We start from the raw sequence: 57,671 nt of genomic DNA on the forward strand, positions 1-57,671 counted from the left end.
GAAGGTGGTTTGAAGCACCGCGACAGTATGGGAAACGAAGGGATAATTGGCTTTGGGGAAGTTCAAGTAATGAGTGCCGGTTCCGGAGTAGAACATTCTGAAATGAATGCCAGTCAGAAAGAAGAGGCAAAAACATTACAGCTATGGGTATTTCCTGACACAGAAAACGTGACACCAAGATACGACCAGAAATCATTTGATATTGAAAATCAAATCAATACCTTTGTAAACATCGTTTCGCCAAAGGATCAAAATGACGGCAATGCACTTTGGGTTTACCAGAAAACCTTTTTCCACTTGGGAATTTTCGATAGCGACACCAATTCGGCCTACACGGTCCGAATTCCTGAAAATGGTGTTTACTTATTTTTAATCGAAGGCGAAATAGAAATTGACACCCAAGTTTTGAAGGCAAGAGATGCCATGGGAATAACTAATTTTGAAAACTTTAAAATCAAAATTATTTCCAAATCAAAGATACTTTTGGTAGAGGTACCAATGAAATAAAGTTAATTATTATGGATTCAGTAATCCCTATGGAAATCACAGACAATACTTTTGCAAGACAATTTGAAACTACAGTAGATGAAGGATTAGTTTCGGTTGAATATTCATTCCAAGAGAAGAAAATATTTTTAACTAAAATAAATGTTCCAGAATCATTCGAAAATGAAGAATTCATCTCTAGTTTCCTAAAAAACATTATGGAAATTGCTACAGAACGAAAATTCAAAGTAGTTCCTATTCTTCCAAAAATAGTAGTATTTTTCAAAAAAAACCCTATTTATAAAGAGTTACTTCCTCCTGGAATAAGGCTATAAAAAAATGAGGCTGCATTTTAAAGTGCAGCCTCATTCTAATTTAGAATTTAAATATACTATTTCTCGATCTCTTTCATGCTATCCATTTTCTTGTGTGCCAAGAAGCCAGTAATATCTTCAAAATGTTCTACTACTCTTTTGTTTCCAAATTCAAACACTTTAGTCGCCAGTCCGTCTAGGAAATCTCTATCGTGTGAAACCAAAATTAAAGTTCCGTCAAAATCTCGCAAGGCATCTTTGATAATGTCTTTAGTTTTCATGTCTAAGTGATTCGATGGTTCATCTAGAATCAATAAATTAACTGGTTCCAATAATAATTTTATCATCGCTAAACGGGTTTTCTCTCCACCGGAAAGCACTTTTACTTTTTTGGTCACATCATCACCCTGAAACATAAAAGCGCCTAAAATATCTTTGATTTTGGTACGAACATCTCCAACAGCAATATCATCAATCGTTTCAAAAATAGTGGCGTTTTCATTTAATAAAGAAGCTTGATTTTGCGCAAAATAACCAATTTGTGCATTATGACCAATTTCTAAACTACCACCATTGATTTCAATCTCTTTCATGATTGCTTTAATCATCGTCGATTTTCCTTCTCCATTTTTCCCTACAAAAGCTACTTTTTCTCCTCTTTCAATAACGATATTGGCATCTTTGAAGACCACATGATCTCCGTAAGATTTTGATAAATCTTTCACAATTACCGGATATTGTCCCGACCGTACTGCTGGCGGAAATTTTAATTTTAATGCCGAAGTATCTACTTCATCAACCTGAACTATAACCAATTTTTCTAACATTTTGACACGCGATTGCACCGCATCTGTTTTAGAAAATGTTCCTTTGAAACGATCAATAAAAGTTCGGTTGTCTGCAATCATACGTTGTTGTTCATCGTATGCTTTTTGCTGATGAATACGTCTGTCTTTTCGCAATTCTAGATAATGAGAATACTTTGCTTTATAATCATAGATTCTTCCCATTGTTACCTCAATCGTTCTGTTGGTAATATTATCTACAAAAGTTTTATCGTGAGAAATGACCACAACTGCTTTGGCCGAATTAATCAAGAAATCTTCTAACCACTGAATACTTTCAATATCCATGTGATTAGTAGGCTCATCTAGCAAAATTAAATCTGGTTTTTGCAGAAGGATTTTGGCCAACTCAATTCGCATTCTCCAACCTCCTGAAAACTCAGAAGTCTGTCTGTTAAAATCTTCCCGTTCAAAACCCAAACCAACTAAAATCTTCTCTACTTCAGCCTCATAATTGACCTCCTCAATCGCGTAGAATTTCTCACTTAAATCAGAAACCCGTTCGATTAATTTCATGTAAGCATCACTTTCATAATCGGTACGAATGGTCAATTGCTCATTAATTTCATCAATCTCCGCTTTCATTCCAAAAATTTCTCCAAAGGCCTTCGACGTTTCTTCCATCACTGTAGCACCGTCCGTAGTTAATAAATGTTGGGGCAAATAAGCTACTATAGCATCTTTTGGAGCCGAAATATTTCCTGTTGAAGGTTTGCTTTGCCCTGCAATTATTTTAAGAAGCGTTGATTTACCAGCTCCATTTTTGCCCATAAGGGCAATTTTATCATTTTCATTAATAGCAAAAGAAACATCACTAAAAAGCGTTGTACCACCAAATTGTACTGAAATATCGTTAACTGTAATCATTGAATTGTTGATTTGTAGATTCGGCTGTTCGTTACGCTGAAAACCGATTTGTTTTAAAAAGTGCAAAGATAGATTAATTAAGTAATTGGTTTACTAAAAAATAAGAGCTTCTAGAAAACAGAATAAATTCTGATTTCTAGAAGCTCTTACAGCGCATGTATACTAAAGGACTACTCTTCTTTCTTTTTATTTATTGTATTCCAAATATGGGCATTTGACACCCCAATATCTTCTGGATGAAAAATAGGATTTAGTCCTGCTTTTCTTTGTTTTTCGTAATCCTTCAAAGCTAACAATGCTGGTTTTTGTAAAAGAAGAATGGCAATAATATTGAACCAAGCCATTAATCCCACTCCTAAATCACCAATATTCCAAGCTAATTTTGCTTGATTAATTGAGCCATACATAATCACTATCATCATAAACACTTTAAGTACATGAGTAAAAATAGGAGATTTAAAATTCCTAGTCAAATACGAAATGTTTGTCTCAGCAATGTAGTAGTACGCCAGTAGAGTCGTAAAAGCGAAGAAAAACAGTGCAATAGCAACGAAATAAGAACCAAAACCAGGCAAAACACTATCCATTGCTGTTTGTGTAAATCCGGGACCAGCCGATACATTTTGTGCTCCTTGATACAAATAGTTAGTAGCTCCATCAGGACCTGATACGGGATTCAGCACATTATATTTTCCCGTAATCAACAACATAAATCCAGTAGCTGAACATACTAGTAAAGTATCAATATAAACCGAAAAGGACTGAACTAACCCTTGCTTAGTAGGATGCGAAACATTTGCTGCAGCAGCAATATGTGGTGCTGTACCCTGACCTGCTTCATTAGAATAAATTCCTCTCTTTACCCCCCACTGGATTGCTAAACCAAAAACTGCTCCAAAACCAGCTTCCATATTGAAAGCACTTTTAAAAACTAAGGCGATTACACCAGGAAGCTTATCAATATCAATTGCTATAATAATCAGTACAATAACAATGTAAGCGATCGCCATTATCGGAACGACAAATTCGGTGAATTTTGCGATTCTTTTTACACCACCAAAAACGATAGCACCAAATATCAAAGCCACCGCTAACCCTGACTTCCAAGTCTCAATTTCAAATGCATTCTGTATCCCGTCTGCAACAGAATTAGCTTGAACACCCGGCAACAAGACTCCTGCAGAAACAATTGAAACTATCGCAAACAAGACGCCAAACCATTTTACACCTAAACCCCGCTCAATGTAAAAAGCAGGTCCTCCGCGAAATTCCCCCAAATGCTTTTCCTTATAAATTTGGGCTAATGTAGCCTCAACAAAAGCTGTACTTGCTCCAAAAAAAGCCACCATCCACATCCAAAATAAGGCTCCAGGCCCTCCAAAAGCTATTGCAGTAGCAACCCCTGCAATGTTTCCCGTACCTACTCTGCCTGCTAAAGACATTGATAAAGCCTGAAAAGATGAAACTCCAGACTCTGAACTCTTACCGTCAAACAATAACCTAAACATCTCTTTAACATGACGTATCTGTAAAAAACGCGTTCTTAAAGAAAAATATAACCCAGTCCCCAAACACAAAATAATTAATGCATTACTCCATACAATACCATTTAAAATCCCAATAATCTCTTCCATAAATCTTTTATATTTAATAATCTAAACTGAGTAAATCGTACTTGTTTTCTAATTATTTTCATAAAAATAAAACATTAAGCCTCAAAAAACTAACTCCGAAGCACTTAAAAGCCTTTTGAGAATACAATTGACGAACAATCAATCCTTAATAAATCACAAAATAGAGTACAATAAAAGTATTATTTTATAGTTTGGTATTTGAAATACAGGTATTTGCATAATCAAAAACCTAAAAAGAAAGTTACCGAATTTCGCAGATGTTTATTTTTGCGAGTATGGCGTAGACTATGATGCTGATGACATGCTGATCAAACGCAATTGAAGAAATAAGAGAAACCATTTAAAAACGGAGAAATGAAAAAAAAACTAACTATACTTCTTTTATGCAGTTTCCATTTTATTGTTGCGCAAGGCAACCAAGAAATTGTAAAGAAAGCTTACGAAATACAGACAAAATGGGGTTTTAAGGCTAAAAATAAAAACATTATAACCTTAATTGATTTTTCAAAATCAATAGAGGAGGCAAGACTTTATGTTATTGATTTAAAAAATAGTAAAATACTACTTGAAAGCAATGTAGACCATGGTTCAGGCTCTGGAACAGGAATGACACCTCATTCTTTTAGTAATAATGTAGGAAGCAACGCAACCTCGCTGGGATGTTATGTAACCTTGCAGACGTACAAAGGAATCTGGGGATATTCGTTAAAACTAAACGGATTAGAAAATGATAAAAATTCTAATGCCTTAAAAAGAAACATTGTAGTTCATTCCTCAAAACGCATGTATAGCAAATTCAGTTCCGGCTGTTTCTCTGTTCCTGATAAAAATTCCAATATACTGATTGACCTGATAAAAGACGGTTCGCTTGTATATGCTTACCAATAAATCACTCATTTACTCTTTTCTATAAACAACAAAAGCCTCTAAATTGAGGCTTTTGTCTTATTATTAAATGCAGAAACTACTCTTTCCTCCACCTTTTAGATTCCTCAAAAACATGTTCTAAAATAGCCGCTTCTCTTACATCGAATTCCACATTTCTGCGACCCATTACTAATCGGGCGGTTTCAAAAGCCTTTTTGGTGATATACGTCGTAAAACCAGCAGCTCCTCCCCAAGAAAAACTTGGCACAAAATTACGGGGAAAACCGCTGCCAAAAATATTAGCGCTCACTCCTACTACTGTTCCCGTATTGAACATGGTGTTAATTCCACATTTACTGTGGTCTCCCATCATCAAGCCACAAAACTGAAGTCCTGTTTTTGCAAATCCTTCGGTTTCATAACTCCACAATTTTACTTCTTCGTAATTATTTTTTAGATTCGAATTATTACTGTCGGCACCTATGTTACACCACTCCCCCAGAACAGAATTTCCTAGGAATCCGTCATGACCTTTATTGGAGTAGCCAAACAAAACCGAATTATTAACTTCACCGCCTATTCTGGAATGTGGACCAACGGTTGTAGCTCCATATACCTTAGATGCCATTTTTACTTGCGCATTTTCGCACAAGGCAAAAGGACCTCTGATAACAGATCCTTCCATGATTTCAGCATCTCTGCCGATATAGATCGGACCCATCGATGCGTTTAAAGTAACAAATTCTAACTTTGCACCTTCTTCTATGAAAATATTTTCAGGAGCAATTACGTTAACACTTTTTGGAATGGGCTGTGATCTTCTATCCTCTATTAAATATTCAAAATCTTCTCGAATTGCTGCATCATTCTTAGCAAAAATATCCCATGTATTTTGAACTGTCAAACAGTCCTCATTAAATTCTATAATCTCGTAAGTATCAAAATCTACCTCTTCCTGCTCTTCATTGGTATAAAAAGCAATTACTTCATCTCCCTTAAAAATAGCTTGATTTGGTTCTAGATTACTTACCATTTCGACCAAAATATCGTTTGGAAGAAAAGAAGCATTTATCATTACATTCGTTTCTAATTCTACCATTGGAAACTTTTCAGACAAATATTCTTCTGTTAATGTAGTTGTGGTAGATCCCAAACGCATTTCCCATTTTTGACGAATCGTCATAATTCCAATAAGAATATCAGCAACTGGACGCGTGAACGTAAAAGGCAATAAGGCGTTTCTAGATGGTCCGTCAAAAAGTATGTAATTCATAAAATTGTTTATTTGTTGATTCGGTTATTTGTTGATTAAAAATGATTTCAAACAACTTCCCTTTTTATAATATTGACTTCAAAGTTACAAAGTTTTCAAATAAATAAAATAAAAAAGCCCTCCAAAAAGGAAGGCTTTGATGTATTTAAAAACAAGCTTTTATTATTTAGCGTGTTTCGCGTATTTAGTTTTGAACTTGTCAATACGTCCTGCAGTATCGATAAGTTTAGATTTACCTGTGTAAAAAGGGTGAGATGTTCTAGAGATCTCCATTTTTACAACTGGGTATTCAACACCATCAACTGTTAATGTTTCTCTTGTATCTGCAGTAGATTTAGTGATAAAAACTTCGTCATTTGACATGTCTTTAAATGCAACTAATCTGTAATTTTCTGGGTGAATTCCTTTTTTCATCTTGTTAATCTTTTTTTATTTGTTAATTATAAGTTGTCTTGAAGCTTTTCTTCTAACAGAAAAGGTATAAACACCTCATAACTTTTTGTTTTACACTATTATTTTGAGTTTGCAAATTTACAATTATTTTTCAATAAACAAATCTTTGAAACACTTTTTTTATATAATTGTAAAAACCGATTTTTAGCTCTGAATATATTGGGAATTGTTATATTTGTCGACTAATTCTAAAACAACCAAAATGATCAACGAAATTATTAAAAAGAATGGAATAACCTTTGGAGTAGCAATCGGAATTGTTTCTGCATTAATTACAGCAACAATATACGCTATTGATTTAAATTTGTTCACTTCTTGGTGGATTGGCGTTTTGAGTATTTTAACTTATCTTGTTCTGGGAATTGTCTTGCTTTCTAAAACAAAAAGAGAACTGAACGGTATTTTCTCTTTCAAAGATGCTTTTACAACGTACTTCATAGCCATACTAATAGGTATATTGATTTCTACTCTTTTTAATATTCTTTTATTTAATTTCATTGATCCTTCAGCTAAAGATACTTTAAATGAATTAATGATTAAGTACACTGTAAATATGATGCAGAAGTTTGGAACACCAGCATCAGCCATTAATGAAGCCATAGCTAAATTAAAAGAAAACAGTCCTTATTCTACTGTAGAATTACTTAAAGGTTCTGTTTTTAGTATTGTTTTCAGTTCAATTTTTGGTTTAATTTTGGCGGCATTCTTTAAAAGCAAATCCACACAAGAATAAAAATTAATGAATTTATCTATACTCATACCGCTTCTTAATGAAGAGGAATCGCTTAGTGAACTTTACAATTGGATCATCAAAGTGATGCAATCTCATAATTACACCTACGAAATCATTTTTCTGGATGATGGAAGTACGGATAATTCATGGAATATAATTGAAGGATTTGCCGTTGAAAACTTAAATGTAAAAGGCGTTCGGTTCATGAAAAATTTTGGCAAATCACAGGCATTGCATGCTGGTTTTGCAAAAGCCCAAGGTGATGTCATTATAACCATGGATGCCGATTTACAAGACAGTCCAGAGGAAATTCCAGGATTATACGATATGATTATCAACGGGAAATATGATTTAGTTTCCGGTTGGAAAAAAAAGCGCTACGACTCCGTGGTGGCAAAAAACTTGCCTTCGAAATTATTTAATTGGGCGGCGAGAAAAACATCTGGCGTGGAATTGAATGATTTCAATTGCGGATTGAAAGCATATAAAAATATTGTTGTAAAAAACATTGAGGTTTCAGGCGAAATGCACCGATACATTCCAGTTTTGGCAAAAAATGCCGGTTTTGGAAAAATTGGCGAAAAAGTAGTACAGCATCAAGCTCGCAAATATGGTGAAACTAAATTTGGTATGGAACGTTTCATTAATGGATTCTTGGATTTAATTACCATTTGGTTTCTGTCTCGTTTTGGCAAAAGACCGATGCACCTTTTTGGCGCTATGGGTTCCCTCATGTTTATCATTGGATTTGTGCTTGCTGGATATATTGGCGTTTCTAAATTGTACCACATGTACAATGACATGCGCTATAGTCTGGTAACGAATAATCCTTGGTTTTTTATTGCATTGACCACGATGATTTTGGGAACACAACTATTTTTGGCTGGTTTTCTAGGTGAAATCATTTTGCGAACAAAAAATAATGAAGAGCGTTATAAAGTTTCGAGTGAAGTTAATTTTTTATAATTTAGACTTCTTGGTAGAAGGTACTTATATAAAAAACAGCTCCCTTATGATTTCAGGTTTGAAGTCACTGAAATAAAGTTTACTAGTATGAGGTCGCAAATTGTGACCTCAAACGAAGTAGAATTAAGATATAAGACCTCTTCCCTTACTGAAAACGGAGAGATAAATTTTTTGAGTGCCGTAAACAGCAATAAGGCACTTAGGAATTGAAAATCATTTTCCAGATATTTATGAAGCCGTAAATTATCTTGAAGATAAATATGTTGATGCAAAAATCGATACCGAAAGAAATAAAATTGGTTGCAAAAAATAATTTTCTATCACCTACTAACTAGCCCTGATAGCAGTGAAAATCCTTTTTATGCTGGGGTTCAGCATAAAAGATTGTAACGAATAGCAGGATTAAGCTCCAAAAAAAAACAATTGGATTTAAATTTAAACTCCGAATTTAGAAACTAAAAAAAAATACAGCATGGAAATCAAACAAAACATTTTAGATGCAGTAAATGAGTGGTTAACACCAACATTTGATACCGCTACACAGGAAGCGATTAAAGAATTAATGACTACCTCTCCAAAAGATCTAGAGGAGAGTTTTTACAAAAATCTTGAATTTGGAACCGGCGGAATGCGTGGTATTATGGGCGTGGGAAACAATCGTATCAATAAATATACATTGGGAAAAAGCACGCAAGGACTTTCAGATTATATGCACACTGCCTTTCCTAACCAGCCTTTAAAAGCCGTTATTGCTTATGATTGTCGTCACAATAGTGATACGTTGGCCAAATTAGTTGCGGATGTTTTTAGTGCTAATGGTGTTGAAGTGTATTTATTTTCCGACATGAGACCTACTCCAGAATTGTCCTTTGCTGTGAAACATTTGGGTTGCCAGTGCGGGATTGTGCTTACGGCATCACATAATCCGCCTGAATATAACGGATACAAAGTATACTGGCAAGATGGTGGACAAATCGTACCGCCAGAAGACGAAGGCATCATCAATGTTATTGAAAATTTAAATTACAATCAGATTAAATTTAATGCAAATGAAAATTTGATTCATTATATTGATACCGAAATTGACGAAGCTTTTATCAAATCTACAATTGAAAATGCAAGTTTTGGTACTTCGGTTGAAGCCAAAAAGAATCTGAATATTGTTTTCACCTCTTTGCACGGCACTTCTATAAAATTAGTACCTGATACTTTATCGCAAGCGGGTTATACTAATGTGAATATTGTAGAAGAACAACGAGTGCCTAATGGGGACTTCCCGACCGTTAAATCTCCAAATCCTGAAGAGCCAGAAGCATTGACAATGGCTTTGGCCTTGGCAGACAAAACCAATTCGGATATTGTAATTGGAACTGATCCTGATTGTGATAGATTGGGTGTTGCGGTTAGAAATAACGAAGGCAAAATGACCTTACTGAACGGAAATCAAACTATGATTTTGATGACTGCCTTTCTACTGGAACAATGGAAACAAGCAGGAAAAATCAATGGCAAACAATTTGTAGGTTCTACAATCGTTTCGACCCCGATGATGATGGAATTGGCAACAAACTACGATGTGGAATGCAAAGTGGGATTGACCGGTTTTAAATGGATTGCCAAAATGATTAAGGATTTTCCTGAGTTAGAATTCATAGGCGGTGGCGAAGAAAGTTTTGGATACATGGTTGGTGATGCTGTACGTGATAAGGATGCTGTTGCGGCTACTTTATTGATTTGCGAATTAGCGGCTCAAGCCAAAGCAAAAGGAAGTACCGTTTATAAAGAACTCCTTAAATTGTATGTTGATAATGGATTTTACAAAGAACATTTGGTTTCATTGACTAAAAAAGGAATGGACGGTTTACAAGAAATCAATCAGATGATGATTGACATGAGAGAAAATCCAATGAAAGAAATTAACGGCCAACGTGTTATTATGCTAGAAGATTATCAATCCTCAATCGCTAAAAACTTATTGGATGGAACCGAATCAACAATGGTCATTCCAAAATCGAATGTATTGATTTATTACACAGAAGACGGCTCAAAAATATGTGCCAGACCAAGTGGAACGGAGCCAAAAATTAAATTCTATATCAGCGTAAATACCGAACTGGATGCTGTAGAAGATTTTGAAGAGGTAGAAGCTGATCTAGACAACAAGATCAAAAACATAATTACTGCAATGCAATTGAACTAATGGATGCAAACATAAAAAAATTATTTCCTTTTACTAAGCCGTATCAGTCCCATATTACTTGGAATGTGATTTACAACATATTGTATGCGTTGTTTAGCACTATTTCTATGTTGACTCTGTTTCCAGTTTTACAGGTACTTTTTGGAAAAACAGAAAAAGTATTAGCTCAGCCTGTATATGCAGGAATAGGAAGTATTAAAGAATACGTAATTGACTATTTGAATTACAAAATTTCAAGTTTATCGGCAGGAGAAAGTACTGAAATCGTATTACTGTTTGTTGTAGCAATGGTTATTACCACATTTTTTATTAAAAATTTATTCAACTATTTAGCTTCCTATCATATCATGCATCTTAAAAACGGCGTTTTGAAAGATTTGAGACAGTCGATGTATGATAAAATTATTGAGTTGCCCATTTCATACTATTCGGAGAAACGAAAAGGAGATATGATGGCGCGCATGCTAGGTGATGTCAATGAGGTTCAAAATTCCTTTTTTTCAATCTTAGAATTAGTAGTTAAAGAGCCTTTAACTATCATTTTTGCTTTAGGGATGATGTTTGCCATCAGTACGAAATTAACTTTATTTGTCTTGATATTCATGCCGATTTCGGGATATATTATTTCAAAATTAGCGAAGAACTTAAGAGCACAATCATTGGAAGCCCAGAAAGAAAGTGGATCACTCATATCAGTTGTGGAGGAAACGTTAGGCGGACTTAAAGTTATAAAAAGTTACAATGCTGAACCTTCTTTTAAAAGTAGATTTAACGATTCAGTGACGCGATTATTGAATTTAACGAACAGTATAGGAAGCCGCAACAACTTGGCTACGCCATTAAGCGAATTTCTGGGTGTAACTACTATTGCCATTTTACTTTTTTACGGAGGTCTTTTAGTTTTAAATGACAAAACATTAGATGGAGCCTCTTTTATTGTCTATTTGACATTAGCGTTTAACATCCTTACTCCGGCAAAAGCGATTTCAAAAGCATCGTATTCAGTGAAAAATGGGTTGGCCGCTGCAGAACGTGTTTTTGAAGTATTAGATGTAAAAAACGAAATCACCTCTAAAGAAAATGCGATTCAAAAAAACACGTTTGAATCAGATATTACTATTAAAAACATCAACTTTAAATATGAAGACGAAAACGTGCTAAAGAACTTTTCGCTTCAAGTTAAAAAAGGACAAACAGTTGCACTTGTAGGACAATCTGGTAGTGGAAAAAGTACAATTGCTAATTTATTGACCCGTTTTTATGATGTCAATGAAGGAACAATCGCTATTGACGGGACGAATATCCAAGATCTAGACTTGCAGTCACTTCGTGGATTAATGGGATTAGTTACACAGGATAGTATTTTATTTAATGACACGATAAAAGCAAATATTTCATTAGGAAAATTAAACGCTACCGATGACGAAATTATCGAGGCGTTGAAAATTGCCAATGCTTATGAATTTGTAAAAGACTTGCCAAAAGGAATTCATACCAATATTGGCGACAGCGGTAACAAACTTTCTGGTGGTCAGAAACAACGTTTATCTATTGCGCGTGCAGTATTGAAAAATCCTCCAATTATGATTTTAGATGAAGCGACCTCAGCACTAGATACCGAAAGCGAAAAATTTGTTCAAATCGCTTTAGAAAACATGATGCAAAACAGAACTTCGATTGTAATCGCGCACCGATTATCTACAATTCAAAAAGCAGATGTAATTGTTGTAATGCAAAAAGGTAAAATAGTAGAGCAAGGAAACCACGAAGAGCTAATCGCTTTAAATGGTGTATATAATAAATTAGTCACTCTTCAATCTTTTGAGTAGCAGAGAGATTTAGGAAGTAGTATTATTTTTTAAAGTTAAAATATAAAAAAATGTACATTAAAAATCCAACGATAAAACTCCCTGAAAATCCAAACACCGTTGTTTGGAAATACCTAGACTTATCTAAATTTTTGGATTTATTAATGTCCAAAAAATTATTCATGTCGCGATCCGATAAATTCGAAGATCAATATGAAGGTACCTTTAGCGAACCCACTTTTGAAGAAATAAAAAAGCTCTCTATAGACAATCCTGATTTTTTGAACTATTATAAAACGCATCGGGAAAAAGTAGCCGTCAGCAGCTGGCATATCAATGAATATGAATCCTTTGCCATGTGGCAAATTTTCACGCAAAACAGTGAAGGTTTAGCCATTCAATCCACTATTGGACGTTTACAAGAAGCCTTGGCTCAGGAAATACATTTCAATCAATATATTGGCCAAGTAAATTACATCGACTACAAGAAAGAGCACATTCCGTTTGATGATTTATTTTTCCCCTTTTTATTCAAGCGCAAAAGTTTTCAATATGAAGGTGAAGTACGTATCCTTACTGATATTGGTGAAAGCGAGATTAAAATTAATGAAGGATTGAAAATCAATGTAGACATCAATGTATTAATCGAAAAAATATACATTCATCCCAAATCAGAAAACTGGTATAAGAACCTTGTGATTCAATTAGTAAAGCAGTTGGGTTTTGATTTCAAAATTGAAAAATCAGATTTAGAAAGTGATATATTGATTTAAAATAATTGCTTTTAAACTGGCTCATAGCCAATAATTTTCCATTCCCTATTTGACAAATCGATGTAGTAATAGTTAACGACATCATTTTTATCAAATTGACCATTTTTATTGGTATCCTCAACGGTTCTAAAATATAGTCGGTTTTTAGATCCAATCAATTTCCAATCGATTAATTCTTGAAAATCAGATGACATCTTAGTAAATCGATCACCACTAATATCGCTTAAATACAATGCTTTAATATCACTTGTGTCTAATTTACCATCCTTATTTGTGTCCATATCTACCATGGTATACACCATTATTTGGTTTTTGGTCTTATCCGCAACCGACTTCAAATAGGTTGCTGTTTGAATCAAAACAGGTCTTTCGGTTAATTTTTTAATAGAATCTGAATCTACCTTTTGGAATTTTATATTCTGTAAAAAACCGGTGATTTCATATTCGCCGTAGTTTGAGATAGTAAAACTCAAATCATTGACACTAGAAGAACCATATCTAGACTTTACTCCTCGCTCCCGAATACTTAAATCTGCAATAGGGTGAAGCAGGTATTCCGTACCTTCCATTTGAAGCGGCAAATCAGCAATTTGTATTTGAGTAGAATCAGCTTTGCTTAATTCTTTTGCTCTATTTGTGCCATCATAAGTAACTTTTGGTTTTTCGACTTCCTCTTTACAACTTGTTAAAAGTAAAATTGCAATTCCTATTATTGTGATGTGTATTTTTTTCATGTTGTTATACTATTAAAATTCAAATGTAATCATTTTTAAAAATGGTAACGCCATTCAATCCTTGATTTAACTAATAAAAATTGAACCCTACCTTCGTCAGAATTCCCCATTACAACTTCGCTGTCAATTTTAGATTAAAAACTCTGGTGGTCATATAATTAGGAACTGCATATTGATTTTTCGAATACACATCCCGAACCCAAGTATTGGTAATCGCATTTTGATTGTCAAAAAGATTAAAAATTTCTAAGCCTATTGCCAACTCTCTAAAATCTTTCAACCAGCCCTTATTATTTTCTTTTATAGTAGCATGATCAATAAAAACCTTAGAAAAACCTACATCCACGCGGCGGTAATCATTCAATCGGTTTTGGTACAAATAGGGATCGACATACGAGGGTGAACCGCCAGGTAATCCTGTGTTGTAAACTAAATTCAAATATAATTTTATACTTGGAATAGCAGGCATATAGTCTTGGAACAAAAGTCCAAATTTCAATCTTTGATCCGTGGGTCTTGCGATAAATCCTTTTTCATTGCTATTTTCTTCTGTTTGCAAATAACCAAAACTAAACCACGATTCTGTTCCAGGAACAAATTCCCCATTCAAGCGCACATCTAACCCTTGAGCATAAGCCGTAGCATCGTTATTAGCAGCATAACGAATCCGAACATTGTCTATTGTATAGGTATTGACATTTGTTAGCGCCTTATAATACAGTTCTGAAACCAATTTAAAAGGACGATTCCACATTTTGAAACTATAGTCATTCCCCAAAACAACATGAACCGATTGCTGTGCTTCCGTATTGGGTTGCACTTTCCCATCACTATCTCTCAACTCCCTGTAAAATGGTGGCTGATGGTAAAATCCTCCTGAAAGTCTAAAGACCATATCTTTCTCCCAATCTGGTTTAATAGCAAATTGCGCTCTTGGGCTGAACGTTGTTTGGAATTTCCTTATAATAGTTGCTCCTAAAACTTCCCAATTGTGCATTCGGACGCCAGCATTATACCACACCTCACTAGTCCCAATGTTGGATTTCAAACTCCACTGACCATACCCTGAGAATCTATTAATGGAATTAAAATTAGTCGCACGGATATTTTGATAGGGAACAAGTGGCCCGGTGTAAGGCGAATACGGCTGATTATTTTTTGGCAAATCTATAATTGGCGGATTTAATGAAAAACCAGCTGAATCAATGACCTCCCACTCTATTATCCTGTCCCGAATGGATTCTCGCGTATATTTAATTCCCCATTCAAATTGACTTTCTTTCCAATCATGAAATCCTTTGATCTCCGTATTTACTATTAAGGCGTCCAAATCATTACGAGCATGACTCAGCTGAGAACCAATTCCTCTCGTAAAAGCTACCTCACCAAACGTTTCAGAACCTATACTGGCATCAACTTCGCCAAGACGGTATTGCGCAAAAATATCAAAATATTCTTGTTCCAAAGTATGAAAAATAGACCCTATAAATTTCAGGGTGAAATTATCTGAGACGTTGAAGGTTGTTTTTAAAGCTCCAAAATAAGTATCGTATTTATCCTTTTCTTGACCTTCATAAAAAACAGTTAACGCCATAGGATTGTCTATAGTTCCAAATTTAGTCTGTCTTGTTAAGGGCTGATATTGGTATTTATTTTGAGAAATATTCCCCAGGAAACTCCACTGCCATTTAGCGGAGGCTTGATAATTGATGTTGGTTTGTACATCAGCAAATGATGGCGTAAAATTAGTTTGCGTCTCTTGGCTTTTTACCAAAAGGCTATTGTTTCGATATCGAACTCCTGTAACAGCTGACCATTTTTTATCTTTGGAAACCGCATCAACCGAGAGGCTTCCGCCAAGAAAACTAGCTTCCACGCTTGCGCCAAATTGAATCGGCTTTCTATAAGTAATGTCTAATACCGAAGATAATTTATCGCCAAACTTGGCTTGAAAACCACCTGCTGAAAACTCAACATTTTGAACTAAATCCGTATTGGTAAAACTTAAGCCTTCTTGTTGTCCTGAACGAATCAAGAACGGACGATACACTTCGATTTCATTAACATAGACCAAATTCTCGTCATAATTTCCACCGCGCACTGCATACTGCGTACTCAATTCATTATTAGAGTTTACACCTGGCAAGGTTTTTAAAATATTTTCAATTCCAGCATTTGCACCGGGAATTTTTCGAAGAATCTCCGGCTCAATTGTAGTAATTCCTTGAATCAACTTTCTATTATTCGCTGTAACAATAACTTCCCCCATTTGCTCTTCTTGGTCACTCATCACTGGGTTGAACTCTTTCTCCTCATTAGAATCCAAATAAAAGGTAATCGTGACTTTCTTTAAAGAGACATGCGTAAAAACGACCGTTACATTTTGGTTTGCAGGAACTTTTAGATTGTAAAATCCGTTTTTATTGGACTGTGTGCCAAAATTGGAATAGGAGATATTTACGTTTTCTACCGGCTGATTATTTTTGTCTAAAATAACCCCTTTAATCCGAGCCGTTTGGGCAGAAAGACTGAGGCTAAATAAGTAAAAAAAGAATACAGAAACTAATTGGTTCGCGTTCAAAGGGTTTGATTTTTATTATTTTTGACTTCTAAAAAAACGAGTTTCAAAGGTAGTTGAATTTCCTACATTATCAACCACAACCACTTTTAAATCATTAGCACCGTCAGACACTATTCCATCGTTAAAAAAATGCGTTAACTTCTTGGTTTTATTATCATATTCAAATAATACCCACTTACCATTTAAATACCCATTATAAGATTTTATACCGGAACCTTCATCGTTAATAGCGAGCTGAATAGTCTTTTGATCACTGATCCATTTTCCTTCAATTGGTGTTGCAATACTTATTTTTGGCGCTGCCGTATCAGCAATCAAAGCATATTTTCCCAAGATTTTAACTTTTGATGTAAAAAGACCGTCTTTTCGATACGTTGGATTATAATTTATTTTCTTGCCTTCGATTCTGCCAATAAACATTTTCTCTCTCTGCCCTTCCGAAGATTTTGTATCCTCAATAGAAATTGTAAAATTAGAGTGTGCAGGAACCGTATCGTCATGCAAAAACAAGGTATCATTTTTAACATCAAAATTCAAATCAAAATCTTCGTAAAACGTTCCTGCAGGAAAGAAAACCGACATGTTTCCTAAAGCAAAATTGCTGTCTTTATTTGCTCGAACAAAATAATTGGATTGCGCAGGTTCCTTATTGATTATAGTAGTCAAGATATCATATTTGATTGGGATTGCGATTGTTTTTTTATTTCCAAAAAAATCCGAAACTTCAATGCGATACAGCGAGGCTAAATTTGGTGTTACTTGCAAAACCCCTTTATTTTCATCGGCTTGAATAAAGCTCAAATTATAGGGAGTTTTCATAAAAAGCTTCTGAACACGTTGTTGCATTTTCTTGTATCTTGAATAATCAATTAAAGCATTAATATACCGCATGTCATCAAAGGAATAGGTATTGAATTCGTAACCAAAATTTGGTTTCCCATTATAAAAGGACTGCACTTTATACACTCCATTGTTATTAAAAGAAACATCATCAGAGTCATAAGCCGAAATCCCAAAACCGATTGCACCATTTGCAACCACTTTATCCGATAAATAAGTCCCATCTTTTTGTAAAGAAACATTCAGTAATAAAGGACGTTTAGAGTTATTAACCGTAGTTTTTGCATCTAAGGGATATACGTAAACTCCTGATACGATTGGTTTCTTCGTGTCTTTTAAAAATGTATTGAATCCAAAAAGCATTGGATTGATGATAAACTCCGTTTTAGAATCTCGAAATTCAAAATGCAAATGAGGCCCTTCTGAAGCGCCAGTGTTTCCAGAAAAGGCAATAATATCACCTTTTTTTACCACCATTTCATCTGGTTTAAGAAATATTTCGATTTCAAATGATTCCTCTTTATAATGGGTTTTCTTAATAAACCTTTCTATTTCACCATTGGCCATTTTTAGGTGTCCATAAACGGAAGTATATCCATTGGGGTGGTTGATATAAATCGTTTTTCCATTACCGAAAGTGGAGATCTTAATTCTTGAAACATAACCATCCGCAACCGCATATACTTTCAAGCCTTCTTTTTGCTGTGTTCTTAAATCAAATCCTGCATGAAAATGATTGGGTCTCAACTCTCCAAAATTACCGGATAACTGCATTGGAATATCCAATGGGGTTCTGAAATAATTTTTCGGATAGTCAACTTGTGCCAAAATAGTAGTACTGAAAAATAAAAAGAATATCGAAAATCTCATGGTTTACATTTTTGCTAAGGTAAAAAAAAGTATTTAAAACTTCCATAGAAAATAACTTCATAACCATTTGTAATGCTGGGATTTAATTAATTTAATGCAAAAAAAATAATAAAATATTGCAAAATTAAAAAGGAATACTAACTTTGTATGATTATGTAATGAATAGGATATATAATGAGTGCAATTGCAGAAATTATTGATACTCTTGAAAATAAAGTCGAAAAACTTTTTGTTAAAATGAAAGGTTTAGAGAAAAACAATCAAGATTTGAAAGACGAATTAACAAAAACTGCATCCATAATACAAACTCAATCAAAAGAGATTGAAGCGCTAAAAACGCAGTATGAAGGACTCAAAATAGCAAATACATTACTAGGCAGTGACGAAGATAAAAGAGATACGAAGCTTAAAATAAATTCATTAATTCGCGAAATTGATTACTGTATAGCGCAGCTATCCGATTAATAAAAGATATGGACGAAAAGCTTAAAATTAAAATATCAATAGCAGACCGGGTTTACCCTTTGACGGTAGATCTCTCTCAGGAAGAAGGGCTAAGAAGCGCTTCTAAAAAAATTGATAAGATGATAAAGCAATTTGAAGAAAATTATGCGGTGCGAGATAAACAAGATGTATTGGCTATGTGTGCCCTGCAGTTTGCCTCACAGACAGAACAAAAACAAATTGACAACACCATTGATGGAGAAGCGACCATTGAAAGAATTAAAAAAATCAACGCCGTTTTAGATCAATATCTCGACAAATAAACGTTCTTTACAAAAACTAAGATACTGCCTACATTAGTTCTTATTTGGTAAACTCAACACTAACAATTTAGAATGAGCAAATCATCACTACTAAAGCATGCCACGCTCCGGCGAGGAAACTTGAACAGTGAGTTAGCTCAAAACTTGTCTTTTCGAGTTTATTCAATCATTCTAATGTAGGCTTTTTTATATATAAATTTTAACAAACATGGACAACATATTAACGATTATTATTTCAGGAATTATAGGGATTGCAGCGGGTTTTGGTATCGCCAAATTGATAGAAAAAAGCAACATATCTAACTTAATAAAAAATTCAAAAAAAGAAGCCGCTTCCATTTTGAAAGATGCAAATCTTGAAGCCGAAAACATAAAGAAAGATAAAATTCTACAAGCAAAAGAGAAATTTATTGAATTAAAATCAGAACATGAACAAGTTATTTTATCCCGTGATAAAAAAGTGGCTGAAATAGAAAAAAGAGTTCGTGACAAAGAATCTCAAATTTCAAATGAATTATCAAAAGCTAAAAAGGTAAATGATGATTTTGAATCTAAAACACTAGAATACAGCTCCAAAATTGAAAATCTAGACAAAAAACAAGCTGAAGTTGAAAAACTACACAAAAGTCAATTGCAACAATTAGAAGTAATCTCTGGTTTATCTGCTGAAGAAGCGAAGAACCAATTAGTAGAAGGTTTAAAAGCTGAAGCTAAAAGCAAAGCGATGTCTCATATTCAAGATACGATTGAAGAAGCTAAATTAACTGCACAACAAGAAGCTAAAAAAATAATCATCAATACCATCCAAAGAGTCGGTACAGAAGAAGCGGTAGAAAACTGCGTTTCTGTGTTCAATATAGAATCAGATGATGTTAAAGGTAGAATCATTGGTCGTGAAGGTAGAAATATCCGCGCATTAGAAGCTGCAACTGGCGTAGAAATCATTGTAGATGACACACCAGAAGCTATTATCCTTTCTTGTTTTGATCCTGTACGTCGAGAAATTGCTCGTTTGGCATTGCATAAATTAGTGACCGACGGAAGAATTCATCCAGCACGTATTGAAGAAGTAGTTGCTAAAACTGCTAAACAAATTGATGATGAAATTATTGAAGTTGGTAAACGTACCGTTATCGATTTAGGAATTCACGGTTTACACCCTGAATTAATTAAAGTAGTAGGTCGTATGAAATACCGTTCTTCTTATGGTCAAAATTTATTGCAACACTCTCGTGAAGTTTCTAAACTTTGCGGAATTATGGCAGCTGAACTTGGCTTAAACGTAAAACTAGCGAAACGTGCTGGTTTATTGCACGATATAGGTAAAGTACCCGATGCTGAAAGTGATTTACCACATGCCTTGTTAGGAATGCAGTGGGCTGAAAAATATGGTGAAAAAGAAGAAGTGTGTAACGCCATTGGAGCGCACCACGATGAAATTGAAATGAAATCATTATTATCGCCAATCATTCAGGTTTGTGATGCTATTTCAGGAGCAAGACCAGGAGCAAGAAGACAAGTATTGGATTCTTACATTCAACGTTTGAAAGATCTTGAAGAAGTAGCTTACGGATTTAGCGGTGTAAAAAATGCGTATGCTATTCAAGCTGGTAGAGAGCTTCGTGTCATCGTAGAGAGTGAAAAAGTTTCGGATGAAAACGCTGCTAGTTTATCCTTTGATATCTCACAAAAAATACAAACGGAAATGACCTATCCAGGACAAGTTAAAGTAACTGTTATTCGTGAAACAAGAGCAGTGAATATTGCCAAGTAACATCATCGAGCCTATCCAAAGGAGAAATAAAAAAAAGACCTAATGAAAATAATTCATTAGGTCTTTTTTTGTCTTATCATTTCTATAAGTGGTAGCTCTTTCTGAGTTTACTAAAGACGATCAAAAATTCTTTCGTGGATGAAATGAATGAAGCACTTCCGTCAAAAACTTTCGATCAAGATGCACATAAATTTCTGTTGTTGTTATCGATTCGTGGCCTAGCATCAGCTGAATAGAACGTAAATCAGCACCATTTTCTAAAAGATGTGTGGCAAAAGAATGCCGCAACGTATGCGGACTGATTGTTTTATTTAAATCTATTTTTACCGCTAAATTTTTAATAATGGTAAAAATCATAGCTCTGGTTAACTGCCTCCCTCGTCGATTTAAAAACAAGGTATCTTCAAATCCTTTTTGGATATCAACATGATTTCTAATGGTTTGGCGGTATAATTGAATGTACTTTTGAGTGATTTCACTAATAGGAACAAAACGTTGTTTGTTTCCTTTTCCTGTGATTTTAATAAAACCTTCTTCAAAAAATAAATCGGATATTTTTAATGCAACCAGTTCAGATACTCTTAAACCACAACCATAGAGAGTTTCCAGTATGGCGCGGTTTCGTTCCCCTTCATTTGTTGTCAAGTCAATGGCTTCTATAAGTCTGTCGATTTCATCTACAGCTAAAACATCAGGTAACTTCCGACCTGTTTTAGGCGTTTCAATACTTTCTAAGGGGTTGTCCTTTCGATACTCTTCAAAAATCAAATAGCCAAAAAAACTTTTTAATCCTGAAATAATTCTAGCTTGTGAACGTGGATTAACTTCCTTTGAAATGTTATAAATAAATTGTTGCACCATTTCCTCGCCAATATTTATTGGCGAAACCATACTATTATTTTGATCTAAAAAAAGACACAAACGTTCAATATCAAAAGAATAATTTTCTATCGTATTCTTAGATAAACCGCGTTCAATTTTTAAATAGGCTTGATAACTATTTATGTATGTATTCCATTTCATGACTACAAAGTAACTCTTTTTGAGCTTAAAAAAACCACTACTTAGAGTGGTTTTTTAACGATTTAAACTTGCATAACTATTTTCCCCATTTACCGCCACCTACATAAAATCCTAGATGAATCCCAACATAGGAATTAGCTACTGTACCTTGATTATTCCCATTAATATCTTGTAAAGTCGATTCTGGTACTAAATTATATTCCAATCCCATTCTAAACTTTCCCCACTCAAAACCACCACGAACTAATCCTCCCATTTTACCGGTTGCATCTACAGTAAAATCATTATTATTATTCGTATCATCCACCTCTACATTTGCAATACTATAATAACCCGCGCCAGCGCCTATATAAGGAACAAAAGATTTTCCTGCGCTGTTGAAATAATAATCATAAGTAGCAACATACGAACCATTAGCAGCCACTTTTGCACTAGTAGTGGCACCTGAATCATTTATATCGCGAACAATCGCAGCTACTCCTATACGTAAACCAACATTCATATTATCTTTAATATTATATTTTGGTTCTAATGAAAGCAAAACTCCTCCACCACCGTTTGTTGGCACAGCACCTAAATCTAAGCCAACTCTAAAACCACCTTCATTTTGTGCGTTACCGCTTAGACAAAACAAACCAATACAAACTGATAAAATAACTTTTTCCATTTTTAAAATTTTTTATTAATATTACTATAAAATTATACTAATTTTAAAGTAATATACTTCTTACCATTACAAGTTGTTAACATTTTTTACTGGATAAAAATTAAATCATCCAATGACACAAAAAATATAAATACTATATTCTTAAGTCATCATTTAAAAATTAATACTAAATAAAAAAATAAATAAAGAATAATTACACAAAATATAATACACTATTGCTTAAACAATTAGGCTTTAAAAAAGCTTATACACTCATAAAAACGCATTAATAAAAGGCAGCGAAGAACGATTCAGCATAGTTTTGGACCAATTTTTGCTTTTTGAATATTCGAAATAGTTCACAATAATTAACAAACAAAACAGTTTTAAGTAAGAGTCCCATTTCAATTAATAATAATCAATAAAAAAAATTATGAAAAAAATAATTCTAGTAGCAGTAGTTCTTCTTGCCGGATCAGTAGATATGCAAGCACAGTTAGTACGATTTGGCTTTAAAGGTGGTTTAAACTACGCAAACCAAAATGGTAGTCAAATAACGGTAAACAGCGACAATTACAATACAGATGCGATAACCAGCTATCATGCGGGTTTAGTGGCTGAACTTAAATTAACAGATGGTTTCTCGATACAACCAGAATTATTGTATTCCACTCAGGGAGCTACCTACAAAAATGCAGTTGAAGAATTCAAAAATGAATTGGGTTATTTATCGATTCCGGTTTTGGCTAAATTCAACCTAAACAAAACCGTTAGTTTGGATCTTGGTCCACAGGCTTCTTTTTTATTAAGTGAAAGAAACGAATTTGATGTAAAAAATGCAGAAACTTTTGAGTTTGGAGTGGCCGGTGGTTTAACTCTAAATGTCACTAAACACATTTTCCTTCAAGGACGTTATGTATTAGGATTAACTGAAGCTTCAAAAGAAGCAGAAGTTAAGAATTCCGTGCTTCAAATTTCAGCTGGATTTAAATTCTAGTACTACTATTAAATTAAATTTACTAAACCGTTCTATAAATTGGAACGGTTTTTTTATTTTTACCAAAACAAGCATTATGAAAATCAGTATCATCAACGGACCAAACCTCAACCTTCTTGGTAAACGCGAACCAGAAATTTATGGAAGTCAAACTTTTGAAGAATATTTTACCACTTTGCAAATCCAATTTCCAACGATTGAATTTACTTATTTTCAAAGTAATATTGAAGGTGAATTAATAGATAAAATTCAGGAATTTGGTTTTTCATTTGATGGTATTATTTTAAATGCTGGAGCTTACACGCATACTTCCGTGGGCATAGGTGATGCTGTAAAAGCCATTACAACTCCGGTTGTAGAAGTTCACATTTCGAATACTTTTTCACGTGAAAGTTTTAGGCATCAATCCTACATTTCAGGAAATGCCAAAGGAGTTATTTTGGGTTTTGGTTTAAAGAGTTACGAGCTCGCGATACAATCTTTTTTGTAGTTCTAGATTATAATTACCACCCAAAGAAATCTTTAACAAATAATTAATAGGCTCTTTTTAAACTTCTTCTATTTTTGTGAGAGAAAAAACTTTCATGAAAAAACACTACTTACTTCTGCTCTTCTTAGCTTCATTTGTCAGCAATGCACAAATAAAAGGAACTGTTTCGGACGAAAAAGGAAATACCTTGCCTTTTGTCACTATTTTCCAGGAAGACACCTATAATGGAACCACTTCTAACGAACAAGGAAATTACGAGTTCAACTTAAATAAAAAAGGAAAACAAACCGTTGTCTTTCAGTTTTTAGGTTTTAAAACCGAAAAAGTTGCCATACAAACAGATAAACTGCCTTATTCATTAAATATCAAAATGATCGAAGAAAGTTTCTCGTTGAACGAAGTAATCATCAACAAAAAAAACAATCCAGCTTTGGCAATTATAAAAAGTGCGATTGCCAGTAGGAAACAAAACACCGAAAAAACAAATCGATTCAACGCCGACTTTTATTCCAGAGGTATTTTTAAACTAAAAAATGCACCGAAAAAAATATTAGGGCAAAAAATTGGAGACTTAGATGGTGCTTTGGATTCAACCGGAACCGGAATTATTTCACTTTCGGAAACCTTTTCGAAAATAGCATTTGAAAAACCCAACAATTTAAAAGAAGTGGTTACTGCCTCAAAAGTAAGTGGCAGCAACAATGGCTACAGCTATAATACTGCCAGATCTTCGTTCTATGATTTCTATGACAACACTATTGATTTTGGCATTCAAATGATTTCTCCAATCGCGAACAACGCTTTTAATTACTATAATTACAAGTTAGAAAGCACGTTTATTGACGAGAATGCCAATATGATTAACAAAATAAAAGTGACTGCAAAGCGTGACAGCGAACCGGTTTTTGAAGGATACATTTACATTGTAGAAGATTCCTGGGCAATTTACGCCGTTGATTTGGATATAAAAGGCTACCGAATAAAAGAAGAGTTTCTGGATGTGATGACCTTAAAACAAAATTTCAGCTACAACAAAAGCAATAAAATTTGGGCCAAAAACACCCAAAGTCTAGAAATTACAGCTGGTGCTTTTGGAATAAAATTTACCGGTAAATACAATTACGTCTATAGTAATTATGAATTTATAAATGCATTTGCTCCCAAAACATTTACAAATGAAATTACGCGCATCGAAATAAATGCCAATAAAAAAGACAGCTTATTTTGGAATGCGAACAGACCCATACCGTTAACAATAGAAGAAAGTACAGATTATGTTAGAAAAGACAGTATTTACAAAGTTCGAAATTCAGAAAAATACTTAGACTCAATTGATGCAAAAGGAAATAAATTCAAACCATTAAAACTGCTGACCGGTTACACCTTTAAAAATAGTACCGAAAAACACAGTTTTAGTTACGAGGGATTATTAAATCTTGGTTCGCTAAGTTTCAATACCGTTCAAGGGTATAATTTTGATTCGGGGTTTCGATACACCAACTGGAAAAATCAGGAAACTAAAGGAATATATACTTCCATAAGTACAAAACTCAATTACGGTTTTGCCGAAGATCGTTTGCGTGTCACCGGACAATTTATCCACCGTTTCAACAATCAGAATTATGCGACATTATATATGACGGGAGGCAGTTCGATAAAGCAATTTAATCCGAATGAACCCATCAGCAAAGTGATAAACACGATAAGCTCCTTGGCCTTCAAGAACAATTTCATGAAGTTGTATAACTTGGAATCAGCGGCAATTGGCTACAGCCAAGATGTTGCAAATGGAGTGAATCTAAATGGAAAGATAGAATATCAGCAACGTAAACCATTATTCAATAACACTGATTTTTCTTTGTTTAGCAAGGACGATTTATACACGTCGAATAATCCGTTGGCACCAAATGATTTCACCACTGCAGCTTTTGAAAAATACCATTTGACAAAAATTAATTTGCTTGCAAGAATCAATTTTGGAAACAAATATTCCTCCCGTCCCGATGGAAAATTCAACATCCGAAATGAAAAATATCCAACGCTTTATCTGGGCTATGAAAAAGCAGTTGCAGCCAACGAAAAGAAGTATGAGTTTGACCATTTGAATACCCGAATAACGTATGATTTGACATTGGGCAATAAAGGCGTTTTAGGATTGAATCTAAAAGCAGGAAAGTTTCTGAATGCAGATAATATTGCTTTTATAGATTACAAGCATTTTAATGGCAATCAAACTCACATTGGACAAACAGCGCGTTATTTGAATGTGTTTAATTTGCTTCCATATTATTCTAACAGTACGAATGACAGCTATTTTGAAGCGCATACGGAATACAACGACAAAGGATACATTATAAATAAAATACCGTTGTTGAATAAACTAAAATCAACTTTAATATTTGGTGCTCATGTACTGTCTACTCCCAGTAACAAGCCTTATACTGAAGTCACAGTTGGGCTGGACAATTTAGGTTTTGGTAAATTTAAAATGCTTCGTGTCGATTATGTACGTTCCTATCAAAATGGATTTCAAGGTGACGGAGTTGTTTTTGGACTAAAGTTTTTAAATATATTGGAGTAAAAATAGAATCTATTTTTCAATTCGAGTGTAGTTGAGAACCTTTAGTACATCTAGACTGCGCTCGATGTGACAAAATCATAACGAATTAAAAAAGGCACTCGAAAATAATTTCGGCGCCTTATTTAATTTTATTGGATATCCATCTAGTCATTCGGTTCCACATGAATCAACACATGTCCCAATTCCGGGATTTCCTCCCGCAAAGTATCTTTTAGTTTATGAGCGAGATCGTGCCCTTCTTTTACGGTAATATTTGAATCAACAGTAGCATGTAAATCCACGTGATATTGCATACCGGCTTTTCGAATGAAACATTTCTCGGTATCAATAATTCCATCCACCTGAATAGAAATCATTCGGATTTGCTCGATCAAATCATCGTATAAATGCTCGTCCATTATTTCGCCCAAAGCGGGTCTAAAAATAAGGTAACTGTTATAAAGTATGAATCCCGAAGCAAAAAGTGCTGCCCAATCATCAGCAGATTCGTAACCATTCCCTAAAATCAAGGCAACCGAAATCCCAAGAAATGCCGCCACAGAAGTAATTGCATCGCTGCGATGGTGCCAGGCATCAGCCCTCAACGACGAACTATTGGTTTGAATACTTCTTTTCATCACGATTCGAAACGAATATTCTTTCCAAATGATAATTGCAGCCAGAACGATTAATGTCCATGGCTTTGGCAATTGATGCGGCGTTCCAATATTGATGATACTTTCATAGGCAATAATCGTAGCCGTAGTAATCAAAAAACCTACAACTAGAAAAGTAATCAAAGGTTCTGCCCTACCATGACCGTAAGGATGGTTTTTATCAGCTGGCCTGTTTGAATATTTGATTCCGAACAACACCAAAAAAGAAGCAAAAATATCAGTTGTTGATTCAATTGCATCTGCAATTAGTGCATACGAATTTCCAAAAAAACCGGCTAAGCCTTTTATTATTGCCAGACAAGTGTTTCCTATGATACTAAAATAAGTCGCCTTGATTGCCGTTTGTTCGCTTGACATGTATTTTATTTATAGGTGAAGTAAAACTAAAATCGTTTAAGTAAACCGAATTGAATTTTAGATTTAAATTCTTTTTGGATTACTTAAACGAAATTTTTATAATTTATGATATTTACGCGCGTACGATATTCGCTCCAATAGCTCTTAATCGTTCGTCAATACGTTCGTACCCTCTGTCAATTTGTTCAATGTTTTGAATGGTACTCGTTCCTTTTGCAGAGAGCGCTGCAATCAATAAGGAGATTCCGGCACGAATATCCGGTGATGACATTGTGGTTGCTTTGAGTTGTGATTTGAAATCATGTCCCATAACAACAGCACGGTGTGGATCACACAACATGATTTTTGCTCCCATGTCAATTAACTTGTCAACAAAAAACAATCTGCTTTCAAACATTTTCTGGTGAATCAAAACATCACCTCTTGCTTGAGTGGCAACCACTAAAACAATACTTAATAAATCCGGAGTAAATCCAGGCCAAGGCGCATCAGCAATTGTAAGAATAGAACCGTCAATATCCGTTTTCACTTCATATCCATCTACGTGAGCAGGAATGTAAATATCATCGCCACGACGTTCAAGAGTAATTCCAAGTTTTCTGAATGTATTCGGAATTACGCCAAGATTATCCCAGCTGACATCCTTTATTGTAATCTCTGATTTTGTCATTGCAGCCAGACCAATCCAGCTCCCAATTTCGATCATATCAGGAAGAATTCTATGCTCGCAACCACCTAAACTTTCTACCCCTTCAATAGTCAATAAGTTAGATCCTACGCCTGTTATTTTAGCTCCCATCGAGTTCAACATCTTACACAATTGTTGCAAGTAAGGTTCACAAGCAGCGTTATAAACGGTTGTTTTTCCTTTGGCCAAAACAGCAGCCATAACAATGTTAGCAGTTCCGGTAACGGACGCTTCGTCTAATAACATATCGGCACCTTTCAATCCTTTTGGTGCTTCTACGCCATAAAAATGATCTTCTCTGTTGTAACGGAATTTAGCTCCAAGGTTGATGAATCCTTCAAAATGCGTGTCCAATCTTCTGCGTCCAATTTTATCACCACCTGGTTTTGGAATATATCCTTTTCCAAATCGTGCCAAAAGTGGTCCAACAATCATAATAGAACCTCTTAGAGAACCGCCTTCTTTCTTGAATGCTTCGGTTTCCAGATACTGTATATTCACTTCATCGGCTTGAAAAGTATACGATCCTGATCCTGTTTTTTGGATTTTTACACCCAAATTTCCTAAAAGCGTAATTAGTTTATTGATATCTATAATATCGGGAATATTATTGATAACCACTTTTTCAGGCGTTAAAAGAACGGCACATAAAATTTGTAACGCTTCATTTTTAGCTCCTTGTGGCGTGATTTCTCCTTTTAGACTAATGCCTCCTTCTATTTTGAAAATTCCCATTTTTTACAGTTATGAGTTATAAATTATTAGATATAAGTTAAAAATTGATGCGCTAGAAGTTATAAAAAATTCATAACTAAAAACCCCTAATTGATAACTTCCTTACAAAGGTTTTCTATTTTGATTTTTGTGAACTGGATTTGGTTTCCCCGTTTTTGTATTCTTATTGCTAAGAATTTTTGGTTGACCAACCGGTAAGATCTTATTCGAAACCCGTTTGTTGGTTCTTAATAAATCAGTTGTGTTTAATAGTTCTTCGGTACTTTGAATCAAATTCAATTTCCCATCGGACAGTTCGTATAAATGTTCGAAAATTACATCATCTTTCACCGTGTCTTTATTCCAACTCAAGTATGATTTTTTCATGTGATTAGCGATTACTTTTACTAAAGCACTTTTCATCTCGCCATCTTCCCATTTATTGGCCACATCAATCATATATTTTATGTTGTTGCCATAATACCTGTATTTTGGAAAATTCTGTGGGTATTTTAAAACATCCGGTTTCAGCTGTAACACTTCACGTGATGGAATTGGATACGGTGATTCAGCTACCAATTTAAAATCAGACATAATAAACAGCTGATCCCACAATTTATGCTGAAAATCAGGAACATCACGCAAATGTGGATTCAAACTACCCATCACCTGAATAATGTATTTTGCAGCTTTGTTGCGTTCTACATCATCTTCAATTTGAGTTGCCTGATCAATCAATTTTTGCAAATGACGGCCGTACTCTGGAATAATCAAATGCGATCTCTCGGCATTATATTCCAAATGATGCACAACATCATTCGAGTTTTCTTTAATGTATTTTGAATTCATATTCGAAAGTATCTGTTTTGATTCCTAATGCCTTTTTTTCGAATCGTAATACGAATCGAACTCAGCACATCAAAATCTTGTGTTGTATTTAAAGGGAAATAATACCTTTTATTGTAGAAACTGCTAGGTATTTATCTACTATTTCTTGTGAATCTTTCACAGTGACATCAACAGATATGCTGGTAAACTTTCCTGTCTTGGATTTTGTGGTTTTAATAACCGCGCCCATACAATCAAAAGCCAACTCTACTCGTTCTACATTGTCACTTTCTGTTGGTACAATAAATTTAAATAAGTATTCTGCTGGCCATGTATTGCTCATATCCAACTCCACTTTTAATCTATCATAAAATTCTTCAGTCTTCTTATCCATTTTCTATTTAAAAATAAAGGCAAATATACGGTTTCAAACGTAAATTATGAATTTTGAATTATGATTTTTTGTCTAATCGCATTTTAACCGCAATGATTTTTTCAAATCCCGATAAGTTTAAGTAAATTTGCCCCTTATTTTTTAAAAGTGCAAAAAGAAATCATAGTTATCATTGGCGGTCCAGGAACAGGTAAAACCACTATTATCGACGGATTGGTCGCTAAAGGACATTGTTGTTATCCCGAAATTTCCCGGGAGGTGACTTTGGAAGCAAAAAAACAAGGAATCGAACAATTGTTCCTTGAAAAACCCTTGTTATTTAGCGAATTACTTCTTGAAGGAAGAAAGAAACAATTTCATAATGCTACCCAAGAGCCTCATGAAATCGTATTCATCGACCGCGGGATTCCAGATGTTTTAGCGTACATGCACTATATTGGCGACAGCTATCCAGCCACTTTTGATACGGCCTGTCGCGAACATACCTATTCAAAAATTTTCATTCTTCCGCCTTGGGAAGAAATTTACATTAGTGATGATGAACGTTATGAAAACTTTGAACAAGCCAAACTCATCAACAATCATTTAACGGAAACCTATCAAAATTATGGCTACAATCTTATAGAAGTGCCAAAAGATACCATGGATAACCGAATTCTTTTTATCTTAGATGAAATTTCTAAATAGTCTGCAGGTTTAGGATTTAAGCTTTAGACTGTTTTTCAATGAAATGAAATCTATACTTTATGCAAGAAGCAGTAGCTATTCTTCAAAAATATTGGAAGCACGACAAATTCAGGTCGCTGCAAAAGGAAATCATCGATTCCGTTTTAAGCGGACATGACACTTTTGCATTGATGCCAACCGGTGGCGGAAAATCAGTTTGTTTCCAAATTCCAGCAATGATGAATGAAGGAATTTGCCTCGTGATCTCTCCTTTAGTAGCGCTGATGAAAGATCAAGTCTCCAATTTGCAAAAGCGAAACATCAAAGCAATAGCATTAACAGGCGGAATTCGATCCGAGGAAATGATTGATTTACTGGACAATTGCCAATTCGGAAATTACAAATTCCTTTATTTATCGCCTGAACGTCTTCAGTCCGATTGGATTTTGGAACGAATAAAAAATCTTCCTATCAATATAATCACCATCGATGAAGCGCATTGCGTCTCCCAATGGGGACATGATTTCCGACCTGCGTATTTAAAAATTTCGGAACTAAAAAAGCATTTTCCAACAGTGCCATTTTTAGCCTTGACCGCTACTGCGACGCCAAGAGTCAAGGAAGACATCATAAATGAGTTGGGATTACACGAACCTCAAGTTTTCGAAAAATCATTCGCCAGAGAAAATATTGCTTACATGATTTTTGAGGTCGAGGATAAACTTTTTAGAATAGAACAAATCCTAAAGAAAAATCCACAACCTTCTATAATATATGTGCGAAACAGAAAATCATGTCTTGATATTTCCTCCCAATTGAATTCGCTAGGATTTAAAGCTACATATTATCACGGCGGACTTTCGCCCAAAGAAAAAGACAAAAACATGCAATCTTGGATGAATGAAGAGGTACAGGTTATTGTGGCCACCAATGCATTTGGAATGGGAATTGATAAAGCCAATGTAAAAACGGTGATTCACATTCAGCTTCCAGAAAACATGGAAAATTATTATCAGGAAGCAGGACGTGTAGGAAGAAATGGAGAAAGAGCCTTTGCGGTTTTATTGACCAGCCCTTCTGATATCATTCAGGCTCAAAGCCAATTCATCAATATTCTTCCCGATAAAAAGTTTTTGAATCTCATGTATGTCAAGCTATGCAACTATTTTCAAATCGCTTATGGAGAAGGAATCAACGAACAGTTCAACTTCAATTTGCATCATTTTTGTTTAAAATATGAATTCCCAACCTTGAAAACGTACAATGCCATGCAATTTCTCGACAGACAAGGAATCATAAGTCTGTCCCAGGAATTTTCAGAAAAAATCACCTTGCAATTCTTGATTTCGTCGAAAGAAGTGATTCGGTACATGAGTTTAAATCCGAACGACGAGGAAATCATTTTAGCCATTTTGCGCACGTATCCAGGAATTTACGAAATGCAAACTGCGTTCAATCTGCAACTTATTGCAAAAAAATCAAATCATAAGGAAACTGAAATTCAGACTGTTTTACATAAATTAAAAGAAAAAGAAATTGTAGAATACCATTCGAAAAATAATGACGCCACATTAATTTTCAATGAAGTTCGGGAAGATGACAGAACCATCAATCGGGTTTCAAAACATTTAGAGAATCAAAATCAATTAAAAAAAGAGCAGCTTCAATCCGTAGTCCACTACATCAGTGAGAAAAAAGTGTGCAAAAATAAGTTGATTCTACATTATTTTGGAGAAATAACAACCGTTGATTGCGGTATTTGCTCGTTTTGCATTACCAAAAAAATAAAGAAAAAAGATGTATCACTGCTTTCTACAGCAATAATTACTTTATTGCAAGCCGAAGATTTAAACTCAAGAGACATTCAAAACAAAACTAAAAATAGTCCGGACGAAGTTATTGGCGTGCTTCAGGATTTATTAGAAAACAACACAATTTTGGTTAAACCAAATAACAAATATACTTTACGATCATAATGGAAAAATTACGAATAGTTTTTATGGGCACGCCCGAATTTGCGGTGGGAATATTAGATACAATAATCAAAAACAACTATGAGGTTGTAGGCGTCATCACTGCTGCGGACAAACCAGCAGGCCGTGGACAAAAATTAAAGTATTCCGCAGTAAAGGAATATGCATTGGCGAACAACCTTACTCTACTGCAGCCTATCAGTTTAAAAGACGAGACTTTTTTAGCTGAATTAAAAGCGTTGAATGCAAATTTACAAATTGTAGTTGCATTTAGAATGTTACCAAAAGTGGTATGGGAAATGCCATCGTTAGGCACATTTAACCTTCATGCTTCACTCCTGCCAAATTATCGCGGGGCCGCACCAATAAATTGGGCAATCATCAATGGAGAAACTAAAACGGGGGTCACCACTTTTTTTATCGATGATAAAATTGATACCGGAGCGATGATTTTAAGTTCAGAAATCCCAATTGATGAAACCGAAAATGCGGGACATTTACATGACCGATTAATGGAATTAGGAAGCAATACCGTTATTGAAACTTTGAAAATGATTGAAAAAGGAAATGTGTCGAGAGAAATCCAAAAAGACACCGCCGATATCAAAACAGCTTATAAACTCAACAAAGAAAATTGCAAAATTGATTGGACAAAATCAGCTTTGGAAATAAACAATCTGATTCGGGGTTTGAGTCCCTATCCAGCAGCTTGGTGTTTCTTTGGAGATAAAAATGAAGAATGGAATGTAAAAATATACGAGGCTACAATAAGTATTGAGGAACACAATTACTCTATGGGGAGTTTAATTTGTACTAAAAAAGAAATGAAGGTTGCGGTAAAAAACGGATTTATCCAGATACTTCATTTACAGTTTCCAGGCAAAAAGAAAATGAGTACTTCAGAATTACTAAATGGACTGGCATTTACAGTTGATGCAAAAGTCTATTAAAGTCAACAAAATCGGGGTTTTATTGACTTTAACCAGAAATAATCGTTGATTTATCAACAAAAAAATTAAGTTATCAACAAAATAAACTAAATTAACACAAAACACTTGCAAGGAACGTATTTCCTATTAAATTTGTGTATTAACAATTTTTTATAACCAACAATTAATAACTATTATTATGAACAAATCAGAATTAATCGATGCTATCGCTGCTGATGCAGGAATAACAAAAGCTGCAGCAAAATTAGCTTTAGAGTCATTTTTAGGAAACGTAGGAGGTACTTTGAAAAACGGTGGAAGAGTATCTTTAGTAGGTTTCGGATCATGGTCTGTTTCTGCTAGAGCTGCAAGAGACGGTAGAAATCCTCAAACAGGAAAAACTATCCAAATCGCTGCTAAGAATGTAGTGAAATTTAAAGCAGGTGCAGAATTAGAAGGTGCGGTAAACTAGTTTTAGTACCCCCTATATAAGCAAAACCTTCCATCTGGAAGGTTTTTTTATACGTTTCAACGATTTTATTTGGCACTCTTATCATAAAAAACTTAAATTTAATAAAAAATCTAATCCCATGATCACAGATAAATTAAAAAAAGGATATTTGCTTATAGCAGAACCTACGATAATAGGGGATTTGTCGTTCAATAGATCGGTGATTTTATTAGCTGACTATAATGAAGAGGGGTCCGTTGGTTTTATTATTAATAAACCGTTAAAGTACACGATACACGATTTGATACCAGATATTGAGGCACGCTTTAAGATTTACAATGGTGGTCCCGTGGAACAAGACAATCTTTATTTTATCCATAACATTCCAGAACTAATTCCCAACAGTATTGAGATATCGAATGGAATTTATTGGGGAGGAGATTTTGAATCTACAAAAGAACTGATCAATAAAGGAGAAATTAGCAATGATAACATTCGCTTCTTTTTAGGATATACCGGCTGGCATGAAAATCAATTAGAAAGCGAAATGGAGAGCAATTCATGGATCATCACCGCTAATAGCTACGAAAACAAAATCATAGGAAAATCGGCAACGCATTTCTGGAAAGAACAAATCATGGAATTAGGTGGAGAATATGTAATTTGGTCGAATGCACCTGAAAATCCATACCTAAATTAAGCACTGCTAATCATTTCATTAAGTTTTTCTAACAGTTGCAGCGCTCTATTCGTTTCAAAACTCTTTTTACGATATTGGGTTATCGGTTGAATTCCTTTTATAACATTGGTAACAAATAATTCATCTGCTTTTTGAAGTTCAAACGGAGAGATTACTGTCTCTTCCACGTCTAAATTTTCTATTTTTTTAGCCAAATTTAGAATTTGTTTCCTCATCACACCATTTAAGCATCCCTCAGAAACCGGCGGCGTAATTAATTTATTTCCTACTACCATAAAGAGATTTCCTTGCAATGCTTCAACTACATTTTTGCTATCGTTTAGCAACAAGCAATTGTCTAAACCATTTTCATCTGCAAAAATACTTCCTGTTATATTTATAATTTTATTGGTCGTTTTTATTGACGAAAGTAATTGTTTTGTAATATAAAAATCCTTGTATAAATCTACTTCATAATTCTTTTTTTCGATTTCATATAAAGCATTTTCAAGTGGTTGACTGTGAATCAGAAACGATATTGTATTATTTTGTGGTAAATAATAGCCCCCATCATTTCTATATACTGTGATACGAGCACGAGCAGAATCCGAGCAAAGATTTGTAGCTACAACCGAAAGAATTTCCTCTTCCAAATATTCCATAGTAAAATTCATGGGGATTTCCATTCGAACCACCCGCATGGAAGACATCAATCTAAAGTAATGATCTTCCAAAAAAAGAATTTTATTGTTTATTATTTTAACTGTTTCAAAAACACCATCACCGTATAAAAAAGCACGGTTTTGGGTCAATATATTGTCGTCTTGCGATACGATAGTTCCATTAAAATTAATCATAAAAAAAGCCCTAAATTTTATTCAGGGCAAATATAAGTCATAAAATATGATTTTACTATACAGAACCAATTAGATGTTTCAGATCCGAAATTTGATTTTCCCATAATAGTGTAGCTTCATCTACCTCATCTTTGTCAGCAAAATCAACAACCATTAAAGAAACGTCTTTGGTAAGTTCGTCGACTAAGATATGCAATTCAAAATAGTACTCGGTATCCTTACTATTTTCATCAACCCATTTGAATTTCACCTTTTCACCTGTTTTCTTGGAGGCTAATCTTGCTTTTTCCTCGGAGTCATTCCAAATAAAAGTAAAAAATTCACCGCGAGAATTTACATTATCGGCAAACCATTCAGACAGACCTGATGGAGTCGATATATATTGATACAATAATTGAGGCGAGGAATTTATGGGGAACTCGATTTCGTAACGTACTTTTTGATCCATGAGCTACATTTAATTTTTCGGAAATATATAGAATATAACTACATAAAAAAAGTGTTTTTAAAAATATTTTTTTTTCTTCAAAATATACTTGCAAGCTGTATTATTATTTTTATATTTGCACCCGCGTTCAAGGACAGGATTCCTTAGAACATTTGGCGAGATAGCTCAGTCGGTTAGAGCGCAGGATTCATAACCCTGAGGTCCCGAGTTCAAATCTCGGTCTCGCTACCAAAGCAAAAACCCTAACATCAATATGTTAGGGTTTTTTTATGCTTAGAATTTGAAACATTCTTCAGACCTCAACCCTAGGAGTGACGAAAAGGAGTGACGTATTAAGCTCCAAAGATTGAAATTTTTAGCGCTCCTTCTTCTATTTTAGTCAAAATAGTTGGATCAATATAATACCTTTCGAGTATCTCATGAGTTGAATGTGACGACAAAATACCCGTGTCTTTATTCATTACTGCATTCACCCAAGATAAATAAGTCTTTCTTAAATTTTTAAAACTTACTTTTTTATTAATATTTGCCATGTTTTTATAATGAGTAAATCCTTTTGATAAGTCATTCATTATCGTTTTTGATAATATTTCTCTCTCTGGAAATAGTATAAAATCATCTGTTTGCTTTTTATCATCATAACCCAATTCAAGTAGTAAGTTCATTAAATCTGTGTTAATTGGAATATATTTCCAATAATCCTCATCAGTTAACGATTCAACTTTGATATTTCTAATTTTAAAAAACTTGACGTCTTTCACAGTTGAAAATATGTTACTCCATCTTAAGTCGACTACTTCTTCTCTTCGACCACCAGTTAGTAACGACAGTTTAAAGCCATCAACAAGATAACTTCTATACATATTCTTTTTTTCCCCTTTTCCTCCCAATTTAACAATCGGATTTGCATTGTCCACAGCTTCTAGTATATCATCAAACTCAGATTTATCCAATGTGTAAATATTACTTTTAGCAACTTTTTTACTAACATAAACTTCAAATGGATTTTTCATTTCAATTTTTTCAACATCAATAATAAACTTAAAAAAGCTTTTTACTTCGTTTAAACATTTATTAAACGTTTTCTCTTTATAGTGTTTTTCAGCCCAAGTGTAAAACCTTGCAACATCATCTTGAGTCACATTCAATATACTGGTTTCAGAAACTTTTTTCACATCATTAATTGTATCTAGAAAAAATCTACAATATCTCATACATTCATCTTGATACCCTTTAGTTATTTTTTTGACCAAATGAGTATACCGATGGTTGCCTGACAAATAACGATTATATTCAATCAAAGCACCTAATATCGTTAAGTTACGATCTTCGACAACTACAGCTGCTTTATAAAAATTATTCGCTTCTAATTCTTTTTTAAATGCAATAGCATCTTTAACGGCAGTATCATAATCTTTTGAATCAAGAACTTTTGTTTTCTTTTTATTACCGCCACCAGTAATATGAATTTTTACTTTAAACTTATGAATATCATAATGATTGCATGTAGGATTATCCCGCTTACACTTATGGCAGTAAATTTTCATCCCTTTAAATGGATGTTTAGGTAATTTTAATTTTTTCACTATGAATATCTTTTAAAAAGTGCATCTTCGATAGGATTTATTGTTTTAATTTTAGTCAAAGGTTTATCGAAAAATTCAGCCCCTAAACTAAGAACCACCATTTCATAAACAGAATGATCCTTAGCAATTTTTTTATAAATTTCTTTCCAATTATTTGGATATTTATTTCGCAAATCTTTTACAAATGGCTTGTCAATTTCACAATCAACATCTACTTGATAAACGTAATTCCCTTTCGGAAATTTATGAATTTGAATATTTTTATTTTTAAGCCATCTTTTTATGGCTTCACTATCGGTAATTTTTATTTTTACTCCAACATCTTGGATAGTTAAAGTTGATAAACTCTTTGAATTTTGTGAATTATCATTAATCATTGTACATCAGCCCCCGTGTTCTCAGTTTTTTGCTTGGGAGCGAGAATTATTTTAATAAGATCATGTCTAGACCCCATACCATTAATAAAATTTATCCTGAGTTGCTACCTTAAAATTCTTTAAGCGCTGTTCTAGTCTTTTATTTCATGGATTTCTAACTGTGATTATTAATCACGTTCTAATTATATTTTTTAAATTAGAAATTATATCATTTGTTATAACTACTCCATTGTAATCATTGTACTGTTGCTCTCTTTTCATTTTACCAACCATTTTTATTAAATCACAAAAACGGACATTATCAGCATTCATTTCCATAATAATCGCCACACTTTCTTTAACAGTAAAACCCAAATTTGGAAGTAAAAGAGTTAGATTAACCAAATCTAAATAGCCGATTTTAGACGTGTTATCTTCTGTTTCTGTCATTATATTTGAACTGAAAGTCAGAATAGCTTTGTCAACCTTATCCACGTTTATATCAACTGATTTTGCTTCGTTACTTTTAACTGTTGTTTTAACTCCATGAACCAAAACTATTCTATTCATGACTTCCTTTACAATATCCAAATCTTTTGGCTTACACAGTAGAGCGTCATAAACATATAAAACATAAATCCCGATTCCATTAAGCTCTGTGACAACATCTGTCATTATCTCAACTTCCTTTTTAAATAATTTTTTAGACGTGACCTTATAACCATTTTCTTTTTTGTCTTTGATAATCTCATTAATAAACGCTGAATCCATATTAAAATAATAGTCATATAAAGGGGATTTTTTCATCCCGTAAATCTTTTTATTAAAAAAACTCAAATGTTCTATCTTAACTAGATTAGAATTAATGTTTGCTTCTTCAGACACTTTTGTGTGGGTGATATAACTGTTAGCACCTGCATATAATTTAACCGCTATGTTAGGATGTAGTGCAGTGTAATCGCATTCTATTAACTTTTCGCCATCAATAGTAATCAGATTACGGATCCATGACGGCATAAGCACAAATGAATCAACGATCCGACCTCCACTTTTTCCCTTACCTGGAGATGGTAACTTATAACCCCTGGATGTTAAAAACGTAAAAAGCTTAATATTATCTTCGACAAAACTCCTGTTACTTACATCAGACCAATGAAGGTTCGAATTCTTATTTCTTAAAGTCAGAATTTTACCTTTTTTGGTGGTATAACCCGATTTGACTAAATCTTTACCAGCTATTAATAATTCATCAACCGTAGGTAAAACAATGCTGGGATAAATCTTGATTAGATTGGAACAAATAGGGTTAAGATTTACTTCTTTTTGCTGGTTGTAAATACTTGTTTTTCTGTTTTGAACAATTGTCTCATTCTTTAATATATATTCAACTAGACCCCCTTTTAAATAAGATTCCGTTAGCCTATATCTTTTAGATGACTCTCCAATTTTATAAGGTTCTCCACCATTCAAATTTTTCGCCACCTCAATCATGGGGCCTTTATTAGTACCGACTTTAAGTATTTTTAGTATTTTCGGATATAAGTAAGTATTATCACCATTTTTTGTTTGTTCATCCATTATTCTTGATGACAAAGACTTCCACTTATCATCGTCATAATAAGTACTGGCAAAATTTGCCAATATTACCAAACATTTTTCAACAGCAGTTTCAATGTTGGGATCAACTTCTTTCAAGAGAGATTTCGAAACGTACTTTCTTAAATTATATTCTGATTTCTTGGGTACCAGGATGGAATTTGCTTTGAGAAAACTTAACTCATATTGGTAATCATTTTGGATATTTATTAAATTCTCTATTTCTCCCGATCTAGAAAACTGCTTTTCATTTATTAAATTCAATTTATATTCAATTATTGTAGCACCCCAAGGGGTGTTTATGGTAATCTTATTTTCCTCGGAAAGAAAAGAATAGTTCTCCAGAAACCGAGTTTGAAAAGTTGTCTCTTTTTTATTAAATTATTTTTTCATAATATACCTTTTTAACAAAAATTATTTTGATTTTTTATACTTTTCTAGAACATAACATTCTAATACTACTACAAAACTATCATTCATAATTACTAAATAAAAGTTTCTACTAATTTTTTTTAATATTAATAAAATTCGTTAATTGAAGAGTTGTCCAAACGTAGTCTTAATAAAAGTTTCTGATTAATATTTTAAATTATCCGAAAGTTGTAAGAACTATTAATACGCTATTTGACGCAAAATGCGCATACTACAGAATTCTTATTCCTTTATTCATAGTGGCTAACATCATATTATTAAAGTAACATATATGAAACAGTTTAAGATAAAATAATAGATTAATATAGAAATAATAATAAGAAATAATAGATTAGATCTGAAATTGAAAAAAAAAAAAATTACTTGATTTAAAATTCAGAATGATTACTCAGTTAGCCAGAAACTAATTAATTACATCATTTCTGAAGTGTTCATAAATCATTACCATGGCTAAAGTATCTAGCTCACAATATTTGAGTAAACCTTGAGTAATTTCATCTCTTTCTTTAGTAGTCATATCCGTAAATTGCAATTTAGCATAAGCGGTTAAAGCAGCGCCACCATCAGCAATATTTTCCATATCAGATAAATTTTCCTCCATTTCAATTTCAGTCCAATTTTCGAATAACGGAGGTAAGATTTTATAAGGATTAAGAACTGTATCACCTTGCATTTGTAACCAAATGTGATCAGATGGAAAATTATGACTAGTTAAATTAATGTTTCCGATCGGTTGACTGTATTTCATTTTTAAAAAATCACTACTGTTCAAACTAGATGGTAAAACCGCTTTGATTGAATTGGACCCTTTAGTGTACGGATTGTAATAATAGTTTTTTACCACCCTACACAAATCGATCATATTACGATCTCCTTCCCAAGTTTCCGCCTGTTTAGATGTTGACTGACTAATTGTTTTCAGAAAGCTTATCAGTTCATTTTTATCTACTTCATTACTTTCTTCCAATTGAATTATTATTGCATTGATAATTGAGTTTTCATGAGTTGCATATTTAAAAACAGAACCGTTATCATTTCCTAAAGCTGTTTGTAAAGCTCTAGCAAATATAAAATTCGGAAATTCTCCCGCTGTATTATTGATGTACTGGCTATAGTGTTCTATGGAACCATCTTCATTATATTTATGATGAGAAAACTGAAAGGCAACTTGCTCGTACGGTTTACGACCAGCAGTAAATGGTAATGCCACGGTGCTGGTTTCAAAATCGATGAAGTGATATGGGAAAACCCATTTCTCCATTTCTTGTTTTAATTCGTCTTTTTCAGCATGAAACGAAGTATCAACATTAACAGCTTTTTCAACCTGAATCCATTGTCTTTCCGAAGGAGCGATTCTTCCTGCTTCAGGTTTAATGTTTAAATCATTTTCTGTTAATTGTTCCATCAGCAAACGGTTTTCTTCCATGAGGTTTTTGCCTCTAAAATTCCATATTTGCATTGCATTAGGCTTATTGAATTCTTTTGCAGTCCAATTCAATTGTTTGCTGAAGCAGTATTTGAAACCAGACTTCAAACCCTCCTCTTCTTGCAGTGCTGTTGCCTTAAACTCACAATTTTTACAAGAGCTAAATTGCGTGGGCCAATTTAAATAAACATCTTCCTGGTACGCCTTTTTGAAAGTAGAAATAGCTTCTTCAAAGTTGAGGTTTTCATAATATTTATATTTGTTTCTGATAATATCATTTACAATATTATCAACATTAATTTCTGATAAAACCGTACTGCCGATCTCTTCCAAAGAATGAACACGTTTTATAATATCCGTTCTTGGATTACCATTATTTGGGATCCGAAACAATTGGTTTAAACCGTCAATAGTAGCTTTTTTAGTTTTGTCTGCCATCAACAAGTAGACTTCGAAATTCAAATTAGGAAATGTTTTTTGTGCAACATATTTTTGAAAAGCCAGATCAAATAAATAGGGCTTCCAACTACTTACCAATGCCCCTCTTGAACCAACAAATATATTTTCATCGCTTGGATTAAATGATTTGGCCTTGACTTCAATTAGTTTAATGTTATTACCATTTTTGACAATAATATCTGTCCTAATAAAAAGACCATCAATCTGGAAAGCTGCTTCGTAAATGACGACATTTTCCAGAAGTAAAGCTTCTTGTGTGAGTTGGAAAGCTTTGTCATATTCAAAATTTTCTGTATCAATAAAAACACCATTAGGATAATGTAAGCGCGCCAGTTCTTCAACTTGGAAACCACCGCTAGCCAAAGCCCTCATAAAAGGATCATCGCTTTTGTTGTTGGCAAATTCTTTTTTTGAAGTAAAAAAGAGTTTATTTGGGCACTCTAATGCTGTTTTGAATCTGGATTTAGTTAATGGTTTCATAGTATTATTAATGAATAGTTGAATTAATAATCAGATAAACTATAGTGATATTTCTATAAAATCTTAATCTTGAATGGAATCTCTGACCTCAAATCCATTTTGAAAAGTAATTAATGCATCACTTTTAACACTTTTTAAATTTTGGTTTTGATATTTTAAATTTTTTAAAATTATCATCCCATCCACCTCTAAAAGATGAAATTCCAAATTGTTTATATTGAAATCATTCATACGAATTTCATAGCTGCCAATTAACCCAATTTCTTTTTGTTCAATATAAATGCCTGTTTCGTAATCTGGATTTATTCTTGAAACGGAAGTATTATACAATGGAAAAAGCAATAGCTCTTCTTGTAAATCATTAATTTTAAGTTTTTGGACCTTCCTATTCTTATACCAAATTTCGATTTGATTTTTCTGGTTATTAATCAGTCCACCTATTTTAATTAACACTAAATCATTCATTGACTGAATAGTATCCTCATTTAGTATATAATAAAAATATGGGTCAATAATTGCTTGGCATAACGACTGATTCATTTTTAGTGCAATTTTTTCCCAATCGTTTTTTTGTTCATTAGATATAGTAATCCGTTTAAGTGTCCATGCTTCACCAAATAGATTTATCTTGAGCTTATTTTTTAACATGCAGAAGGGTTTAATTTTAACTAAACAACTACCAAAACTTAATTAGAATACTGCTTCAATGTCGCTACCAGCATTTCTACTATTTTTTTTTGGAGGCTCAGAGGCTCAATCACTTTAACTTCTTTACCCACCGAAAGCAATTCCATTAAAAAATCGTACGTAGGATGTAATAAAAGTTCTATTCGGTATTCCTTTTCATCATCAACCAATTCTCTTTGAGAATGGTGTAAAGGCAATGATTTTATATATTTTCCTTGGTCATAGGAATAAGATAAAATTATTTTTTGTGGTGGATTATTATCTTCAGTGATAATTCCAAAACTATGGCGATAAACTTCTTCAGGATTATAACCAGTAGGATAGATGAACTTTTTTCTAGTAATATCTAGATCAGTTATTCGATCCAGACCAAAAGGTTTAATCCGATTGTCTTTCGTGTCTTTTGCGATGAGGTACCATCTATTTCTAGCTTCTTTCAAAGCCAAAGGTTGGACAGTTCGCTTTGTTTTTTCATGATCTTCATCCCAATATTTTTCATGAGTAAAATGCACCTCGAAATGATTTTTTATGGCATGCATCAGTCCATGCATATTTTCGGTTCCAAGAGGTTGACGGTTCTCTAAAATTATTTGATTAGAGAGACTTTCCGATATACTTAACGCATTAAATATTTGAAACGTTTCCATTAGACGGTCCGTTTTTACCTCGTCGGCATCATGAACTATTACATAACAATTTATAGTACGAACGTATTCAATATCAATTTTATAAATATCTCTAATTTCATTTACATCACGTTCAAACGTTCGTTTTGAGATCACATAATTTTCATCCGCATCAATAGAATGATTTGCCAAATGTTTTTGCAATTCCTTGAAAGAACATGGATTAGATCTTAATTTATTAATTATAAGATGGTGTCGTTTAATGAATTGTTTTTTTGACATAGTTTAATTTTTAATTTATTCCAAATTTAACCTACCGTAGCGACATGGCGTGTCGTTGTTGAATAAATTATAAAATATTTATTTATTTTTTAAAAAACAGATTCACTTCCGATTCAAAAACGGTTATGGGGATACGATGTGCCAAATCTTTTAAAAGATGGATACGAATATCATTTGCTCTTGGCACAAAATTTAGAATATAACTTAAGTTGTCTTCCGCCTTTATAGTTTCATCTTGTAATCCCAAAACAAATTGGATTAAATGCTGGTGTACAATTTCAGTGTTTGGAATATTTTGTTCCGTGGCATGGTATGGTAAGGCTGGATTAAATAATAAAGCAGGTAGTTTCAATAATTTGGATAAGTAAAATCCAGCAAATCCACCCATACTACTACCTATGATTACATCAATACTTTGGTTTTGATATTCATCATATAAAAATTGAATCATATTGGGATTTGATTTATAATTTAAGTCTGGCGCAAAGACGTTACCGTATTTTTCTAATATATTTTTTTTATCAATAGTTAGCGGACTTTCAAGTCCGTGGAGAAATAGTATGTTCATGGTAAATTTATTTAAAATTCAATATCGTATGGATTATTCTCATTTCCCTCTATAAGGTAAACTCTATATTCTTCCAGGGAGTCCACCTGGTCAGGCCAAAAGGTTTTGCTATAAAAATACATTAATTCCAAAACATCTTCCTTAGTTGCAGCTAGAACATCGAGATATTTAAGTTCGCGTTCGTAGCAGAAGTAATCTTCATCGTAGTATTGATCAGTTTCTGCTAAAATTCTTTTCTGAAAAGGGTAGCCTTCCACTTCGTATCCTTTACTTTCGCAGTAGCTAATGATTAAACTTCGAACATCACTTTCATATATTTCAGCATATTTATCATCGTCAAAACTATCTGAAAGACTTTTCCATTTTATATGCATTTTCAGGATTTCTGCCTTAATTTCTTCTATTTCCATTTTTATTATTAATTATTCAATTTTCCAGTTAACATCTCCAAGATTTAATATTCCGTTCATTTCTATTTCAAGCCATGAAAACCCAAATTCAACACAATTTAAATTAATACTAAAACCAGAAAACGTTTCAGAATCAATATTCATTTTTTGACCTTTTTGAAGATGCTCCATCATTTTAGCATGTTGCTCATCCGCAAGTTCGATACTAATTTTTTTCATATTCGATAGTATTCAATTAGTTTTAAATCCATTTCCCCCAATCCGTCTGAGTAAGATATTGTACTTTATTGATATCGCATATTTCCATTGTATGTCCAGTACCACCCGCTTTTGGATTTTCTTCATCATCATAGAAAAATGCAAAATTAACAGGGATAATTCCAGAATTTGTCCCCGTTACTTTTATCGTATCACGAATAATATAAGCTGCTTTTATTGCAAATCGGTCTTTGGCTCCAGCAACATATTTATCAATTAATGATTTGGTTTTTTTGTTGTTTTTAGATTGATAAACTACCTCAGGTTCGTTCATTAAGTCAATCTGATCGAGTGAAATGGTTTCATACGCATTATTTGCTTTTTGGCGGTGGTTATCATACGGAGTTATCACCTGCAATCGTTCGGGCGCCACTTGAAGCACCCCTTGAGAGAAATAAAAATCAGCTCCATCGGCGTTGCCACTTCTAAATTTTGCATTTGAAAGGTTTAGTGCCAACAGTTTTCCCAATAACACTAATTTTTCTTTATCGGATTCTAATACATTGCGCTTTCCTTCTAAAAGAATAATGGTGTTAATCTTATCATATTGGGCACAAAATTCAGCTAAAGTCATATCTTATTTTATTTAAAACAAATGTAATTCACCATAACGTCAATAGATGACGCTATTAAATTAATTTCCAAAACCTACTGCTTTTCTTAATTTAGGGCAATAATTAGTATCGACTTCTAAATTGTAAATATCAGCTACAGACATCGGTTGACTCACTTCTATTTCGCGACCTAATTTTTCCAACAGAATATTTGTTTTTAAAATTGAAAGTAGTTTAAATTCATAAATAGCCGTTAATCGTCCTTTACGAAGTAAAGCCTTGTCGATATTTTTTAAATCGGTATTAAAAGTAGCTATAATCTGGATCCCCAAACTGTTACCTAAAAGTCCATCAGTAAGATTAAGTAAAAAGGAAAGTTTAGAATTATGATTATTGTCCCTTGAGAGTATTAATTCCTCCGCATCCTCAATTACTAAAATACAATTTTGATTATCCAGCAAAAAATTAGTAAGCTCCATGCTATCTAAATTTCCAGCCATATTTGGAGATAAGAATATTACTTTTTTATTTTGAAGGTGAATAAGATGTTTAATATAAGTACTTTTTCCTGTACCAGGCAATCCATGAAACAAGTATAGCCCTTGAGTGTGGGCTTTTTTAATATTTTTTAGAATTGATAAATGGACCCTATTGAAATCATCGTTGTAATTTAAATCGATATTTAATTTTGGTTTTTTAATGACTATATCCTTTGTTTTGAGCCCATTTTTAGAGTTTACAATTAAACTTATTTCTTTGGTTCTTGTTGGTTTTATCTGAAATCGCAAAAATAAGTTTTGAAGTTCTTGTGCTTCTTTTTCTTGTTTTGGATTAAAAAGTATATAAACATTCTGATGAAATAAATTGATTACAATATTATTTTTTAAAATAATAAAATAGTCTGAATAATCGTTCTTTTTCGTATCATATTCATAAGATTGGCTATAATGCTCTTTTTGAATTTCGTTTTCCATTTCTTTATTAATAAAATCTCGTAACTTTGAATCAATTATTGAATCAATTGTTTTTAAATTTGGAATGATACCAAAATAGGCATGAAAAAGTCGAAATTGATTAATGTAATGGCCACCTCCTGTATAAATATCAAATGCATCGTGTTTGAGGATTAGATCTTCAGTAACTGAAGTTTTTGTTGTATTTTCCATGGTTTATTGTTTTTATTTAAACCAAAACTAACAAGCCATAACGTCAAGGTGTGACGTAAATAAAAATTTTCTATTATTAATATAAATTGTAGTAGAAAAATATAATCTTTAGATCCCTATAATAAACTGATACAGATTCCTTTATGATCTGATAATTTTTTGTCCAAATTCCATTCGTAAGATTCAATATGTGAACCCCTTATGAATGCTGTGCTCATTGCAATATGATCAATTACTTCTGATAAATTCTTTATTAAATTCTCAATTTTATTTTCTTTAAAAGATTTTATAAGTTCGCTTCTTCCAAAATTTGTAAAATAATAATTATCAGAAAAAGAAATGTTGTAATCCCCAACTATACAAAAATTTTGAGCTGTTGATAAATTATAAAAATCATTTATTTGCTTTGGTAAATCAGTTTTAAAATTTTGATTTCTGTTTCCGTAAACTCCAATAATTGTTCCGTACACTATTAAATTACCTCTTTGAGTTTCTATTTCAGCACAACAGCTAGTGTATTCATCATAGGTTTGGAATTGGTTTACAATTTCATACTTAGAATAAATTTTAACTCGCTTTTCTGTTTGTTTATAATTTTCAGGTTCCAGTTCAGCTAAATTTTTTGTTGCAATTTGAAATGGATAATTTTTAAGTTCGACTTTTTCATCATATTCTGCAAAAACTAAAATGTAGGCATTTAAGTTTTCTAAAATTGAAATAATTTCTAAAACTTCTCTATTATATTTTAATCTTTCCAGATTCCAAGTAGCAATTGTCATAACTTTTACTTCTTTAAATTAGAAACTTAATATCCCCATTCTGTATGACTCACGGGTAATCGGTTTAATTCTTCTTTTACCTCTTTCCAATTGGGTAAAAAACTATTCATCAGGGCCACAAAGCGTGTGTTATGATTACGTTCCAAAAGATGTGTCATTTCATGAATGATAATGTATTCCAGGCAGGATACAGGTTTTTTAGCTAATTCTAAATTAAGCCAAACGCGTTTAGCTTCAATGTTACATGTTCCCCACTTGGTTTTCATTTTCTTGATGCCAAAATCAGCTACTTCAACTCCCATTACATTTTCCCATTTTGAGATAAGTTCTGGAATCTTTAGTTTGAGCTGAGCCCTGTACCATTCCTCTAAAATCTCTTTCCTTTTTTCCGTATTGGTTTCAGCTCTGATGCACAATTCAATGGTATTGTGTTTCAGTTTTACTATGGGAGAGGCATTGTGTTCTATCACTTTTAGTAAATACCTTTTGCCAAAATAATAGTGACTTTCTTTAGTTAAATATTCTCTGGGAGCTTCTCTCTTTTGAGATTTAATTTTAGCTTGTTGTTTTCTGATCCAGGTTAATTTCGAGATAGCGTAAATTCGAATAGTATCCAAATCCATTCTTTCTGGGGCAGCAATTTTTACCTGACCAAAAGGAGGATACACACTCAAATGGACATTTTTAATATCCTTCTGAGTAACCTCAACGGTAATATCTCCAAGTTGAATTTCCTGCATTTAATATTCTTTCTGGTTTACAACAATCTGAAAAATACGTTCTACTTCATTGTCATCATTTAAAACGCTGTATAATGCTTTTTTGATGTTTCTTTCTTTTACTAAATCTCCTCTAAAACCATCTTGCTTATTATACTGCACCGCTTCATCGCAGGCCATTGCCAATGCAACATTATTATCTAAATTATTATAAAGAGCCACTTTAGCGGGACTGCTTAAAGCTTTAGGTACATCCTCTTTTTTGCCCTCATTCACTTTCTTAGTCAAACTGGCTATTTTAGCTAAATAATCTCCATAAGATAAGGCTTGGTTTTTTCTTTCGTGAATAATCGCGGTCAATAAAGTGGACATTTCTTCAAAAAAGGCAGGATCAATCAAATGGTCCCGAATAATTTTCTGCCGTACATTATTTTCTATCGTTTCAGCCACAGCTTGTTGATTGGACTTAATTCCAGTAGGCAATGAATTAATCGCTTCTGAAATTCCAGAATTTACAATCAAATCTAATAACGGAATATCTCCAAATGGAGACACTACCACCGATTCTTCTGCCTGGATATAATGGTCAATCAAATGGCGCATGTCTGCCTCATAAGTCTTTAAATCTAGGGTTTCACCACTGTGAATTCGTATTTCTTCCCTTAGTTTCAAATAGAAATCCAAACGGTTTTGGATATGAGTTATTTCTTTTTCATTATAACCCGCTTCTTCCATATCGGCAGCAATATTGGCATAAGCCCTTATCAAAGCTACTGTTCCTTTATATAATGCGGTTCTTTGTGCTTCACGCTCTTTTAAATCGGCTTCTATCTCCGAATTACCACAGAAGTAATGAAAGTACTGTAATTGTCCTTTTGGTGGCGCTACGGGCTCACAAATCATTTCTAATTCTTCCAAGGCATTATCCAGTCGTTCCCTTCCCATCTTCAGCCGATCTTTCAATAAAACTTCACAATCTTCTTTGGTAAACGTTTCTGTATCCAGTTCAGAAGTGTAGACATTGATGGCATCTGAAACACTGTCAAACAGGTTTTTATAATCAACAATATAACCAAAGGTTTTGTCATCCGTATCCAATCGGTTTACTCTACAAATCGCTTGGAACAAGGTGTGGTCCTGCATAAACTTATCAATGTACAAATACGTGCAAGGAGGGGCATCAAATCCAGTTAACAATTTAGAAACTACAATTAGTAATTTCATATTAGCTGGTTCTTCCCTAAACTTCGCTTTGGCGTTATCTTCGTAAGTTTCTGTTTTGGTTTGAGTGGGATTTGCCGCGACCTTTTCGAGTAAATTAGAATAGATTTTAAAAATGTATTCCTTATCCGTTTCCGTATTGGCTCCCGTATCTTCGGTAGTAATATCTCTTGTGGCGGGATTATACGAAGTAATCACGGCACATTTTCCTTTTAATTCTGTTCTGTTAAAGAGTTCAAAATACTTACAGGCTTCATAAATACTTGAGGCAACTAGTAAGGCATTTCCTTTCTCAGTAGATAAACGAGGTTTCGTGCTAAAATCAAAAAGGATATCGCTTACCACTTTCTCCATTCGAGATCGGGAACTCAATACATTTTGCATGGTTCCCCATTTCTTTTTCAGTTCTGATTTCTGAAAGTCATTCAAGCCTCTCGTTTTGGCTTCAAACCAGGCATCCACTTTGGCGGGAGAAGATAACTTTTGGTCAATATCTCGACCTTCATAAACCAAATCTTTCACCACCTCATCTTCAACCGCTTCATTGAATTTATAAGTATGTATGTAAGAACCAAAAACTTCCAAAGTCGTTTTCTTATCTTGTTTCAACAAAGGTGTTCCAGTAAATCCAATAAATATGGCGTTTTGCAGCATGGTTTTCATAACCAGGTGCAACTTTCCGCTTTGAGTTCTGTGGCATTCATCCACAAAAACATATAATTCGCCAATGGTTTGCACAGGATTTTCTTCCAGTTCTCTGATGAAATCCTCGAAGTTATCTTCACTTTTTTTACCAAATTTATGAACCAAAGAACACAGTAATCGGGGTAAAGGTTGTGTCAGTTGTTGTAATAATTCCCGACCGCTTCCTGTCCTTTTGATAGGTTCACCAGCATCGTTAAATACGCGTTCTATTTGTTTGTCCAGTTCGGTGCGATCCGTCAGGATGATTACTCTAGCATTGGCATTGTTTTCCAATATCCATTTGGCCAGCATTACCATCATGATGCTTTTTCCCGAACCTTGCGTATGCCAGATAATTCCGCCTTCTTTCTTTTTGATTCGTTCCTGTGAATCCTTCAAAGCGAAATATTGGTGTGGTCGAGGTAATTTTTTTACTCCCGCATCAAAGAGGACACAATTGTATATCAGTTCTAAAAAACGTTCTTTATTACAAAGCTTTTTTAAGTATTTATCTACTTTAAGTTCGCTGTTATCCTGTTCGTCTTCTTTCCAATTTAGGAAATATTTTTCTTTGGTTTGTATCGTTCCATAGCGTAAGCCTTGGGTATCGTTTCCTGCCATGACAAATTGAACCGTAGCAAAAAAGGATTGAATAAAACTATCTTGTTGGTTGGTGATATTTTGACGAATACCTTCCGTAATTTCTACCAGACCCCGTTTAAGTTCTAGAATGCCTAGTGCAATTCCATTCACATAAATTACAATATCGGGACGTTTATCCCGATTACCTTTAATTGTTACTTCCTCAGCAATAGCAAAATCATTGTTCTCCCAGTTCTTCCAGTCAATTAAATGAACGGTAGTATAATTGGTTCCAACCTCTTCCTTTACTTTTACACCATAGCGCAGCATGGCATAGATTTTCTTGTTTTTTAGGTACAAATCATCGCTAAAGCTATCCGCAACCTGCTTCAGTTCATAAATAGCTTTGCTGAACACCGTGACTGTATAGCCTTGTTTGAGTAAATAATTACCTAAATAACTTTCCTCAATATTACTGTTCTTTTCACGCTCTTCCCAATTACCATAATATTTATAGCCCAACTGTTCTTTGAAGAGTTTGACGATGCGATTTTGAGAAAGGCGTTCAATTTGTCCTATGTTATTCATAACTTAGCTTAAATTTAAATCTTGTTTCAATAAATTTAGAATAAAAGTATGGGATTTTTTAATTTCCTCTTTATGCCAATTTTCTTCTTTCATCATTTCCATTTGCTTAATACTATCTTTACTTTTAGAATTTGTATAATGTTCCTTTTTTGAATTAGGCAGATAATTACTTAACTTAGAATTATTACTATGAGAAATTAAACATAAATTACCAATACAATTTAAAAGAAACTCATCATCGATTCTTTCTCCACTTATCGGATTTTGAGGGTAATAATGTTCCACCGAACTTCTGAATGAAAACGAAAAATCCTTATAAGAATCTTTTTTCTCTATCCATAATAAGTAATCAATATAATTAAAGACAAGATTATTTCTAATTTTACCATATTGTAATAATTCCTCGTTCAATATAGCATCACCGAATTTTAATTCATTTTCAATTATATCTTCATAACTATTTTCAGAATTTTTATTTAGAAAACGATATTTCAAGAATTTTTGAGCAGTAGATACAAGATACTGAATATACTCGTTGGCTTCAATATTTGTTGGGTTTTCTAAGGAATCTACATTTTTTTCAAAATCATAGTTTTCAGACAGATATTTTAAGGCTGCAAAAAGCCAATATTTATAAACTAATGTTGGTGTAGATACATGAAACATTGATGATAACAATAATAGTTCATCATTACTATCTTTACTACCAAAAGTGTTTACATAACTAAATGATTCCTGGATTCTTTCCCCTACTTTAGGATAAAACTTTAATATTTTTAAGCTCCAACTATGATCTCCTGCAAGGTATTCCCTTTTGAGAATATACTGATCTAACAAAAACTTATTTTTTAATAATTGATATAGGAAGTCTTTTACAAACGTAACTTTATCATCGTTTTTATTTAACTCACTGTGAAAGAAAGACAATATTCTTTTGTCATCTAAACTAACATCTAGCTTGGCCGTTTGTTTAAGAACATGTAACAAGAAGTTTTCAAAATTGATAATATGTTGAAACTGTTTAGAATCAGAATCATTTACAATATCATCATTTGAAAGTTGAGTAATTTTTTGTTGCAAATTTTCATAATTATCTTCCAAAACAATATCACTAAAAGATAGGTAGTCGTTCTCTGTAGAGACTTTATTAGTTTTTTCTAAGATTTCAAATAATTCTTGTTCATTTTCTGGAATAAACTGAAACCATCGCTCACCAAATAATTTGCTCCGAACATCTTTATTGAATAGCATTTGCACATAGCTTCCCATTTCTGAACAAGCTTCCCAAACAAGATTAAACTGTTTTCGTAGGGCTACCGCATTTTCACAAACATTTAATTCTTTCATCAAACGTGACTTTAAAATTTCATGTTTTTCCAATTGTTCACCCCTTGAATTCATTATTTCAAAATAATGGTTCAAATCAGTATTGATAGGTACTTGAACTCTTACAATAATAACTTTATTGAATAGGTAGGCAAGAAAACCTTCAAAAGTTTTACCATTCCAAGTTTTCTCTTTTGTATCTGATTCAAATTTCTCAGCTAACAAATCCAATTGGCAATAAATAATTTTTATCCCAGAAATAATATTTTCGTTAAAATCTGAAAAATTAGGTTGTTCAGTTCCATTATTAAAAATAAATTGAATGCTTTTATCAGAAATAGGGCGTGATTCAAAATGAATAATCGTATTATTTATGAAAGGTTTGCTACTTTCAGGTAATCTCTTATTTCTATCAAAAATTCTAAGTGCACAAATAAGTAAATTAAAAGTTGTTAATCGTTGTTGACCATCTATCGTTTCGTAAAAAGTTCCATTTTGGTCTTGGCGATAATCAACAATTAAACTTCCGATGTAATAATTTTTATGTTCCTCTTCAATATAATAATCTTTGATATCTTCAATTAACTGAACTATTTGCTTATCATCCCATTCATAATTGCGTTGGTATATGGGGATTAGATAACGATTCGGTGAAGTGAAAAGTTTGCCAATCGAAAAATCTTGGATATCTTGGTGATTAGTTAACATAGTAATGATTTTTTTTAAAGAATTCTACAATTGATTTGTCCATTCTAGAGGAATCTCCTTTGCTAAAACTTAAGATGTCTTCAAAAGATGGAAGTTCTTTTAATGTAAATTTCAAAACATCCTTCGGCTGCATAGCACTTTTAATAGCTCCAAAAAGATTGTTTTTAATAATATAATTATCTAGTGAATCAAAACCAAGGCGTTGGTATCTGAATCGTAAATAATAACACCAAATAAAAGCTTTTTCTAAAAATGCTGGGAGTTCGTTTTCTCCAAATTTATCAATGTAGTAAATCATTATACACTCAAACAAATCACGAATGTAACTTTCTCCATCTCTATAGCTGTAATGGTTTTGATAAACCATTTTAACGATAGACTCTGCATTAGAATAATGTTTAGAATCTTCTTTTTCTACAAGGTATTTTCCCTTAAACTTTTCGTTTATACCTAAATAATGATTTACATATTCAAAAAAACGCCGCCCATTAATCATTATATGATCCAATTGAAAAGGGAATCCCATTTCCTGACGGTCAATTTTTCTCTCAAAATTATCATTGTAATTGTCCACAACACTATGTGAAATTTGTAAAACTTTTACATATGGATAATTTTCAATTTTATCTATGCTAATACCTTTAAACATATCTATATGTTCTTTACCAAAGTATCTTGCATGTTGATTATTGCTCCAACCTTTAATCCTATATAAATATTCAGCAAATAGAATGCTTAATTTTTTTGATGCATATTTTTCCCAATGTCCTACAACTTTTAATTGTAATTCAAACTCATTTTTATCAAATTCTCTTAAATGAAATGCTTTTAACAAATCATGAGGATATAAATCTTTTCCTCTGGAATTTTGGGAGTCAAAAAACTGAAATGCTTCCGTTATATCATGAATAAAAAACACTACTACTTGAAATTTTTTTATAAAATTATAAATAGTTATATCATCAAAATGCTGAATTGAGCGTTTAATGAGTTGAAAGTTTTTATGAATATTTTCAATACTGTTTTTATTCTTGTAGTTTAACTCAATACGATCTAATTTATCTTTAAGATTTTGAAGTAAATCGCGGGTGTTAGACTGAAATTTATTACTATTTTCAACTAATTGGAAAAGAGCATATACTAATAATCTAATTGTAGTGTAACGTTGTTGACCATCTACAATATCATTATAAGTCGTTGTTATATTACTCTCCGTAATGGGGTTTATATGTATGACTATTGTTCCAAAACGATAGTGCTCTTTATGACGAAAAGTATAAATATCTTCTATAAGTTGCAATACGTTTTTATCACTCCATTTATAAGGTCTTTGATACTCAGGTATTCTAATATCAGTTAAGTTCAAAAACTCATCAATTGAAATAATATCTGCTCTGTTTTCTATAACGCTAATCATATATTTTGTATTATCAATATAAATTTATACTTAATTCAATCTCATTCTCCCAGTTGATAAATTCTGCATCATCCCAAACTTTATTTCTCGTCAAATCTATTAACCTACAACGCCATTTCATGACGTCTTAAAATCTAAATTTTCCCTTTCAAAAATTTTCTAACTCTCTCCAAATCCCTGAACTCATTCCTCAATATTTTATCCTTTCCATCAAACTCAAAATCCAAATATGAAATTTCAATCACCTGAATCCCATGTTTGGGTAAAACCTCTAAACGTCGTTGGTCATAAATGCGTCTTTGTTCTCCGCGATGTACTCCGCTTACGGTCATGACATCGGGTTTATCGAAATGTTTGTTGGCTTTAGAATGTTGTTGTTCTTTGTATTCAATGACCAGGTTTAATTCTGGATAATAAACATCTACGGGTAATTTTGAACAAACTCCATTAGCATTGGCATCACCCAGTAAGAAATTAAAACGATGCTGGCGCAATCCCGTTTTGTTTATTACTTTGTCGCACAAATCGATAACATAATGTTCATCGCTGTTTTTACGCGAGTTTTTGCTGGTATTTATTGTATTTAGTTTTGTTCGAGCTTTAACTGTAGAGGGAACTGGTATAGAATAGGAACTATTTCTAAAAAACCAACTCGTGTTTTTTAATTTACGTTCTGGGTAAACAAATGGAATTAATGGGAGTTGATTTTTCTCATCAAGCGTTCTCAATATTTTACGAATAGGCAAACCATTTTTTTGATCCGATGGAAATACACCTGCCAAAACAAAATAAGACATCATATCTTTTGCAGGAATAATTTTCACGTTTTTGTTAAGCATAAAATAGTCTTTTAGCACTAAATTGATTTGAGTAATTTTATCCATAACTAATTATTTATTTTAAATATGATTCAATTATTACTGTATCATCACTAATATTTTTATACTTCCCAAACTTTTAAAAATGCCATTCATTTTGCCATTTCGTTAAAATAAAATCATTAAGTAAGGCTATTTGATTGTTTGGATTTTGATTATTATGAGCTCCATGCTGATAAAATGCATATCCTGATGGTGTTAAAAGATTCTTTTCATTCAAACCATTTTGGTTTGAATATTGAACAACTGGTCGCCATAATCTTCTCCAAAATGTTTCACCTGTTCCTCTTGTCAAATAAACATTTGTTATAGTTGGATGATTTTGCAATAGTGCAACAATATTGTTTGGAACATGTTCATTAAAAACTTCAGCAATTGATTTATCATTATAAGAACTCAGTATAGTAACATGTTCTGGATTTTCTTCATTAGCGTCTACAATATTTTCTATTAAATCAGTTATGGCAATTTTGTGCCGTTTACAAAAGGCTTTCCATTCTACAAGAGTGGAATTTATTAAAGAATTTTCACCATAAAGACGAGGCAAAACATCCCAAAAATTATTATTTACATTTCCATGCTGATCATGTGTTCTCCCATAAAACCATTGTGCCTGATTATTGGCTGGCCAAGCAGGATTAAAAGTTCCTACAATCAAAATTTCTGGTTTAAAATCCAATCGTTCGAGGTTTAAATATTCGATAAATTTATGTGGACAAGGCATCGTTTACTTTTATGTTACTTATTTTTTATTACTCACAAAATTCTCTCTCGTAAACTCATCACCTTCTTTTGTTTACTGTATAAAATAATCCGCATCGCCCATTCTAAAGATTTACACAAATAATTTAGTAATAGCATCATCCTCTTTAAATAATAAATGAATGTCTTTTTAAACTTTTATTTGGAATCTTGAATAATTGCCCAAATCAATGCAGAAAAATATAATGGCTCATAATTACGTTTAATGAATTCTTTTATTGTTCCTTGAAAATTGGCCATTTTACATTTAAGTTGGGATAATCTTGTTTTATATGTTATTAATAATAAAGCGCACTCATAGCTATTCCTTTACTCTTTGTTTTGATAAAAATATTTTTTTTTAATCGGTTTGTAATTAAGATTAATCTCTTCTTTAATTTCTTTTTCAAAATCAGTGTAATTAATTTCATTTCCTAACAGATCATCAATAAAGGCTGGCATATCATATAAATTAATGAAAAAACTACCATCTTCAATAATTATTCTACAATTTTCAAATGTAGTCTCGACCTGCTCTAAATTTTTAAAATATTTATCATAAATAGGGTCGTCATAATAATCAAACGAATATTCTATAACTTTCCAGTTTAGAAAAATATTTTGGTCCTCTGTAAAGACAATATTCTCATTTTGGTCTACCAACAGATATTCTATTCCATCTTCTGGAAGTTTTGTATTCCCTTCTTCTAATTCTTGAGAAAAAACTTTCCTAAGTTTGTAAGTAGAATATCTAATAAAACCCGAATTTTCAATATTCAAAATTGGATAGCCCTCCATTTTTGTCTTTAATTCATTGGTATTTTGAATACCTATATGCAAATGATATAAAAAACTTTCGTTTATTTCAACTGAAATAATAGTCTCATTATCCATTCCACTAATAATTAATGCTTTCATATTACTTACTATAAAGTTTATTGTCTAATTCAATCATTCATGATAACCGTCATGCCAATTTC

Annotated in this window: 54 protein-coding genes and 1 tRNA gene (2 of these 55 running past the window's edge); 20 read left to right on the forward strand and 35 right to left on the reverse strand. The window is 33.1% G+C overall.

The features are described 5' to 3' along the window. Both BLS90_RS03055 and BLS90_RS03060 read left to right on the forward strand, forming a co-directional pair. Positions 1-507: the 3' portion of a pirin family protein gene (locus tag BLS90_RS03055; protein WP_091255111.1), read on the forward strand. 210 nt of this gene lie to the left of the window's left edge; only the last 507 of its 717 coding nucleotides appear in the window; its start codon lies beyond the left edge, outside the window; its stop codon occupies positions 505-507. Between the two features lie 29 nt (positions 508-536). Beyond that, positions 537-821, forward strand: coding sequence for a GNAT family N-acetyltransferase (locus tag BLS90_RS03060; protein WP_091255421.1), 285 nt, complete (start codon positions 537-539; stop codon positions 819-821). 56 nt (positions 822-877) lie between these two features. Here BLS90_RS03060 and BLS90_RS03065 read toward each other — a convergent pair whose 3' ends face one another. Both BLS90_RS03065 and BLS90_RS03070 read right to left on the reverse strand, forming a co-directional pair. Then, positions 878-2,512 carry an ABC-F family ATP-binding cassette domain-containing protein gene (locus tag BLS90_RS03065; protein ID WP_091255423.1) on the reverse strand — a complete coding sequence of 545 codons (1,635 nt, stop codon included), beginning with the start codon at positions 2,510-2,512 and terminating at the stop codon, positions 878-880. A gap of 170 nt (positions 2,513-2,682) precedes the next feature. Beyond that, entirely contained in the window at positions 2,683-4,146 is a 1,464-nt protein-coding gene (locus BLS90_RS03070) for an alanine/glycine:cation symporter family protein (RefSeq protein ID WP_091255112.1), read from the reverse strand. A 354-nt stretch (positions 4,147-4,500) separates the two neighbouring features. Here BLS90_RS03070 and BLS90_RS03075 point away from each other — a divergent pair, with 354 nt between their 5' ends. Then, positions 4,501-5,034 carry a murein L,D-transpeptidase catalytic domain-containing protein gene (locus BLS90_RS03075; protein ID WP_091255113.1) on the forward strand — a complete coding sequence of 178 codons (534 nt, stop codon included), beginning with the start codon at positions 4,501-4,503 and terminating at the stop codon, positions 5,032-5,034. Between the two features lie 76 nt (positions 5,035-5,110). On the opposite strand, the gene BLS90_RS03080 is transcribed toward BLS90_RS03075, so the two are convergent. Both BLS90_RS03080 and BLS90_RS03085 read right to left on the reverse strand, forming a co-directional pair. Further along, positions 5,111-6,286 carry a GlmU family protein gene (locus tag BLS90_RS03080; protein WP_091255114.1) on the reverse strand — a complete coding sequence of 392 codons (1,176 nt, stop codon included), beginning with the start codon at positions 6,284-6,286 and terminating at the stop codon, positions 5,111-5,113. A gap of 162 nt (positions 6,287-6,448) precedes the next feature. Next, positions 6,449-6,700: a type B 50S ribosomal protein L31 gene (locus tag BLS90_RS03085; RefSeq protein ID WP_066077760.1), complete on the reverse strand. Its 252-nt coding sequence runs from the start codon at positions 6,698-6,700 to the stop codon at positions 6,449-6,451. Between the two features lie 241 nt (positions 6,701-6,941). Here BLS90_RS03085 and BLS90_RS03090 point away from each other — a divergent pair, with 241 nt between their 5' ends. The 5 genes from BLS90_RS03090 to BLS90_RS03110 all read left to right on the forward strand — a co-directional run bounded on the left by BLS90_RS03090 (position 6,942) and on the right by BLS90_RS03110 (position 13,219). Continuing rightward, positions 6,942-7,472, forward strand: coding sequence for a DUF4199 domain-containing protein (locus BLS90_RS03090; protein ID WP_091255117.1), 531 nt, complete (start codon positions 6,942-6,944; stop codon positions 7,470-7,472). A gap of 6 nt (positions 7,473-7,478) precedes the next feature. Continuing rightward, entirely contained in the window at positions 7,479-8,438 is a 960-nt protein-coding gene (locus BLS90_RS03095) for a glycosyltransferase family 2 protein (protein ID WP_091255126.1), read from the forward strand. A 472-nt stretch (positions 8,439-8,910) separates the two neighbouring features. Further along, positions 8,911-10,638 (forward strand): phospho-sugar mutase, encoded by a 1,728-nt coding sequence (locus BLS90_RS03100; RefSeq protein ID WP_091255130.1) that lies wholly within the window; start codon positions 8,911-8,913, stop codon positions 10,636-10,638. Further along, a complete protein-coding gene (locus BLS90_RS03105) occupies positions 10,638-12,467 on the forward strand; it encodes an ABC transporter ATP-binding protein (protein ID WP_091255132.1) in 1,830 nt (609 codons plus the stop codon). The genes BLS90_RS03100 and BLS90_RS03105 overlap by 1 nt, the downstream gene beginning before the upstream one ends. A gap of 50 nt (positions 12,468-12,517) precedes the next feature. Then, on the forward strand, positions 12,518-13,219 hold the full coding sequence (locus BLS90_RS03110; RefSeq protein WP_091255136.1) for a hypothetical protein: 702 nt from the start codon (positions 12,518-12,520) through the stop codon (positions 13,217-13,219). A gap of 11 nt (positions 13,220-13,230) precedes the next feature. Here BLS90_RS03110 and BLS90_RS03115 read toward each other — a convergent pair whose 3' ends face one another. The 3 genes from BLS90_RS03115 to BLS90_RS03125 all read right to left on the reverse strand — a co-directional run bounded on the left by BLS90_RS03115 (position 13,231) and on the right by BLS90_RS03125 (position 18,244). Continuing rightward, positions 13,231-13,953, reverse strand: a complete 723-nt coding sequence (locus BLS90_RS03115; protein WP_091255138.1) for a hypothetical protein — start codon at positions 13,951-13,953, stop codon at positions 13,231-13,233. Between the two features lie 109 nt (positions 13,954-14,062). Continuing rightward, positions 14,063-16,534, reverse strand: coding sequence for a TonB-dependent receptor (locus tag BLS90_RS03120; protein WP_091255139.1), 2,472 nt, complete (start codon positions 16,532-16,534; stop codon positions 14,063-14,065). 15 nt (positions 16,535-16,549) lie between these two features. After that, positions 16,550-18,244 (reverse strand): M23 family metallopeptidase, encoded by a 1,695-nt coding sequence (locus tag BLS90_RS03125; protein ID WP_091255141.1) that lies wholly within the window; start codon positions 18,242-18,244, stop codon positions 16,550-16,552. Positions 18,245-18,418: 174 nt separating this feature from the next. Here BLS90_RS03125 and BLS90_RS03130 point away from each other — a divergent pair, with 174 nt between their 5' ends. The 3 genes from BLS90_RS03130 (at position 18,419) to rny (ending at position 20,785) form a co-directional block, all read left to right on the forward strand. After that, complete coding sequence (locus BLS90_RS03130; protein WP_091255146.1) at positions 18,419-18,709, forward strand: hypothetical protein; 291 nt, start codon at positions 18,419-18,421, stop codon at positions 18,707-18,709. Positions 18,710-18,717: 8 nt separating this feature from the next. Next, the gene (locus BLS90_RS03135; protein WP_066077743.1) at positions 18,718-19,011 is read left to right on the forward strand and encodes a cell division protein ZapA; all 294 of its coding nucleotides are present in this window, start codon (positions 18,718-18,720) and stop codon (positions 19,009-19,011) included. A gap of 208 nt (positions 19,012-19,219) precedes the next feature. Continuing rightward, entirely contained in the window at positions 19,220-20,785 is a 1,566-nt protein-coding gene (gene rny, locus BLS90_RS03140; protein ID WP_091255147.1) for a ribonuclease Y, read from the forward strand. A gap of 120 nt (positions 20,786-20,905) precedes the next feature. Here rny and xerD read toward each other — a convergent pair whose 3' ends face one another. Both xerD and BLS90_RS03150 read right to left on the reverse strand, forming a co-directional pair. Further along, positions 20,906-21,808 carry a site-specific tyrosine recombinase XerD gene (gene xerD / locus BLS90_RS03145; protein WP_091255148.1) on the reverse strand — a complete coding sequence of 301 codons (903 nt, stop codon included), beginning with the start codon at positions 21,806-21,808 and terminating at the stop codon, positions 20,906-20,908. Positions 21,809-21,884: 76 nt separating this feature from the next. Next, complete coding sequence (locus BLS90_RS03150) at positions 21,885-22,475, reverse strand: OmpA family protein (protein WP_091255149.1); 591 nt, start codon at positions 22,473-22,475, stop codon at positions 21,885-21,887. A 412-nt stretch (positions 22,476-22,887) separates the two neighbouring features. Between BLS90_RS03150 and BLS90_RS03155 the strand changes: the two genes are divergently transcribed. The 3 genes from BLS90_RS03155 to BLS90_RS03165 all read left to right on the forward strand — a co-directional run bounded on the left by BLS90_RS03155 (position 22,888) and on the right by BLS90_RS03165 (position 26,522). After that, positions 22,888-23,451, forward strand: coding sequence for a porin family protein (locus BLS90_RS03155; RefSeq protein ID WP_091255150.1), 564 nt, complete (start codon positions 22,888-22,890; stop codon positions 23,449-23,451). Positions 23,452-23,527: 76 nt separating this feature from the next. Then, positions 23,528-23,941 (forward strand): type II 3-dehydroquinate dehydratase, encoded by a 414-nt coding sequence (gene aroQ, locus BLS90_RS03160; RefSeq protein ID WP_091255151.1) that lies wholly within the window; start codon positions 23,528-23,530, stop codon positions 23,939-23,941. 94 nt (positions 23,942-24,035) lie between these two features. Next, positions 24,036-26,522: a DUF5686 and carboxypeptidase regulatory-like domain-containing protein gene (locus tag BLS90_RS03165; RefSeq protein ID WP_091255153.1), complete on the forward strand. Its 2,487-nt coding sequence runs from the start codon at positions 24,036-24,038 to the stop codon at positions 26,520-26,522. Positions 26,523-26,665: 143 nt separating this feature from the next. Here BLS90_RS03165 and BLS90_RS03170 read toward each other — a convergent pair whose 3' ends face one another. The 4 genes from BLS90_RS03170 to BLS90_RS03185 all read right to left on the reverse strand — a co-directional run bounded on the left by BLS90_RS03170 (position 26,666) and on the right by BLS90_RS03185 (position 30,159). After that, positions 26,666-27,535, reverse strand: coding sequence for a cation diffusion facilitator family transporter (locus BLS90_RS03170; protein ID WP_091255155.1), 870 nt, complete (start codon positions 27,533-27,535; stop codon positions 26,666-26,668). Positions 27,536-27,647: 112 nt separating this feature from the next. Continuing rightward, positions 27,648-28,958 (reverse strand): UDP-N-acetylglucosamine 1-carboxyvinyltransferase, encoded by a 1,311-nt coding sequence (gene murA / locus BLS90_RS03175; protein WP_091255161.1) that lies wholly within the window; start codon positions 28,956-28,958, stop codon positions 27,648-27,650. Positions 28,959-29,060: 102 nt separating this feature from the next. Beyond that, positions 29,061-29,786, reverse strand: a complete 726-nt coding sequence (locus BLS90_RS03180) for a DUF4290 domain-containing protein (RefSeq protein ID WP_091255163.1) — start codon at positions 29,784-29,786, stop codon at positions 29,061-29,063. Positions 29,787-29,874: 88 nt separating this feature from the next. After that, positions 29,875-30,159: a DUF493 family protein gene (locus BLS90_RS03185; protein WP_091255165.1), complete on the reverse strand. Its 285-nt coding sequence runs from the start codon at positions 30,157-30,159 to the stop codon at positions 29,875-29,877. A gap of 147 nt (positions 30,160-30,306) precedes the next feature. On the opposite strand from BLS90_RS03185, the gene BLS90_RS03190 reads away from it, so the two are divergent. From BLS90_RS03190 to BLS90_RS03210, 5 genes are all read left to right on the forward strand, one after another. Next, the gene (locus BLS90_RS03190) at positions 30,307-30,846 is read left to right on the forward strand and encodes an AAA family ATPase (protein WP_091255167.1); all 540 of its coding nucleotides are present in this window, start codon (positions 30,307-30,309) and stop codon (positions 30,844-30,846) included. A gap of 59 nt (positions 30,847-30,905) precedes the next feature. Next, complete coding sequence (locus BLS90_RS03195; RefSeq protein WP_091255169.1) at positions 30,906-32,801, forward strand: RecQ family ATP-dependent DNA helicase; 1,896 nt, start codon at positions 30,906-30,908, stop codon at positions 32,799-32,801. Continuing rightward, entirely contained in the window at positions 32,801-33,748 is a 948-nt protein-coding gene (fmt, locus tag BLS90_RS03200; protein ID WP_091255172.1) for a methionyl-tRNA formyltransferase, read from the forward strand. Before BLS90_RS03195 ends, fmt begins: the two co-directional genes overlap by 1 nt. A gap of 178 nt (positions 33,749-33,926) precedes the next feature. Continuing rightward, complete coding sequence (locus BLS90_RS03205) at positions 33,927-34,199, forward strand: HU family DNA-binding protein (protein WP_066077716.1); 273 nt, start codon at positions 33,927-33,929, stop codon at positions 34,197-34,199. A gap of 118 nt (positions 34,200-34,317) precedes the next feature. Beyond that, the gene (locus BLS90_RS03210) at positions 34,318-34,878 is read left to right on the forward strand and encodes a YqgE/AlgH family protein (protein WP_066077714.1); all 561 of its coding nucleotides are present in this window, start codon (positions 34,318-34,320) and stop codon (positions 34,876-34,878) included. On the opposite strand, the gene BLS90_RS03215 is transcribed toward BLS90_RS03210, so the two are convergent. Together BLS90_RS03215 and BLS90_RS03220 are read right to left on the reverse strand one after the other, a co-directional pair. After that, positions 34,875-35,714, reverse strand: coding sequence for an aminotransferase class IV (locus BLS90_RS03215; RefSeq protein ID WP_091255174.1), 840 nt, complete (start codon positions 35,712-35,714; stop codon positions 34,875-34,877). The genes BLS90_RS03210 and BLS90_RS03215 overlap by 4 nt on opposite strands. 55 nt (positions 35,715-35,769) lie before the next feature. Then, complete coding sequence (locus BLS90_RS03220) at positions 35,770-36,162, reverse strand: START-like domain-containing protein (protein ID WP_091255176.1); 393 nt, start codon at positions 36,160-36,162, stop codon at positions 35,770-35,772. Between the two features lie 154 nt (positions 36,163-36,316). On the opposite strand from BLS90_RS03220, the gene BLS90_RS03225 reads away from it, so the two are divergent. After that, positions 36,317-36,393: transfer RNA gene (locus BLS90_RS03225), tRNA-Met, on the forward strand. 101 nt (positions 36,394-36,494) lie between these two features. On the opposite strand, the gene BLS90_RS03230 is transcribed toward BLS90_RS03225, so the two are convergent. The 20 genes from BLS90_RS03230 to BLS90_RS03325 all read right to left on the reverse strand — a co-directional run. Further along, on the reverse strand, positions 36,495-37,748 hold the full coding sequence (locus tag BLS90_RS03230) for a tyrosine-type recombinase/integrase (protein ID WP_091255177.1): 1,254 nt from the start codon (positions 37,746-37,748) through the stop codon (positions 36,495-36,497). Continuing rightward, positions 37,748-38,125: a hypothetical protein gene (locus tag BLS90_RS03235; RefSeq protein ID WP_091255178.1), complete on the reverse strand. Its 378-nt coding sequence runs from the start codon at positions 38,123-38,125 to the stop codon at positions 37,748-37,750. Before BLS90_RS03235 ends, BLS90_RS03230 begins: the two co-directional genes overlap by 1 nt. Positions 38,126-38,296: 171 nt before the next feature. Then, on the reverse strand, positions 38,297-39,964 hold the full coding sequence (locus tag BLS90_RS03240; RefSeq protein WP_091255181.1) for a hypothetical protein: 1,668 nt from the start codon (positions 39,962-39,964) through the stop codon (positions 38,297-38,299). Between the two features lie 571 nt (positions 39,965-40,535). Next, positions 40,536-42,497, reverse strand: a complete 1,962-nt coding sequence (locus BLS90_RS03245; protein ID WP_091255182.1) for a DUF2779 domain-containing protein — start codon at positions 42,495-42,497, stop codon at positions 40,536-40,538. A gap of 63 nt (positions 42,498-42,560) precedes the next feature. Continuing rightward, positions 42,561-43,145 carry a hypothetical protein gene (locus BLS90_RS03250; RefSeq protein ID WP_091255183.1) on the reverse strand — a complete coding sequence of 195 codons (585 nt, stop codon included), beginning with the start codon at positions 43,143-43,145 and terminating at the stop codon, positions 42,561-42,563. 38 nt (positions 43,146-43,183) lie between these two features. Continuing rightward, positions 43,184-44,092 carry a helix-turn-helix transcriptional regulator gene (locus BLS90_RS03255; RefSeq protein WP_091255188.1) on the reverse strand — a complete coding sequence of 303 codons (909 nt, stop codon included), beginning with the start codon at positions 44,090-44,092 and terminating at the stop codon, positions 43,184-43,186. A gap of 82 nt (positions 44,093-44,174) precedes the next feature. Continuing rightward, the gene (locus BLS90_RS03260) at positions 44,175-44,660 is read right to left on the reverse strand and encodes a YqiA/YcfP family alpha/beta fold hydrolase (protein WP_091255189.1); all 486 of its coding nucleotides are present in this window, start codon (positions 44,658-44,660) and stop codon (positions 44,175-44,177) included. An 11-nt stretch (positions 44,661-44,671) separates the two neighbouring features. Continuing rightward, positions 44,672-45,070, reverse strand: coding sequence for a hypothetical protein (locus tag BLS90_RS03265; protein WP_091255191.1), 399 nt, complete (start codon positions 45,068-45,070; stop codon positions 44,672-44,674). Positions 45,071-45,082: 12 nt separating this feature from the next. Further along, positions 45,083-45,289, reverse strand: coding sequence for a hypothetical protein (locus tag BLS90_RS03270; RefSeq protein ID WP_091255193.1), 207 nt, complete (start codon positions 45,287-45,289; stop codon positions 45,083-45,085). A gap of 22 nt (positions 45,290-45,311) precedes the next feature. Next, positions 45,312-45,902: a hypothetical protein gene (locus BLS90_RS03275; RefSeq protein ID WP_091255194.1), complete on the reverse strand. Its 591-nt coding sequence runs from the start codon at positions 45,900-45,902 to the stop codon at positions 45,312-45,314. A gap of 60 nt (positions 45,903-45,962) precedes the next feature. Continuing rightward, the gene (locus BLS90_RS03280) at positions 45,963-47,048 is read right to left on the reverse strand and encodes an AAA family ATPase (protein ID WP_091255195.1); all 1,086 of its coding nucleotides are present in this window, start codon (positions 47,046-47,048) and stop codon (positions 45,963-45,965) included. 116 nt (positions 47,049-47,164) lie between these two features. Further along, complete coding sequence (locus BLS90_RS03285; protein WP_091255196.1) at positions 47,165-47,827, reverse strand: hypothetical protein; 663 nt, start codon at positions 47,825-47,827, stop codon at positions 47,165-47,167. A 26-nt stretch (positions 47,828-47,853) separates the two neighbouring features. Next, a complete protein-coding gene (locus tag BLS90_RS03290) occupies positions 47,854-48,567 on the reverse strand; it encodes a M48 family metallopeptidase (RefSeq protein ID WP_091255200.1) in 714 nt (237 codons plus the stop codon). Further along, a complete protein-coding gene (locus BLS90_RS03295) occupies positions 48,568-51,621 on the reverse strand; it encodes a type I restriction endonuclease subunit R (protein WP_091255201.1) in 3,054 nt (1,017 codons plus the stop codon). A gap of 3 nt (positions 51,622-51,624) precedes the next feature. Then, positions 51,625-53,655: a GmrSD restriction endonuclease domain-containing protein gene (locus BLS90_RS03300; protein WP_091255203.1), complete on the reverse strand. Its 2,031-nt coding sequence runs from the start codon at positions 53,653-53,655 to the stop codon at positions 51,625-51,627. After that, the gene (locus tag BLS90_RS03305) at positions 53,645-55,072 is read right to left on the reverse strand and encodes a DUF262 domain-containing protein (RefSeq protein WP_091255204.1); all 1,428 of its coding nucleotides are present in this window, start codon (positions 55,070-55,072) and stop codon (positions 53,645-53,647) included. Before BLS90_RS03305 ends, BLS90_RS03300 begins: the two co-directional genes overlap by 11 nt. Before the next feature lie 134 nt (positions 55,073-55,206). Further along, a complete protein-coding gene (locus tag BLS90_RS16970; protein ID WP_220083866.1) occupies positions 55,207-55,956 on the reverse strand; it encodes a hypothetical protein in 750 nt (249 codons plus the stop codon). Positions 55,957-56,029: 73 nt separating this feature from the next. Further along, positions 56,030-56,629 carry a uracil-DNA glycosylase family protein gene (locus tag BLS90_RS03315; protein ID WP_139171383.1) on the reverse strand — a complete coding sequence of 200 codons (600 nt, stop codon included), beginning with the start codon at positions 56,627-56,629 and terminating at the stop codon, positions 56,030-56,032. 392 nt (positions 56,630-57,021) lie between these two features. Beyond that, positions 57,022-57,609: a hypothetical protein gene (locus BLS90_RS03320; RefSeq protein WP_091255207.1), complete on the reverse strand. Its 588-nt coding sequence runs from the start codon at positions 57,607-57,609 to the stop codon at positions 57,022-57,024. Between the two features lie 29 nt (positions 57,610-57,638). Continuing rightward, positions 57,639-57,671 carry the 3' portion of a hypothetical protein gene (locus BLS90_RS03325; protein ID WP_139171384.1) on the reverse strand. The gene runs 210 nt beyond the window's last position, so the window shows 33 of its 243 coding nt (coding positions 211-243); its start codon lies off the right edge, out of view — the gene reads right to left on this strand; its stop codon occupies positions 57,639-57,641.

The sequence above is a fragment of the Flavobacterium omnivorum genome (assembly GCF_900099915.1).
GTDB classification, from domain to species: domain Bacteria; phylum Bacteroidota; class Bacteroidia; order Flavobacteriales; family Flavobacteriaceae; genus Flavobacterium; species Flavobacterium omnivorum.

Bases quoted from the DNA above. Each gene is read 5' to 3' on its own strand.
- BLS90_RS03130 (WP_091255146.1), top strand. From the start codon at position 18,419: ATGAGTGCAATTGCAGAAATTATTGATACTCTTGAAAATAAAGTCGAA.
- BLS90_RS03250 (WP_091255183.1), bottom strand. From the start codon at position 43,145: ATGTTAAAAAATAAGCTCAAGATAAATCTATTTGGTGAAGCATGGACA.
- BLS90_RS03100 (WP_091255130.1), top strand. From the start codon at position 8,911: ATGGAAATCAAACAAAACATTTTAGATGCAGTAAATGAGTGGTTAACA.
- BLS90_RS03265 (WP_091255191.1), bottom strand. From the start codon at position 45,070: ATGGAAATAGAAGAAATTAAGGCAGAAATCCTGAAAATGCATATAAAA.
- BLS90_RS03305 (WP_091255204.1), bottom strand. From the start codon at position 55,072: ATGATTAGCGTTATAGAAAACAGAGCAGATATTATTTCAATTGATGAG.
- BLS90_RS03155 (WP_091255150.1), top strand. From the start codon at position 22,888: ATGAAAAAAATAATTCTAGTAGCAGTAGTTCTTCTTGCCGGATCAGTA.
- BLS90_RS03195 (WP_091255169.1), top strand. From the start codon at position 30,906: ATGCAAGAAGCAGTAGCTATTCTTCAAAAATATTGGAAGCACGACAAA.
- aroQ (WP_091255151.1), top strand. From the start codon at position 23,528: ATGAAAATCAGTATCATCAACGGACCAAACCTCAACCTTCTTGGTAAA.
- BLS90_RS03290 (WP_091255200.1), bottom strand. From the start codon at position 48,567: ATGCAGGAAATTCAACTTGGAGATATTACCGTTGAGGTTACTCAGAAG.
- BLS90_RS03320 (WP_091255207.1), bottom strand. From the start codon at position 57,609: ATGAAAGCATTAATTATTAGTGGAATGGATAATGAGACTATTATTTCA.
- murA (WP_091255161.1), bottom strand. From the start codon at position 28,958: ATGGGAATTTTCAAAATAGAAGGAGGCATTAGTCTAAAAGGAGAAATC.
- BLS90_RS03270 (WP_091255193.1), bottom strand. From the start codon at position 45,289: ATGAAAAAAATTAGTATCGAACTTGCGGATGAGCAACATGCTAAAATG.
- BLS90_RS03110 (WP_091255136.1), top strand. From the start codon at position 12,518: ATGTACATTAAAAATCCAACGATAAAACTCCCTGAAAATCCAAACACC.
- BLS90_RS03125 (WP_091255141.1), bottom strand. From the start codon at position 18,244: ATGAGATTTTCGATATTCTTTTTATTTTTCAGTACTACTATTTTGGCA.
- BLS90_RS03275 (WP_091255194.1), bottom strand. From the start codon at position 45,902: ATGACTTTAGCTGAATTTTGTGCCCAATATGATAAGATTAACACCATT.
- BLS90_RS03095 (WP_091255126.1), top strand. From the start codon at position 7,479: ATGAATTTATCTATACTCATACCGCTTCTTAATGAAGAGGAATCGCTT.
- rny (WP_091255147.1), top strand. From the start codon at position 19,220: ATGGACAACATATTAACGATTATTATTTCAGGAATTATAGGGATTGCA.
- BLS90_RS03285 (WP_091255196.1), bottom strand. From the start codon at position 47,827: ATGACAATTGCTACTTGGAATCTGGAAAGATTAAAATATAATAGAGAA.
- fmt (WP_091255172.1), top strand. From the start codon at position 32,801: ATGGAAAAATTACGAATAGTTTTTATGGGCACGCCCGAATTTGCGGTG.
- BLS90_RS03085 (WP_066077760.1), bottom strand. From the start codon at position 6,700: ATGAAAAAAGGAATTCACCCAGAAAATTACAGATTAGTTGCATTTAAA.
- BLS90_RS03150 (WP_091255149.1), bottom strand. From the start codon at position 22,475: ATGGAAAAAGTTATTTTATCAGTTTGTATTGGTTTGTTTTGTCTAAGC.
- BLS90_RS03105 (WP_091255132.1), top strand. From the start codon at position 10,638: ATGGATGCAAACATAAAAAAATTATTTCCTTTTACTAAGCCGTATCAG.
- BLS90_RS03060 (WP_091255421.1), top strand. From the start codon at position 537: ATGGAAATCACAGACAATACTTTTGCAAGACAATTTGAAACTACAGTA.
- BLS90_RS03080 (WP_091255114.1), bottom strand. From the start codon at position 6,286: ATGAATTACATACTTTTTGACGGACCATCTAGAAACGCCTTATTGCCT.
- BLS90_RS16970 (WP_220083866.1), bottom strand. From the start codon at position 55,956: ATGGATAAAATTACTCAAATCAATTTAGTGCTAAAAGACTATTTTATG.
- BLS90_RS03245 (WP_091255182.1), bottom strand. From the start codon at position 42,497: ATGAAACCATTAACTAAATCCAGATTCAAAACAGCATTAGAGTGCCCA.
- BLS90_RS03220 (WP_091255176.1), bottom strand. From the start codon at position 36,162: ATGGATCAAAAAGTACGTTACGAAATCGAGTTCCCCATAAATTCCTCG.
- BLS90_RS03295 (WP_091255201.1), bottom strand. From the start codon at position 51,621: ATGAATAACATAGGACAAATTGAACGCCTTTCTCAAAATCGCATCGTC.
- BLS90_RS03070 (WP_091255112.1), bottom strand. From the start codon at position 4,146: ATGGAAGAGATTATTGGGATTTTAAATGGTATTGTATGGAGTAATGCA.
- BLS90_RS03115 (WP_091255138.1), bottom strand. From the start codon at position 13,953: ATGAAAAAAATACACATCACAATAATAGGAATTGCAATTTTACTTTTA.
- BLS90_RS03215 (WP_091255174.1), bottom strand. From the start codon at position 35,714: ATGATTAATTTTAATGGAACTATCGTATCGCAAGACGACAATATATTG.
- BLS90_RS03165 (WP_091255153.1), top strand. From the start codon at position 24,036: ATGAAAAAACACTACTTACTTCTGCTCTTCTTAGCTTCATTTGTCAGC.
- BLS90_RS03180 (WP_091255163.1), bottom strand. From the start codon at position 29,786: ATGAATTCAAAATACATTAAAGAAAACTCGAATGATGTTGTGCATCAT.
- BLS90_RS03075 (WP_091255113.1), top strand. From the start codon at position 4,501: ATGAAAAAAAAACTAACTATACTTCTTTTATGCAGTTTCCATTTTATT.
- BLS90_RS03260 (WP_091255189.1), bottom strand. From the start codon at position 44,660: ATGAACATACTATTTCTCCACGGACTTGAAAGTCCGCTAACTATTGAT.
- BLS90_RS03135 (WP_066077743.1), top strand. From the start codon at position 18,718: ATGGACGAAAAGCTTAAAATTAAAATATCAATAGCAGACCGGGTTTAC.
- BLS90_RS03280 (WP_091255195.1), bottom strand. From the start codon at position 47,048: ATGGAAAATACAACAAAAACTTCAGTTACTGAAGATCTAATCCTCAAA.
- BLS90_RS03255 (WP_091255188.1), bottom strand. From the start codon at position 44,092: ATGTCAAAAAAACAATTCATTAAACGACACCATCTTATAATTAATAAA.
- BLS90_RS03205 (WP_066077716.1), top strand. From the start codon at position 33,927: ATGAACAAATCAGAATTAATCGATGCTATCGCTGCTGATGCAGGAATA.
- BLS90_RS03210 (WP_066077714.1), top strand. From the start codon at position 34,318: ATGATCACAGATAAATTAAAAAAAGGATATTTGCTTATAGCAGAACCT.
- BLS90_RS03185 (WP_091255165.1), bottom strand. From the start codon at position 30,159: ATGGATAAGAAGACTGAAGAATTTTATGATAGATTAAAAGTGGAGTTG.
- xerD (WP_091255148.1), bottom strand. From the start codon at position 21,808: ATGAAATGGAATACATACATAAATAGTTATCAAGCCTATTTAAAAATT.
- BLS90_RS03235 (WP_091255178.1), bottom strand. From the start codon at position 38,125: ATGATTAATGATAATTCACAAAATTCAAAGAGTTTATCAACTTTAACT.
- BLS90_RS03170 (WP_091255155.1), bottom strand. From the start codon at position 27,535: ATGTCAAGCGAACAAACGGCAATCAAGGCGACTTATTTTAGTATCATA.
- BLS90_RS03090 (WP_091255117.1), top strand. From the start codon at position 6,942: ATGATCAACGAAATTATTAAAAAGAATGGAATAACCTTTGGAGTAGCA.
- BLS90_RS03065 (WP_091255423.1), bottom strand. From the start codon at position 2,512: ATGATTACAGTTAACGATATTTCAGTACAATTTGGTGGTACAACGCTT.
- BLS90_RS03300 (WP_091255203.1), bottom strand. From the start codon at position 53,655: ATGTTAACTAATCACCAAGATATCCAAGATTTTTCGATTGGCAAACTT.